Source organism: Rhodococcus sp. 15-649-2-2, assembly GCF_002258645.1.
In the GTDB taxonomy this organism is placed as follows: domain Bacteria; phylum Actinomycetota; class Actinomycetes; order Mycobacteriales; family Mycobacteriaceae; genus Rhodococcoides.
The window spans coordinates 1-54,335 of sequence record NZ_NPFM01000016.1 but is presented as its reverse complement, the minus strand read 5'-3'; the positions used below and the strand labels follow the sequence as shown (position 1 = coordinate 54,335).

The 54,335-nt window shown below is 63.4% G+C and carries 64 protein-coding genes (1 of these 64 running past the window's edge); 30 read left to right on the top strand and 34 right to left on the bottom strand.

All coding sequences use genetic code 11. The features are described from left to right. The 3 genes in view from CH305_RS08015 to CH305_RS08005 are tightly spaced (at most 23 nt apart) and all read right to left on the bottom strand, a layout consistent with a single transcriptional unit that may run on beyond the window. Positions 1-958: the 5' end (the start) of a phosphoribosyltransferase gene (locus tag CH305_RS08015; RefSeq protein WP_094703344.1), read on the bottom strand. Its footprint begins 1,376 nt before the window's first position; the window shows 958 of its 2,334 coding nt (coding positions 1-958); its start codon is at positions 956-958; the stop codon falls past the left edge of the window. Next, positions 955-2,103, bottom strand: coding sequence for an HpcH/HpaI aldolase/citrate lyase family protein (locus tag CH305_RS08010; RefSeq protein WP_032402815.1), 1,149 nt, complete (start codon positions 2,101-2,103; stop codon positions 955-957). Before CH305_RS08010 ends, CH305_RS08015 begins: the two co-directional genes overlap by 4 nt. Positions 2,104-2,126: 23 nt before the next feature. Then, positions 2,127-3,212, bottom strand: a complete 1,086-nt coding sequence (locus tag CH305_RS08005) for a hypothetical protein (RefSeq protein WP_032379426.1) — start codon at positions 3,210-3,212, stop codon at positions 2,127-2,129. 220 nt (positions 3,213-3,432) lie between these two features. Between CH305_RS08005 and CH305_RS08000 the strand changes: the two genes are divergently transcribed. Beyond that, positions 3,433-4,008 carry a TerD family protein gene (locus CH305_RS08000; protein WP_027495074.1) on the top strand — a complete coding sequence of 192 codons (576 nt, stop codon included), beginning with the start codon at positions 3,433-3,435 and terminating at the stop codon, positions 4,006-4,008. Positions 4,009-4,135: 127 nt separating this feature from the next. Continuing rightward, a complete protein-coding gene (locus tag CH305_RS07995) occupies positions 4,136-5,233 on the top strand; it encodes a DUF475 domain-containing protein (protein WP_037152033.1) in 1,098 nt (365 codons plus the stop codon). A 33-nt stretch (positions 5,234-5,266) separates the two neighbouring features. On the opposite strand, the gene CH305_RS07990 is transcribed toward CH305_RS07995, so the two are convergent. From CH305_RS07990 to CH305_RS07975, 3 genes are all read right to left on the bottom strand, one after another. Then, positions 5,267-5,515 (bottom strand): response regulator transcription factor, encoded by a 249-nt coding sequence (locus tag CH305_RS07990; RefSeq protein WP_242640242.1) that lies wholly within the window; start codon positions 5,513-5,515, stop codon positions 5,267-5,269. Positions 5,516-5,965: 450 nt separating this feature from the next. After that, positions 5,966-6,664, bottom strand: a complete 699-nt coding sequence (locus tag CH305_RS07980) for a response regulator (RefSeq protein WP_094703343.1) — start codon at positions 6,662-6,664, stop codon at positions 5,966-5,968. 21 nt (positions 6,665-6,685) lie between these two features. After that, positions 6,686-8,089 carry a glycosyltransferase 87 family protein gene (locus tag CH305_RS07975; RefSeq protein WP_094608888.1) on the bottom strand — a complete coding sequence of 468 codons (1,404 nt, stop codon included), beginning with the start codon at positions 8,087-8,089 and terminating at the stop codon, positions 6,686-6,688. 161 nt (positions 8,090-8,250) lie between these two features. On the opposite strand from CH305_RS07975, the gene rpsF reads away from it, so the two are divergent. The 7 genes from rpsF (at position 8,251) to CH305_RS07940 (ending at position 15,912) form a co-directional block, all read left to right on the top strand. Next, on the top strand, positions 8,251-8,538 hold the full coding sequence (gene rpsF / locus CH305_RS07970) for a 30S ribosomal protein S6 (protein ID WP_008711385.1): 288 nt from the start codon (positions 8,251-8,253) through the stop codon (positions 8,536-8,538). A gap of 57 nt (positions 8,539-8,595) precedes the next feature. After that, complete coding sequence (locus tag CH305_RS07965) at positions 8,596-9,147, top strand: single-stranded DNA-binding protein (protein ID WP_032378699.1); 552 nt, start codon at positions 8,596-8,598, stop codon at positions 9,145-9,147. Positions 9,148-9,189: 42 nt separating this feature from the next. Beyond that, positions 9,190-9,432 carry a 30S ribosomal protein S18 gene (gene rpsR, locus CH305_RS07960; protein ID WP_008711381.1) on the top strand — a complete coding sequence of 81 codons (243 nt, stop codon included), beginning with the start codon at positions 9,190-9,192 and terminating at the stop codon, positions 9,430-9,432. 15 nt (positions 9,433-9,447) lie between these two features. Further along, entirely contained in the window at positions 9,448-9,903 is a 456-nt protein-coding gene (rplI, locus tag CH305_RS07955) for a 50S ribosomal protein L9 (RefSeq protein WP_032378698.1), read from the top strand. 228 nt (positions 9,904-10,131) lie between these two features. Continuing rightward, a complete protein-coding gene (locus CH305_RS07950) occupies positions 10,132-12,411 on the top strand; it encodes a bifunctional SulP family inorganic anion transporter/carbonic anhydrase (RefSeq protein ID WP_032402764.1) in 2,280 nt (759 codons plus the stop codon). Between the two features lie 523 nt (positions 12,412-12,934). Then, positions 12,935-15,577 (top strand): replicative DNA helicase, encoded by a 2,643-nt coding sequence (dnaB, locus tag CH305_RS07945; RefSeq protein WP_037152024.1) that lies wholly within the window; start codon positions 12,935-12,937, stop codon positions 15,575-15,577. 77 nt (positions 15,578-15,654) lie between these two features. Then, on the top strand, positions 15,655-15,912 hold the full coding sequence (locus CH305_RS07940; RefSeq protein WP_032378696.1) for a DUF3297 family protein: 258 nt from the start codon (positions 15,655-15,657) through the stop codon (positions 15,910-15,912). A gap of 5 nt (positions 15,913-15,917) precedes the next feature. Here CH305_RS07940 and CH305_RS07935 read toward each other — a convergent pair whose 3' ends face one another. The 11 genes from CH305_RS07935 to CH305_RS07885 form a co-directional block, all read right to left on the bottom strand. Continuing rightward, a complete protein-coding gene (locus CH305_RS07935) occupies positions 15,918-16,346 on the bottom strand; it encodes a cysteine hydrolase family protein (protein ID WP_094703342.1) in 429 nt (142 codons plus the stop codon). Between the two features lie 110 nt (positions 16,347-16,456). Beyond that, positions 16,457-18,637: a cation-translocating P-type ATPase gene (locus CH305_RS07925; protein WP_094703341.1), complete on the bottom strand. Its 2,181-nt coding sequence runs from the start codon at positions 18,635-18,637 to the stop codon at positions 16,457-16,459. 18 nt (positions 18,638-18,655) lie between these two features. Further along, on the bottom strand, positions 18,656-18,940 hold the full coding sequence (locus tag CH305_RS07920) for a DUF1490 family protein (protein ID WP_027495086.1): 285 nt from the start codon (positions 18,938-18,940) through the stop codon (positions 18,656-18,658). A 158-nt stretch (positions 18,941-19,098) separates the two neighbouring features. Continuing rightward, on the bottom strand, positions 19,099-19,854 hold the full coding sequence (locus CH305_RS07915) for a class I SAM-dependent methyltransferase (RefSeq protein WP_094703340.1): 756 nt from the start codon (positions 19,852-19,854) through the stop codon (positions 19,099-19,101). A gap of 9 nt (positions 19,855-19,863) precedes the next feature. Further along, positions 19,864-20,337 carry an N-acetyltransferase gene (locus CH305_RS07910; RefSeq protein ID WP_094703339.1) on the bottom strand — a complete coding sequence of 158 codons (474 nt, stop codon included), beginning with the start codon at positions 20,335-20,337 and terminating at the stop codon, positions 19,864-19,866. Positions 20,338-20,354: 17 nt separating this feature from the next. After that, entirely contained in the window at positions 20,355-20,690 is a 336-nt protein-coding gene (locus CH305_RS07905) for a hypothetical protein (protein ID WP_094703338.1), read from the bottom strand. A gap of 39 nt (positions 20,691-20,729) precedes the next feature. Further along, entirely contained in the window at positions 20,730-21,239 is a 510-nt protein-coding gene (locus tag CH305_RS07900; RefSeq protein ID WP_052058527.1) for a putative immunity protein, read from the bottom strand. Position 21,240: 1 nt separating this feature from the next. Next, positions 21,241-21,561, bottom strand: coding sequence for a hypothetical protein (locus CH305_RS07895; protein WP_094703337.1), 321 nt, complete (start codon positions 21,559-21,561; stop codon positions 21,241-21,243). Between the two features lie 21 nt (positions 21,562-21,582). Continuing rightward, positions 21,583-21,954, bottom strand: a complete 372-nt coding sequence (locus CH305_RS07890; RefSeq protein ID WP_094703336.1) for a VOC family protein — start codon at positions 21,952-21,954, stop codon at positions 21,583-21,585. A gap of 1 nt (position 21,955) precedes the next feature. After that, complete coding sequence (locus tag CH305_RS29010; RefSeq protein WP_165430165.1) at positions 21,956-22,096, bottom strand: hypothetical protein; 141 nt, start codon at positions 22,094-22,096, stop codon at positions 21,956-21,958. Positions 22,097-22,194: 98 nt separating this feature from the next. Next, complete coding sequence (locus CH305_RS07885) at positions 22,195-23,127, bottom strand: YafY family protein (RefSeq protein ID WP_094703335.1); 933 nt, start codon at positions 23,125-23,127, stop codon at positions 22,195-22,197. A 103-nt stretch (positions 23,128-23,230) separates the two neighbouring features. Between CH305_RS07885 and CH305_RS07880 the strand changes: the two genes are divergently transcribed. From CH305_RS07880 to CH305_RS07870, 3 genes are read left to right on the top strand one after another with little or no spacing between them, the layout of a single operon-like run. Next, a complete protein-coding gene (locus CH305_RS07880) occupies positions 23,231-23,824 on the top strand; it encodes a TIGR03086 family metal-binding protein (RefSeq protein WP_037152010.1) in 594 nt (197 codons plus the stop codon). A gap of 48 nt (positions 23,825-23,872) precedes the next feature. Further along, complete coding sequence (locus CH305_RS07875; RefSeq protein WP_032402775.1) at positions 23,873-24,553, top strand: thiamine pyrophosphate-dependent enzyme; 681 nt, start codon at positions 23,873-23,875, stop codon at positions 24,551-24,553. Position 24,554: 1 nt separating this feature from the next. Further along, positions 24,555-25,466, top strand: a complete 912-nt coding sequence (locus CH305_RS07870; protein WP_094703334.1) for a transketolase family protein — start codon at positions 24,555-24,557, stop codon at positions 25,464-25,466. Here CH305_RS07870 and CH305_RS07865 read toward each other — a convergent pair whose 3' ends face one another. Both CH305_RS07865 and CH305_RS07860 read right to left on the bottom strand, forming a co-directional pair. Beyond that, a complete protein-coding gene (locus CH305_RS07865; RefSeq protein WP_094703471.1) occupies positions 25,467-25,928 on the bottom strand; it encodes a DUF6194 family protein in 462 nt (153 codons plus the stop codon). Positions 25,929-25,966: 38 nt separating this feature from the next. Beyond that, positions 25,967-26,590, bottom strand: coding sequence for a luciferase family protein (locus tag CH305_RS07860; protein ID WP_052058525.1), 624 nt, complete (start codon positions 26,588-26,590; stop codon positions 25,967-25,969). Between the two features lie 162 nt (positions 26,591-26,752). Here CH305_RS07860 and CH305_RS07855 point away from each other — a divergent pair, with 162 nt between their 5' ends. Continuing rightward, positions 26,753-27,040 carry a PLD nuclease N-terminal domain-containing protein gene (locus CH305_RS07855; protein WP_037152001.1) on the top strand — a complete coding sequence of 96 codons (288 nt, stop codon included), beginning with the start codon at positions 26,753-26,755 and terminating at the stop codon, positions 27,038-27,040. Here the strand turns inward: CH305_RS07855 and CH305_RS07850 are convergent. After that, positions 27,033-28,427, bottom strand: a complete 1,395-nt coding sequence (locus CH305_RS07850) for a PLP-dependent aminotransferase family protein (RefSeq protein ID WP_037151999.1) — start codon at positions 28,425-28,427, stop codon at positions 27,033-27,035. The genes CH305_RS07855 and CH305_RS07850 overlap by 8 nt on opposite strands. Here CH305_RS07850 and CH305_RS07845 point away from each other — a divergent pair. The 6 genes from CH305_RS07845 (at position 28,426) to CH305_RS07820 (ending at position 34,328) form a co-directional block, all read left to right on the top strand. Continuing rightward, positions 28,426-29,367: a DMT family transporter gene (locus CH305_RS07845; protein ID WP_094703333.1), complete on the top strand. Its 942-nt coding sequence runs from the start codon at positions 28,426-28,428 to the stop codon at positions 29,365-29,367. The two genes, CH305_RS07850 and CH305_RS07845, sit on opposite strands and share 2 nt — an antisense overlap. Then, on the top strand, positions 29,364-30,590 hold the full coding sequence (locus tag CH305_RS07840) for a pyridoxal phosphate-dependent aminotransferase (RefSeq protein ID WP_032378677.1): 1,227 nt from the start codon (positions 29,364-29,366) through the stop codon (positions 30,588-30,590). Before CH305_RS07845 ends, CH305_RS07840 begins: the two co-directional genes overlap by 4 nt. A 183-nt stretch (positions 30,591-30,773) precedes the next feature. Then, entirely contained in the window at positions 30,774-31,418 is a 645-nt protein-coding gene (locus CH305_RS07835) for an ABC transporter permease (protein WP_032378676.1), read from the top strand. Next, positions 31,415-32,623, top strand: a complete 1,209-nt coding sequence (locus CH305_RS07830) for an ABC transporter ATP-binding protein (protein WP_094703332.1) — start codon at positions 31,415-31,417, stop codon at positions 32,621-32,623. The genes CH305_RS07835 and CH305_RS07830 overlap by 4 nt, the downstream gene beginning before the upstream one ends. Next, entirely contained in the window at positions 32,620-33,357 is a 738-nt protein-coding gene (locus CH305_RS07825; RefSeq protein WP_179278227.1) for an ABC transporter permease, read from the top strand. The genes CH305_RS07830 and CH305_RS07825 overlap by 4 nt, the downstream gene beginning before the upstream one ends. After that, positions 33,354-34,328, top strand: coding sequence for a glycine betaine ABC transporter substrate-binding protein (locus tag CH305_RS07820; protein ID WP_094703331.1), 975 nt, complete (start codon positions 33,354-33,356; stop codon positions 34,326-34,328). Before CH305_RS07825 ends, CH305_RS07820 begins: the two co-directional genes overlap by 4 nt. 2 nt (positions 34,329-34,330) lie before the next feature. On the opposite strand, the gene CH305_RS07815 is transcribed toward CH305_RS07820, so the two are convergent. Together CH305_RS07815 and CH305_RS07810 are read right to left on the bottom strand one after the other, a co-directional pair. After that, the gene (locus CH305_RS07815) at positions 34,331-34,528 is read right to left on the bottom strand and encodes a helix-turn-helix transcriptional regulator (RefSeq protein ID WP_032402782.1); all 198 of its coding nucleotides are present in this window, start codon (positions 34,526-34,528) and stop codon (positions 34,331-34,333) included. Further along, the gene (locus tag CH305_RS07810; protein WP_094703330.1) at positions 34,525-34,932 is read right to left on the bottom strand and encodes a hypothetical protein; all 408 of its coding nucleotides are present in this window, start codon (positions 34,930-34,932) and stop codon (positions 34,525-34,527) included. The genes CH305_RS07815 and CH305_RS07810 overlap by 4 nt, the downstream gene beginning before the upstream one ends. Positions 34,933-35,106: 174 nt before the next feature. Here CH305_RS07810 and CH305_RS07805 point away from each other — a divergent pair, with 174 nt between their 5' ends. From CH305_RS07805 to CH305_RS07795, 3 genes are all read left to right on the top strand, one after another. Then, entirely contained in the window at positions 35,107-36,270 is a 1,164-nt protein-coding gene (locus CH305_RS07805; protein WP_052058523.1) for an NADH:flavin oxidoreductase/NADH oxidase, read from the top strand. Between the two features lie 111 nt (positions 36,271-36,381). Then, complete coding sequence (locus tag CH305_RS07800; RefSeq protein ID WP_032402783.1) at positions 36,382-37,323, top strand: DUF808 domain-containing protein; 942 nt, start codon at positions 36,382-36,384, stop codon at positions 37,321-37,323. Continuing rightward, positions 37,323-37,808, top strand: a complete 486-nt coding sequence (locus CH305_RS07795; RefSeq protein WP_094703329.1) for a GNAT family N-acetyltransferase — start codon at positions 37,323-37,325, stop codon at positions 37,806-37,808. Before CH305_RS07800 ends, CH305_RS07795 begins: the two co-directional genes overlap by 1 nt. Positions 37,809-37,818: 10 nt before the next feature. Here the strand turns inward: CH305_RS07795 and CH305_RS07790 are convergent, their stop codons facing one another. The 5 genes from CH305_RS07790 to CH305_RS07770 all read right to left on the bottom strand — a co-directional run bounded on the left by CH305_RS07790 (position 37,819) and on the right by CH305_RS07770 (position 40,701). Next, positions 37,819-38,031, bottom strand: coding sequence for a hypothetical protein (locus CH305_RS07790; protein ID WP_032402785.1), 213 nt, complete (start codon positions 38,029-38,031; stop codon positions 37,819-37,821). A gap of 8 nt (positions 38,032-38,039) precedes the next feature. Then, positions 38,040-38,627: a helix-turn-helix domain-containing protein gene (locus CH305_RS07785; protein WP_037151985.1), complete on the bottom strand. Its 588-nt coding sequence runs from the start codon at positions 38,625-38,627 to the stop codon at positions 38,040-38,042. Positions 38,628-38,690: 63 nt separating this feature from the next. Next, positions 38,691-39,500 (bottom strand): alpha/beta fold hydrolase, encoded by an 810-nt coding sequence (locus CH305_RS07780; RefSeq protein WP_037151983.1) that lies wholly within the window; start codon positions 39,498-39,500, stop codon positions 38,691-38,693. Between the two features lie 29 nt (positions 39,501-39,529). Then, positions 39,530-40,252 (bottom strand): pirin family protein, encoded by a 723-nt coding sequence (locus tag CH305_RS07775; RefSeq protein WP_094703328.1) that lies wholly within the window; start codon positions 40,250-40,252, stop codon positions 39,530-39,532. After that, entirely contained in the window at positions 40,249-40,701 is a 453-nt protein-coding gene (locus CH305_RS07770) for a MarR family winged helix-turn-helix transcriptional regulator (RefSeq protein WP_094608868.1), read from the bottom strand. The genes CH305_RS07775 and CH305_RS07770 overlap by 4 nt, the downstream gene beginning before the upstream one ends. Before the next feature lie 85 nt (positions 40,702-40,786). Here CH305_RS07770 and CH305_RS07765 point away from each other — a divergent pair, with 85 nt between their 5' ends. Further along, the gene (locus CH305_RS07765; protein ID WP_094608867.1) at positions 40,787-41,305 is read left to right on the top strand and encodes a VOC family protein; all 519 of its coding nucleotides are present in this window, start codon (positions 40,787-40,789) and stop codon (positions 41,303-41,305) included. Between the two features lie 34 nt (positions 41,306-41,339). After that, positions 41,340-42,122, top strand: coding sequence for a pirin-like bicupin family protein (locus CH305_RS07760; RefSeq protein WP_094703327.1), 783 nt, complete (start codon positions 41,340-41,342; stop codon positions 42,120-42,122). Here the strand turns inward: CH305_RS07760 and CH305_RS07755 are convergent. After that, the gene (locus tag CH305_RS07755; protein ID WP_094703326.1) at positions 42,119-43,684 is read right to left on the bottom strand and encodes a Na+/H+ antiporter; all 1,566 of its coding nucleotides are present in this window, start codon (positions 43,682-43,684) and stop codon (positions 42,119-42,121) included. The genes CH305_RS07760 and CH305_RS07755 overlap by 4 nt on opposite strands. Positions 43,685-43,742: 58 nt before the next feature. Next, a complete protein-coding gene (locus tag CH305_RS07750; protein WP_094608865.1) occupies positions 43,743-44,546 on the bottom strand; it encodes an SDR family oxidoreductase in 804 nt (267 codons plus the stop codon). Positions 44,547-44,652: 106 nt separating this feature from the next. Here CH305_RS07750 and CH305_RS07745 point away from each other — a divergent pair, with 106 nt between their 5' ends. Continuing rightward, complete coding sequence (locus CH305_RS07745) at positions 44,653-45,381, top strand: ABC transporter ATP-binding protein (protein ID WP_032402825.1); 729 nt, start codon at positions 44,653-44,655, stop codon at positions 45,379-45,381. Between the two features lie 26 nt (positions 45,382-45,407). Then, positions 45,408-46,961, top strand: coding sequence for an ABC transporter permease (locus CH305_RS07740; RefSeq protein WP_256983604.1), 1,554 nt, complete (start codon positions 45,408-45,410; stop codon positions 46,959-46,961). Here the strand turns inward: CH305_RS07740 and CH305_RS07735 are convergent. After that, positions 46,953-47,513, bottom strand: coding sequence for a sugar O-acetyltransferase (locus CH305_RS07735; protein WP_094703469.1), 561 nt, complete (start codon positions 47,511-47,513; stop codon positions 46,953-46,955). The two genes, CH305_RS07740 and CH305_RS07735, sit on opposite strands and share 9 nt — an antisense overlap. Positions 47,514-47,523: 10 nt before the next feature. Further along, positions 47,524-48,030, bottom strand: coding sequence for a GNAT family N-acetyltransferase (locus tag CH305_RS07730; RefSeq protein WP_094703324.1), 507 nt, complete (start codon positions 48,028-48,030; stop codon positions 47,524-47,526). 17 nt (positions 48,031-48,047) lie between these two features. Between CH305_RS07730 and CH305_RS07725 the strand changes: the two genes are divergently transcribed. From CH305_RS07725 to CH305_RS29005, 4 genes are all read left to right on the top strand, one after another. Next, on the top strand, positions 48,048-49,013 hold the full coding sequence (locus CH305_RS07725; protein WP_094703323.1) for a D-2-hydroxyacid dehydrogenase: 966 nt from the start codon (positions 48,048-48,050) through the stop codon (positions 49,011-49,013). Between the two features lie 53 nt (positions 49,014-49,066). After that, a complete protein-coding gene (locus tag CH305_RS07720) occupies positions 49,067-49,513 on the top strand; it encodes an SRPBCC family protein (RefSeq protein ID WP_032378659.1) in 447 nt (148 codons plus the stop codon). 73 nt (positions 49,514-49,586) lie between these two features. After that, a complete protein-coding gene (locus CH305_RS07715) occupies positions 49,587-50,348 on the top strand; it encodes a bifunctional 2-polyprenyl-6-hydroxyphenol methylase/3-demethylubiquinol 3-O-methyltransferase UbiG (protein WP_094703322.1) in 762 nt (253 codons plus the stop codon). 26 nt (positions 50,349-50,374) lie between these two features. Next, the gene (locus tag CH305_RS29005; RefSeq protein ID WP_179278226.1) at positions 50,375-51,229 is read left to right on the top strand and encodes a phosphotransferase family protein; all 855 of its coding nucleotides are present in this window, start codon (positions 50,375-50,377) and stop codon (positions 51,227-51,229) included. Here CH305_RS29005 and CH305_RS07705 read toward each other — a convergent pair. The 3 genes from CH305_RS07705 to CH305_RS07695 all read right to left on the bottom strand — a co-directional run bounded on the left by CH305_RS07705 (position 51,226) and on the right by CH305_RS07695 (position 54,327). Further along, positions 51,226-51,852 (bottom strand): hypothetical protein, encoded by a 627-nt coding sequence (locus CH305_RS07705; RefSeq protein ID WP_255182604.1) that lies wholly within the window; start codon positions 51,850-51,852, stop codon positions 51,226-51,228. The two genes, CH305_RS29005 and CH305_RS07705, sit on opposite strands and share 4 nt — an antisense overlap. 82 nt (positions 51,853-51,934) lie before the next feature. Beyond that, positions 51,935-53,167, bottom strand: a complete 1,233-nt coding sequence (locus CH305_RS07700; RefSeq protein WP_094703468.1) for a molybdopterin-dependent oxidoreductase — start codon at positions 53,165-53,167, stop codon at positions 51,935-51,937. 311 nt (positions 53,168-53,478) lie between these two features. Further along, positions 53,479-54,327, bottom strand: coding sequence for a DUF692 domain-containing protein (locus CH305_RS07695; protein WP_255182628.1), 849 nt, complete (start codon positions 54,325-54,327; stop codon positions 53,479-53,481). Positions 54,328-54,335 lie beyond the last annotated feature (8 nt).

Genomic DNA, 54,335 nt, shown 5'->3' with positions numbered 1-54,335 from the left:
GGGTGGTGGTCTGGAACAGCGCGGTGTGTCCCCGTTTCTGAAGGGTGGCCGCCAGCCGTAGAGGCAGGTACATCAGCTCCTCGTGGCCGATCACCACCACCGCCGTCGAGTCGGCCAACGCAGCATCGACGGTGGCCGCAAGTGCGTCGATCGCGATGTCGAAACCAGTCGCGTCGGATCGCAGAAACCCGTGCCGTCCGCCGTCGGGAAGTGTCGCCGGCCACTGCGCGTCCACCCGGTGCACCGAACCGGGCTGTGCAGCAACGGGATTGAATACTGGATCGGGGAGGGCAAGCACCGTCTCCACCAATCCAGGGGCGAGCTCCACCGATCCCTGAGCGAGGCTCACGTTGTCGATCCGGATGCCGAGCTCGGTAGCCACCGCCGAGGCTGCAGCGAGATGCTCGGCGGTACGCATGTCGACCAGGGATGCGATGACGTAGTGCCTGCGTCCGGCCGAGGAATGAATCTGCCGCAACGCATCCAGCGCCGTCGCTCCGGTCGAGATCTCGTCGTCCACCAGAATCAACGGCAGCTCGCCGTCGAGAAGATCGGGCGACGTCGGCATCAGCAGGTGGTCGGTGGCGTGCGAATGCCCCTCCTCGAACTCACCGTGCACGGTCATCCCGGGAACGGTGCGCCGAGTCGAATGCAGGTAGCAGTGTGCGCCCAGGGCAGTTGCGACGGTGTGCCCCAATCCCGTTGCAGTTTCGGCGAACCCGAGCACATCGACATCGGACCCGTCCACGGCAGCGGCGACGAGAGCCGCCAGTTCCTCGCCGGCCGAGACGACGACGTCGGGATCGACGGGGATGTGCTTGCCGAGCACGGTCGAGACCAGCAAGTGGGCACGTCGTGGGTTGCGCCGCAGACCGGGTCGAACCAACTGTGTGGCAGCCCAGGACGACGACGAGCCGGTATCGGTCAGGGCGATGCCGTCGGCCGGATTCTGGTTCATCGTTGTGCCAGCGCGGTCAGTAGGTCCACGAACGTGATTCCTTCGTTGGTGACACCGAACGCCTTGGCGCGCAGTACAGTTTGCTTCGCCCAATTGCGGTGTGGGCCCAGTTCGTTCATCTTGTTCCGGTAGCCGGACGCCTGCACGCCACCCTGGTCGGACGAGAGGATGTCGAGTGCATCGTGGTACTCCTCGTGCGTCACCGCGGACAACGCATGAACGGCGGGGACGTGCGACGGATGAATGACGGTCTTGCCCTGGATGCCGTTGGCCCGGTCGAGAGCAACCTCGCGCAGGAGCGCGTCGAGGTCGCTGCTGACCAGTTGCTGGCGGAAGCGGACGGCGTCCTGGTCGACGAAGGGCGTCTGACGTAGCAACGGACGGAACATGCGTTCGTGGTCTGCGAAGTACTCCCACACCGGGCCGGTGATGACGTAGCCGGACCCGTCGTAGCGGCCCAGGTGGTTGACGATCGCACTGATGACGTCGGCGACGACGCGGACGTCGTAGATCGTCAGGTCGCGGTCGCGTCGGATGCCGAAGGTGCCGCACATGTCGGTGGCTCCGATGCGCACGGCCAGCACCGTCTCGCGGTAGGTCCCGAGTAGCTCACGGATGGCAACGAGTTCTGCGTCTCTGGTCTCGCGGTGTACCACCTCCGGCGATTCGAGGACGGGCATCGCGAACAGGCGGGTGCCGTGCAACCGCGAGGCCGCGACGATCTCGTCGAGGAACTCGGCTCCGCGTGCGGCAGTGAACTTCGGCACGACGAATCCGGCGAGCCCGCCCGCGCCCTGGGTGAGGCCGGCGCAGATGGTTCGGATGTGCTCGGGAGTGCGCGCCCGGACGAACACGAGCGAACTCGACCCCGAGAGTTCGTTCAGAGTTCGGATGGCGTTGGCCAAAGCTTCTTCCAGATCATGATCTGCGACAGCGTCTTCGAGATCGATGACGATGGACCGCACGCCCTCGTCGGTGCGCTTGTTCACCGTCGCGGTCAGGTCGGGGCGTGTTGCCGGGATGTACAACGTGGCTCCGAGAGCTGTTGCCACGACGTCGTTTCCGTCGCTCGTCTCGATGTCTTCCGGCTGCCGGAAGAACACTCGTGCACGGGTGTCTGCGTCGAGATGGCGAAAGTGTTGCACCACTGTCCTTCGTGTGAATGTGATCAGTGCGAGCTGCGCATGCGTTCGATCACGCCTGCGATGAAGTCCGAAATGGTATCCAGATCCTGCAGATATGACCAGTAGTCGGGATGGGTACCCGTCAGCGCTGTGCTCGCCCTGTCGATCCGGGCGAGCTGAGCATCCAACACCGAGCCCCATTCGGCAACCAGGCCACGATTGATCGCGAGTTGTTGAGCGTCACGAAGTTTGAACCGCACTTTGTTCTCGGTCTCTTTCGGGTCGGCCTTCACCGCGCGCAGCAGACGAACTCGGTCGGTCACCGCGTCGACCAGATGTTCGGCATCGCTCAGGTGTTGGCGCGCCTGGGTCACCAGATCCAGCGACTGCTCGGGATTGCCTGCGTCGAGCGCCGAACGCGCCGCGCGCAGATCCTCGTCAGCCTGCTCGATGTGTCGCGCACTCGACCGTTCGTTGCGCGAAAGATCAGCCGAGCTCTTGGCATTGAACTCGCGAAGCAGGCTCGAGAAGGCCGGGGCGATGCCCTCCGATCGCGTTCGGACGGCTTCGATTCGAGTGCGTACCGAGGACAGTGCGGTCCTGGCCTCCTGAAGTCGTCCGGGGGCCGACTCCACTGCCGCGCGTAGAGCTGCGGCTCGTTCGCGCACCTGGGCGGCGTGCTCGCGTGCGCGCAGAGGATCGCGCTGATTGCTCTGCAATTGCGTTGTTGCCGAATCGAGTTCGCGCCAAGCCAGACGCAGTGACGGGTACCCGGCGTACTGCTCGTCGACGGTGGCGCGGGCGGCATCGGCCTCGGTCAGTGCGTCGTGCACCAGGCGCGGCGTGGCCGCAAACTGAGCGGAGGCCTGCTCGAGGGTACCGCGATGGGCGTCGTAGAACCGGTCGACCGCCGCGCTGGCATCGTGCAGTAGTCGGGTCGCGTTGTCGAAGGCCGATCTGGCAGCAGCCGTGGTGATTCCGTCGAATTGATCGGTTGCGGTGAGGTAGGCGGCCCCGGCGTCGAAGCACTGCTTCTCGGTGTCGGCCCATCGGGCTGCGAGTCTGTCCTCGGGGCGCAAGGCGGTGGAGGCCTCGACGCCTGCCGACGCAATGGACTGACGCTTGTCCATATCGAGGAAGGCGGCGACGGCGTTGTCCTGGGATCGGCGCGCGGAGGCGTCGGATTCTGCTCCTCTGCGGAACACCCCAGGCCAGCGACTTGTCACCTGCTCGATAGTACTGACGGGAACCCTGGCGATGTCGCAGTCGTTGGCGGAGTACGTCCAAGAACCGGACATTCCCACTACGGTTGTACCCGTAACGGGAAACCATTTGCGAAAGGACCTCTCCATGGGCGTCAGCCTCAGCAAGGGTGGCAATGTCTCGCTCACCAAAGCAGCTCCGAACCTCACGGCAGTCGTGGTCGGACTCGGGTGGGACATCCGCACGACGACCGGTACCGACTTCGATCTCGATGCCAGCGCAATCGCGCTGAACTCGACGAAGAAGGCCCTCAGCGACGGACACTTCGTGTTCTTCAACAACTTGAAGTCTCCCGACGGCTCCATCGAACACACCGGAGACAACACCACGGGTGAGGGCGACGGAGACGACGAGCAGATCAAGGTCGATCTCGCCGCTGTGCCGCCGGAGATCGAGACCATCACCTTTCCCGTGTCGATCTACGATGCGGACGCACGCTCGCAGTCGTTCGGTCAGGTGCGCAACGCTTTCATCCGCGTCATCAACCAGGCCGACAACTCCGAGCTCGCTCGCTACGACCTCAGCGAGGATGCCTCCACCGAGACCGCCATGGTGTTCGGTGAGCTGTACCGCAACGGCGCGGAGTGGAAGTTCCGCGCAGTCGGTCAGGGCTACGCATCCGGCCTCGCAGGCATCGCCCGTGACTTCGGAGTAAACGTCTAGTCAAGACTCTCCCAAGATTGGGGATACCCCCGCTTCATCGTTCATGATGGGCGGGGGTTTTTCCGTATTTGTCTGCCCCGACCGGTCGCTCCTGCCGGCTCCGCTCCTAGCCAGAAGGGCCACGCCTGTGGTTGTGAAGATCTTCGGATGGTCGATCGCGGTCACCATCGTCTCCGTCATCGTGGCTTTCCTCTACGGCGGGATCGAGGCGATGATCCTCGTCCTCATTCTCGGCGTGCTCGAGGTGTCCCTGTCCTTCGACAACGCCGTCATCAACGCCACCGTGCTGCGACGGATGAGTGAGTTCTGGCAGAAGATCTTCCTCACCATCGGCATCGTCATCGCCGTGTTCGGTATGCGGCTGCTCTTCCCGTTGGTCATCGTCTGGGCTGCCTCCGGTCTCGGTCCGGTGGCCGCGATCGACCTCGCGCTGAACCCGCCGCCGAACGACGCGGCGTACTTCGACGACGGCCGACCCAGCTACGAAACGTTGCTCACCGACGCGCACCCGCAGATCGCAGCGTTCGGCGGGATGTTCCTGCTGATGCTCTTCCTCGGCTTCATTTTCGAGGATCGCGAGATCACCTGGCTGAGCTGGTTGGAGAAGCCGCTCGCCCGAATCGGTCGCCTCGATCAGCTCTCTGTTGTCGTCGCGGGCCTGCTATTGGTCCTGAGCGCTGAATTCCTCGCCGACGACGACAAGATCTCCACAGTCATGGTCTCCGGCGTGCTCGGCATGATCACATACATCGCGGTGAACGGTCTCGGCGAGCTGTTCCACGTCGAAGAAGAGGGCGAAGAGTCGTCGGGTGGACCCAGCGAACTGGCAAAGGCGACGGGTAAGGCCGGCTTCTTCCTGTTCCTTTACCTCGAAGTGCTCGACGCCTCGTTCTCGTTCGACGGCGTCATCGGTGCCTTCGCCATCACTGCGGACCCGATCATCATTGCGCTCGGCCTCGGCTTCATCGGCGCGATGTTCGTCCGCTCGATCACGGTGTTCCTCGTGCGCAAGGGCACGTTGTCCGACTACGTGTACCTGGAGCACGGCGCACACTGGGCGATCGGCGCGTTGTCGGTCATTCTGCTGGTGTCCATCGGCATACACATCAACGAGCTGATCACCGGCTTCGTGGGCATCCTGTTCATCGGAGCTGCTCTGCTGAGCAGTATCCGACGCAACAAGCGCCTCGAGAAGGAAGGCGTGGAGACCTCGGTCAGCGTCTGATCTGTGGGTCCGCTGTGGTCCGGATACGCCGGGTCACAGCTCCGAGATATCCACCAGACCGTCCTGCAGGGCCCGTGCCACCAGACCTGCCTTGGTCGGGGCCGGTCGTCCGACCGAGGTGTACTTGGCCCGGATGCGGGTGAGGTGGGTGTTGACGGTGCCGAGCGAGAGAAACAGAGCTTTCGCAACCTCGGTCTTCGAGTCGTGTCGAATCCAGCAGAGAAGCACCTCGATCTCACGGCCGGTGAGGTCGGGCCGCGGCGGGAACGGGCTCGAGGGCATCGGGACGGGGTGTATCTGCATCGCCGGCGGAACCAGGCTGATGGGACCCCGTGTACCTCGCGTCGTCGGGACTGCCGAGTCGTTCGTGGAGGGCAAGGGTTCGAGCAGTGCAGACATCAAAATCTCCCGGACGCCGAAGTGGTTGAGACCGACTAAACCAATGTGGACGATTCTCACAGGTAATGCTCAGGTTTTCTGCCCTGATTTTCAGGGGCATTGAAACATCAACCGTCGCGGCAGCGTCTCACGGCAGTACGACAGACTCGCGTCCATCGGCGTCGAGCTCGATTCGCACATCCTTTCGCGAGTCGCTGACCAGTATGGACGCAATCTTTCCGCGCCCGGGAGGCAAGATCCGAGCGGTCGCCACTCCTCCCTCCGCACCCCGAAGGGCAGTGGAAACGGCGATGCTCACCCGCTCCGAAATTGTGGGATGAACCACAGCCGGCATCAATCCCGTGGTCGTAATTCGGGCATCGGCAACCAACCGTCTTCGACCGCTCGCTTGTACAGGTCGGTTTTTGTCGGTGCCGGACGCCCGGCCTCGGCGTACTTGTTCCGAATGCGGACGAGGTAGTCGTTGACCGTCTGCTCGGACAGTCCGGCGAGACTGGCTACTCGGGCCGCCTTCTCCCCCGACGCATACAGCGCGAGTACCTCGCGCTGGCGGGGACTGAGACCGACATCGGGTAGCTGCGGATCACCGTCGATTGCGGCGGCCCAATCCGTCGTGACCACCTGACCGCCGCTCGCGGCGCGCCTGATCGCCGAGACGATCGCGGCCGCGGGCGCCGACTTTCGCACCACACCCAGTACGCCGGCGCGGGCAGCCGAGCGCACCAGAAATGCGTTCTCGGCACCGGTGTAGACCAGTACGCGGGCACCGGCGGCGTGCAGTTGCTCCACGTTCGAGCGAGGGGACGAACCGTCACCCAGCCGAAGGTCGAGAACCACCAGATCGAGTGTCTGCCGCTGTTCGAGCAGTTCGCCCACGGTGGCGGCGATGGACACCAATTCGAGGTCGGGTTCGTCCGCAAGCATCGCCTGAAGGCCGAGAGCCACCGATTCGTGGTCCTCGACCAGACCGACGCGTCGTACGTCGGCCCCCTGCTCGCTCGCGTCCCCCTGAGAATTCGACACCTGTGTCATGTCCCCGCCCCGCCCTAGGTACTACTGCCCCGGTGATGTCGTCAGCGATATCGTTGCTGGTCGGGGGGATATTACAGACGGCTGGTCGGTTTCGCCCGGGAATGGGACGCGCATCCGAGCCCGGATGAACAGCACGAAGAACACCACCAACAGCAGTGCTCGGCCCCATACCCCGACGAGGACGAAAAACTCCTCGTTCTCGGCGTCGGCACCCGAGGCGAGCGCAGCGAAATACTTGAAGACGCCGATTCCCATCGACAGATCGACGAGCAGATACGCGCCGACGAGTCCCCACGGAACCCGAAGCAGAACCAGGAACGGCAGCAGCCACAGCGTGTACTGCGGCGAGTGCACCTTGTGCAGCAGCATGAATCCGCACAGCATCGATCCACTGACCGCGACCCACGGATAGGTACCGTCCACCTTTGCGCGACGCCAGCCCAGCCACAGCGCGAGAGCGAAGGCGACGAACACCAGTAGCGGCGACGCGACGTCCACCACGTCCTGGAAAGACGCCTCGGCCTCGGCGTAGGCATCGGGAGTCATCTGGTCGCTGATGTAGAAGTGGCGCAATCCCCAGTACCAGATGGAGTTGGTCGTCAGGTCCGCCTGCCGGAGCGACTGGAACGTGAACGACGCGCGCCACCCCTCGTAGCCCAACACTGCGAACGGCAGATTCACTGCGATCACGGTGCCGATCGCGGCGCCGGCGACCGTCAGACCGCCGCGGATGTCCCAGCGGCCTTTGACTGTGTCGGCGGACTCGCGCCCATCGACTCCCCTGGTGACCACGTACGCAATCAGTGGCAGCACGAATGCACCGGGATAGAGCTTGAGGCAGAAGCCGATAGCCAACAGCACCGACGCGAGAACAGCTCGCCGTCGCAGTGGCATCGGCAACGTCATGACGAAGACCGCGCCGACGGCGGCGGCGACGACGGGCAGTTCCCAGTTGTGGAAGGCGTACATCACCAGCGGCGGGCCGATCGACCACAGCAGTGCCGACCAGCCGGCCATCCTGCCGAGCATCCACGCGGTGACCAGACCGAAGGGCGCGAGAATCAAGGCCGACGTCAGCAGAAACTGCGCGTCGGTATGCGCGGGAATGGCACCCAGCCACATCAGCAGGCCGCTGAGAACGGGGTACTCCACCGTTCCCCCGGTGAGGATTCCGTCGCTGGTGATGGCCCCGTGGATGTACGGGAAGATGTGGTTGTCGATATCGCGACCGAGCCAGAGAAACTGAATGTCCGAGTAGCAGACCGAGGAATCCTTGATCGCGTCGAACATCGTGCTGCGACCCGATGCGTCGAACGGCGCGACCGCGCAGCGGGCTTTGTTGAGATATCCGAGAATCAGTCCGAGTGCAGCCATCGTGACGACCACGACGACCGTCATCGGATTGGCGCGGACCCCGGATCGCATGACGCAAGACTATGACGCGCGAACGTCGGCCCGTACGCCCAGCAGGAATTAGCAGGTCAGCGCCCTGTCGTGTATCTTCGAGGGGTTGCTGACGCAACGACCCTCCTGCCACGGATAGTCCGTGGCCGTTTTCACTAGTCCACAGGAGGTGATGAGGTCTTATGCGTCATTACGAATTGATGGTCATTCTCGACCCCAATCTGGACGAGCGCACTGTCGCTCCGTCGCTCGATACGTTCCTCAACGTCGTTCGCAAGGATGGCGGCACCGTCGACAAGGTCGATGTGTGGGGCAAGCGTCGTCTGGCCTACGAAATCCTCAAGCACGCCGAGGGCATCTACGCCGTTGTGAACCTCAACGCCGAGCCTGCCACCGTCAGCGAGCTGGATCGTCAGCTCGGACTCAACGAGTCCGTGTTGCGTACGAAGGTCCTGCGACAGGGCAAGTAATTGTCGTTGCCCGCCTCTAGGCTGGCATCTACAACGCTTACTACTGAAAGAGGAACCATGGCAGGCGAGACCGTCATCACCGTCATCGGAAACTTGACGGCTGATCCAGAACTTCGATTCACCCCCGCCGGTGCGGCGGTTGCCAACTTCACGGTTGCATCCACGCCGCGCACATTCGATCGTCAGACGAACGAATGGAAAGACGGCGACGCGCTCTTCATGCGCTGCAACATCTGGCGCGAGGCAGCGGAGAACGTTGCCGAGAGCTTGACCCGAGGCTCGCGAGTGATCGTGAGCGGACGGTTGCGGCAGCGTTCGTACGAAACGCGTGAGGGTGAGAAGCGGACAGTCGTCGAGCTCGAAGTCGACGAGATCGGACCTTCACTCCGCTACGCCACCGCAAAGGTCAACAAGGCCAACCGCGGTGGAGGTGGCGGCGGAGGCGGCTTCAACTCCGGCTCCGGCTCCGGTTCCTCCGGCGGATCGAGCGGCGGCCGCTCGAACTCCTCGTCCAATTCCGGTTCCGGCGGAGACGATCCCTGGGGCAGTGCTCCAGCGGCATCGGGCTCCTTCGGCGGACGTGGCGGAGACGAAGAGCCACCGTTCTAGATCCTTCGATCGAGAACAACCAGATGTAACGGAGAAAGACCCATGCCCAAACCGCCATTGCGCGACAAGGTGCTCAAGAAGAAAGCGTGTTCCTTCTGCAAGGAGAAGAACGCGTCGATCGATTACAAGGACACGACGTTGCTGCGTAAGTACGTCAGCGATCGCGGAAAGATCCGTGCTCGCCGTGTCACCGGCAACTGCGTCCAGCATCAGCGTGACGTGGCCGTTGCCGTGAAGAACTCGCGTGAGGTAGCACTGCTGCCTTACGCCGCGACGGCTCGATAGAAAGGGGCGATTGGTATGAAACTGATCCTCACCGCTGATGTGGACAACCTCGGTGCGCCTGGCGACACCGTAGAGGTCAAGGACGGCTACGGCCGTAACTTCCTGCTGCCCCGCGGACTGGCCATTCAGGCCACCCGTGGAGCTCAGAAGCAGGTCGACGGCATTCGCCGCGCTCAGGAAGCTCGTGCCGTCCGCGGACTCGAGCACGCCAACGAGCTCAAGCAGGCCATCGAAGGCCTCGAGGCCGTCACGCTGTCCGTCAAGACCGCGGGCGACTCGGGCAAGCTGTTCGGCTCGGTCACCGCGTCGGACGTCGCTTCCGCGCTCAAGGCTGCCGGTGGCCCGGTTGTCGACAAGCGCAGCATCGATCTGCCGAAGGCACACGTCAAGAGCACGGGCAAGCACGACATCGTCGTGAACCTGCACCCCGACGTGACCGCCAAGTTCAAGCTGGAGGTCGTCGGAAGCTGATTTCGGCTTTCGGCCCAGTACGGCTGCAGAAAAGCCCCGCGAACCACGGTTCGCGGGGCTTTTTCGTGTCTTCTCACAAAGATCAACTGTCGCAATGGGTTCCAATTTGTGAAGCATCTCTCTAGATGACATCTTTAGCCAGGGTTTGCGTAGCCTTTACGTGGGGGCGACATTCGACGCCGGAACACGATCGACCGACCTGACGCCTAGACGCCCGGAGGACCTGCCGTGACAACGACAGCAGAGCACGACTCAGAACCCAGCCCGAAGACCCGATCCGAGCCACCGTCTCGGATCGGGTCGATAATGAAGTACGACCTCCCGGCCTCCCTGGTCGTTTTCCTTGTGGCAGTGCCACTTTCGATCGGCATCGCCGTCGCCTCCGGCGCCCCGATCATGGCCGGCCTCATCGCCGCAGTGGTCGGCGGCATTCTCGCGGGCATCCTCGGTGGATCACCATTGCAGGTCAGCGGTCCCGCCGCGGGTCTGACGGTGGTGGTTGCCGAGTTGGTCAACCAATTCGGCTGGGGCATAACGTGCGCTATCACGGTTCTTGCCGGTGCTGTGCAGATCCTGTTGGGAATGAGCCGAATTGCGCGTAGCGCTCTGGCGATCTCGCCGGTGGTGGTACATGCCATGCTCGCCGGAATCGGCATAACCATTGCGCTGCAGCAGATTCACGTCCTCCTCGGTGGTGAGTCCGAGAGCTCGGCCGTGCAGAATATCCTCGCAATTCCCACGTCCGTCGCGAACGGTCAATGGCCGTCGATCATCGTCGGCGGAATCGTTGTCGTGCTCATGTTCGCCTGGCCGCGCTTGGCCGAGCTGTCCAGCGTGTTGGCGAAGGTCGCCAAGGTTCCCGCCGCACTGGTCGCAGTGGTCACTGCCACTGCCGTCTCGATCTTCTTCTCCCTGGACGTCGAGCGAATCGAATTGCCGGGCAACCTGATCGAATCGCTGAGCTTCCCGATCATGCCCGACGGGCAGTGGAGCGCGTTTGTCACCGGCGTGATCACCATTGCGCTGATCGCCAGCGTCGAGAGCCTGCTCTCCGCGGTTGCCGTCGACAAGATGCACAGTGGTGAGCGCACCAACTTCGACCGAGAATTGATGGCACAGGGCGCGGGCAACATGGCCTCGGGTGCCATCGGCGGTCTGCCGATCACCGGCGTCATCGTGCGCAGTGCCACGAACGTCAAGGTCGGTGCCAAGTCTCGAGCGTCGGCGATTCTGCACGGCGTGTGGATCTTGATCTTCTCGGTGCTGTTCATCTCGATCGTCGAGCTGGTCCCGTTCGCTGCACTCGCGGGTCTGTTGGTGATGATCGGTGTGCAGCTGATCAAGTTGGCGGACATCAAGATTGCGAACAAGACCGGTGACATCGCAGTCTATGCGGTGACGGTCGTCGGAGTGGTGGCACTGAATTTGCTCGAAGGCGTGCTCATCGGATTGGCTCTGTCGATCATTCTGGTGCTGCGTCGTGTGGTGTGGGCCAACGTCCGCGCGGAGGAAACGGTCGACGGTACCTGGCGCGTCACCATCGAGGGTTCGTTGAGCTTTCTCGCGCTCCCGAGACTGACGCACGTGCTGTCCACCGTCCCTGCGGGAACAGACGTCACCGTGCGCTTGGGTGTCGACTTCCTGGACCACGCCGTCCACGACGCGTTGAACGAGTGGGTGCGTCAGCACGAACTCGGCGGTGGCACAGCGAAAGTCGAGGAAGTGGGTACGGCGTCGATGGCTGCCGCCGCCGAGGGTCCACCCAAGCGTGGGTCCGCGACGGTACGCAGTTCGTTGGCTCCGTGGCGCGCCTGGCAGCTCAAGAGCGATGATGCGCAGGAGGATTCGCCTGTAGCGCTACGGGCTGTGATGAGCGGAGTGGCCGAATACCACCGCACCCATGCACCCAACATCCGTCCCCACCTCGAGGGGTTGACCGACAGCCAGGATCCGGACACGCTCTTTCTCTGCTGTGTGGATTCGCGCGTCATGCCGAACACGATCACCAGTAGCGGGCCGGGTGATCTGTTCACGGTCCGGAACATGGGCAACCTCGTTCCCGCGAAGGGTCAGGATTGCTCGGTGGAGGCCGCGCTGGCGTTCGGTGTGGATCAGCTGGGCACCTCGTCGGTGGTGGTGTGTGGACACTCGGGCTGCGGTGCCATGAAAGCGGTGCTGAGTGGGCCGGAGAATGCCGCCGACGAGTCCGTGGCGGAATGGCTGGGTCACGCGGTGGCGAGCTTGGACGCGTACCGCAGCGGGCACGTGGTGGGTCGCCAGGCCGCAGAGCTCGGTTTCGGCGAAGCGGATCAACTCGCCATGGTGAACGTGGCCGTGCAGTTGCAGACGCTCACTCGTCACCGCGTGGTCGGCCGCGCCAACGCCGAGGGACGCCTGCACATCACCGGGCTGTTCTTCGACATTCCGACGGCCCGGGTGCTCCAGATCGGCACCAAGGAGGTCACGGTGCTGGATCCGGCCGACTGCCCACAGAAGAGTCATGTCTGACATCTGATCAGCGGCGAAGAGGGGCCCGATTCCAAGCCTGGAATCGGGCCCCTTCTGCTGAAACGGGCTGATGGTTTGTTTCTGTGATCATTCCCAGCCCGTGTGACCTAGTTCACCCTGGGGTTCACCTGGCATTTACTCAACACGCCCGAGCTGTCAATTCGGACGACACGCCGATCCAGAATCAATGCACAGGAAGAAAACTTTATGTACACCCCTCGACCAGGCTGAACCGTCGAAACGGTGAAAGTTATACCCAGGTTATCCCCAGGTGGTCAACACCGTTGTTCAAGCTCATACACATTTCGTCCACAGCTTCATCCACAGGCTGTGTTGTGACTACTGCCGATAGCGCTTAACGTCCGTGCAGCGTCTCTCTCGATGCCGCGCAAAGGCGACGAGACGGCGTGAATCCGGTGTCGATCAGTACCTGTCGGTGCCCGGGGGTAGAACTTGCTGGAGCGCACGGCCGGGTGGTACTCGGCGGTGTTGACGACTATTGGGGAGAGGACGGCCGGTTCGCGTGGCAGTTGTGGACGATCGAGGACAGTCCGACTACTCCGGCTCCTCCTCCAGCGAGGGTCCTGGTGAGGATTTCGGTCGCCAACCCCCGCAGGACATGGCCGCCGAGCAGTCCGTCCTGGGCGGAATGTTGCTGAGCAAGGACGCCATTGCCGACGTGCTCGAGGTACTTCGGCCGGGTGATTTCTATCGGCCGGCCCACCAGAACGTCTACGACGCGATTCTCGATCTCTACAGCCGCGGCGAGCCCGCCGACCCGGTGACCGTCTCGGCCGAGCTGGATCGACGCGGGGAGCTCAAGCGCATCGGCGGTCCGCCGTACCTGATCACGCTGACCCAGACGACGCCGACGGCGGCCAACGCCGGGTACTACGCCGAGATCGTCGCCGAGAAGTCGATTCTGCGCCGCCTCGTGCAGGCCGGCACCCGCATCGTGCAGTTCGGCTACGCCGGAGCGGATGGCCAGGACGTGGCCGAGGTCGTCGACCGCGCGCAGGCCGAGGTGTACGAGGTCACAGAACGCCGCACCTCCGAGGACTTCCTGCCCCTCGAAGAGCTGCTTCAGCCCACGATGGACGAAATCGACTCCATCGCCAGCCGTGGCGGTATATCCCTCGGTGTACCAACAGGATTCGCCGAACTCGACGAAATCACCAACGGCCTTCACCCTGGTCAGATGATCATCGTCGCTGCGAGGCCTGGCGTTGGTAAGGCGCTCGCTCTCGACACGCCGCTTCCGACGCCCGACGGCTGGACCACCATGGGCGAGGTGGCCGTGGGTGACCACCTCATCGACGCCCATGGCATGCCGACGCGTGTCGTGGCGGCCACGGACGTCATGCTCGATCGACCGTGCTACGAAGTCGAATTCTCCGACGGCACAGTCATCGTCGCCGACGCGGAGCACCAGTGGTTGACCGAGACCAGGGCGTCACGCAAGTCGGCGCAGGCTGCGGCCGTCAACTACAACCGGACTCGCAATCAGAAGACCTTCGCTGCTGTGCGCACCACCGAAGAGATCGCGAACTCGGTGCGCTGCCCGACGAAAGATGCACGCATCAATCACTCGGTCACCAATACCGAGGCTGTTCAGCTGCCGGAGCGTGAGCTTCTGGTGCCGCCGTACACCATGGGTGCTTGGCTGGGAGATGGAACGTCGGCCTGCGCGCAGATCACCAGCGCTGACCCTGAAATCATCGCCCGAATCGAAGGCGAAGGCCTGCACGTGGTGGCGTCGGAGAAAGCCGCACTCCGATACTCGATCAAACTTCCTACCGAGGTTGTCGAGGCAAAGGACTGTGTCGTCTGCGGCAAGCAGTTCGTGCCGTTTCCGCTCAATGTCCGTACCTGCGGCCAATCGTGCGGCGGCAAAGCGCGTTTCATGTCCGCTCCGGTCGCTGCACCGACGTGCATCGACTGCGGCAAGGTGACGACTGGTTTGCACCGCTGTCAGGCATGCCGCAACTCGATCGGGACCGTGCAGGCGCGTCTACGGACGATCGGTGTATTGGGCGACAAGCATGTACCCATCGACTACCTCCGCGGTTCCGAGGCCCAACGGCGTGCGTTGTTGGCGGGTCTGCTCGACACCGACGGCACTGTCACCGGGGGCGGCTCGGTTCAATTTGCGGTCACCAGTGAACGACTCGTCCGTGGGGTGCGTGAGCTGATCGTCAGTTTGGGCTATCGCGTGCAGATGTCGACCAGGAGTGTGCGGGGTCGGAGCGAAGCGTCGTCGACCGCATTCACGTTGACGTTCGCGACGGACGATGTGGTGTTCGGTCTGCACCGGAAGCAGATGCTGCACAAGGAACGTCGAGCTGCGGGGTCCACCGTGCGGTCGGGATCCCGATTCATCGTCGACGTTCGTCGGGTCGATTCGGTTCCGGTTCGTTGCGTGGAGGTCGACAACGCGGAGCACCTCTATCTCGCCAGTGAGTCGATGATCCCGACCCACAATTCAACGCTGTCAATGGATTTCATGCGTTCGTGCTCCATCAAGCACGGCATGCCCAGTGTCATTTTCTCCTTGGAAATGAGTCGCACCGAGATCGTCATGCGACTGTTGTCCGCCGAGGCGAAGATCAAGCTCGGCGACATGCGTTCGGGAAAGATGACCGACGACGACTGGACCAAGCTTGCCCGTCGAATGAGCGAGATCAGCGAAGCACCGCTCTTCGTCGACGATTCGCCCAACCTGACCATGATGGAGATTCGCGCCAAGGCGCGTCGCCTCAAACAGCGCAACGGCCTGAAACTCATTGTGGTGGACTACCTTCAGCTGATGTCGTCCGGCAAGAAGGTCGAATCCCGTCAGCAGGAGGTCTCGGACTTCTCCCGTCAGCTCAAGCTTCTCGCCAAGGAACTCGAATGCCCGGTGGTCGCGGTCTGCCAGCTCAACCGTGGTCCTGAGCAGCGAACCGACAAGAAGCCGATGGTCTCCGACCTCCGTGAGTCCGGCTCACTGGAGCAGGACGCCGACATGGTGATTCTGCTGCACCGCCCCGACGCCATCGAGCGCGACGACCCCCGCGGCGGCGAGGCCGACCTGATTCTCGGCAAGCACCGTAACGGTCCGACCGCGACAATCACTGTGGCACACCAGCTTCACCTGTCGAGATTCGTGGACATGGCGCGAGGCTAGGGCCGACAGCGCTGGGTCGCGTATTCTCTCTGAGAATCAACCCAAGCACCTGACGCAGCAATCGACGAAAGAAATCCATGCCAGAGGATCAGAACACAGACGTTCCACCGAATCACCTCGCGATCGATCCGCGGAGCCCCTTCTACAACGAAGAGGTACTTCGCCGGGACGTAGGCATTCGCTTCAATGGCGTCGAGAAGACCAGTGTTCGCGAATACAACGTGACCGAGGGTTGGGTGCGTGTAGAAGTCCCTACCGCCAAGGATCGCTACGGAAATCCCATGCTCGTCAAGCTCAAGGGCACTGTCGAACCGTACTTCCGCGACGCACAATAGCGGGCTTAGCCCGGGGCCCAGTCGACGGTGGCACCGGCCACCACCATCGATTCGAGGGCTCGCTGATGCTCGGCTTCGGTCGATCCCGCACAGGCAGCGGAGTGGACCGTCACTCGATAGCCCAGTGAGCATGCGCGTTCTGCGGCGATCCGAACCCCGAAATCCGTCAGGTATCCGGTGATCACCACGTGTTCCACCCCGACGAGTCTCAGCTGGGCATTCAGATCGGGGTTGGACCAGATGTCGCGGTCGAACTTCGTGGCGATGAGGTCTCCTGGCCGAGGCGTCATCGACGGGTGGAAGCGGGCACCGTCACCGTCCTCGTCGGAGCGCATCGGATCGGCTGGATCCCGGATCAGATAGCGAGTGCACACCACCAGTGCACCCGTAGCGCGCTGGGCTGCACGGACCGATTCGGCGCCAGGACCCTGCAATCGATCTCGACGTCGTCGGGTTGCGACGTAGCCAGGAGATCGACTACGCGCTGAGCACGTCGATCGGCTTCGGCGGGCACAACGTTGCCCTGGCGTTCGGGCGCTACTGATCAGAGGCGATACCGGATCAATCGCGAGCTGTTGCCTACCACCGCGACCGACGAGGCGTTGTGCAGGATTGCTGCGAGGACAGGTGACAGCGCACCACCGGCGCTGACCGCCAAGCCGAGAGCGTTGACAGCAATGGACATTCCGTAGTTCTGCCGGATGACCGACACCGAGTGCCGGCCGAGGTCACGCACGTCGAGCAGTCGAGAAAGATCGTCGCTCGCCAGTGCCACGTCCGCGGTCTCGACGGCAACGTCGGTGCCCGCCAATCCCATGGCGATTCCGATGTCCGCCACAGCCAGAGCAGGGGCATCGTTGGTGCCGTCACCGACCATCGCCACGACATAGCCTGCGTCCTGCAGTTCTCGGACGGCTTCGAGCTTTTCGTCCGGCATCACTTCGGCCCGCCATTCGGTGATACCGAGTTCCGCGGCGACCGCCGCCGCCGTCTTCGGGTGGTCGCCGGTGAGCATGATGATGCGTTCGACACCGTCGGCTCGGAGCGCGTTCAGAACGGCGGATGCATTGGTACGGACTTCGTCCCGGAGACTGATCAAGCCGACGAGTACCCCGTCGACGGCCAACAGCAGCGGAGTCTCGGCCTCGTCCTGCAGCCGCGAAACCCATTGCTGCGCATCCTCGGACACCGCGACGTCCTCGCTGCGCAGGAGAGATGGACTGCCCAGGAGCAGCGTCCGTCCATCTGCGACGGTCCGCATGCCGAGTCCGACGATCACCTCGCACTCCTCGTGCGGAGGGATGACGATGTGCCGTTCCTCGGTACTTCGAATGACAGCCTCTGCCAGAGGATGTCGAGAGTGGATCTCGGAACTCGCGGCGTAGGCCAGCACCTGCTCCGGTTCCCAATCGTCCTGGAACGACACGACATTGGTCACCACTGGGCGTCCGACCGTGAGGGTTCCGGTCTTGTCGAACACGAAGGCGTCGACCCTGCCGGCCTGTTCGAGGTGCGATCCGCCCTTGATGAGAATGCCTCTGCGAGCACCGTTTCCGATCGCTGCGCTGATGGCGGTCGGCGTGGACAACCCGACCGCACACGGACATGCCACGAGCAGCATCGTCATGGCACGTCGAACATCGCGGGTGACGACGAGAGTCAGCGCCGAGAGGATGAAGGATGCGGGGACGAAGCGTCGGGAGAAATTTTCTCCCACAGTCTGAATCGGTGCACGATCCTCCTGCGCCTCCTCGACGCGAGAGATGATGCGGCCGATCGTGGTGTCGCGACCGACGGCGGAGGCACGCACGACGAGGCGGCCACGGACGACGACGGATCCCGCATGAATACGGTCTCCGGCGACGATCGACACCGGTAAGGTCTCGCCGGTGATCGCGGACTGATCCACCACCGCGTCACCGTCGACCACGGTGCCGTCGACGGGAACGCCCACGTGGTCGTGCACGACGACCTCGTCGCCGATCTCGAGTCGATCGACGTCGACGGAGATCTCGGAGCCGTCGGGCAGCCTGATCCAGGCGGTGTCCTGTGTGCCGGTCAACAGATCGGAGATCGCGCGTCGAGTTCGCTTGAGGGTCAATTCCTGCAGGTACTCGCCGATGTTCAGGAGCCACAGCACGGTGAGGGCGACGACGTTCTCGCGCAGCACGAGGCTGGCCACGGTTGCGGCGCTGACGAGCGCGTCGGTTCCTGCCGTCCTGTTGCCGGCCAGCGAGCGCACGGCTCCCTTGAGGAACGGGTAGCCGGTGAAGATCGTTGCGCCGGTGGCAACGAGACGACTGGTGGGACCGAGGATCGGCGGCCGACGGAACGCGTAGCGGCGAAGGCCGAGAAGGACCAGTGCCGCGCCGCCGATGGTCATCCGCAGGACGTCGCCGCTGGTGACGTCCGCTGAGCGCGGACTACGGACCGGTACCAGGGCCCAATTCGTCGAGCGCCCGGCCTTCACCGCGTCGAAGAGTTCGGTCCTGTCGATGCGTGTGCGGGAGTACCAGATGACGACCGACGCCGTCCGGGGGTACGCGTGAACGGCGCGCACTCCGCGGATCTTGTCCACGTGGTCCTCGACCGCAACGGCACGGCCCGGGCTGGAGCGGAGCCAGTCGACGCGGAGGCGAATGCGGCCGGCAGCGTCGGAGAGGATGTCGATGCCGTCTGCGTGTGTCGCGTCGATGTCGGCGGGTCGTTCGGCGAGCGTCGTCATAGTCGGGAGCAGTCGCGGTCAGTGCGCGTGGCCGTGGCCCGCATCGGAGGCCGTGGGCGGCTGAACCTCTTCGCCGATTCGGTCTCGGGCCTCGGCGACGACGTCGGATACGGCCAGTCGGGCCGATTCCGCGTGAACCTCGGCCTTGCGCGCTGCGCGTAGACCGAGCTCGGTGGCCGACACCGCAGCCTTGCGGACGGGGGCCTTCTCGTACAGCTTCTTGGCACCGTTGTACGCGGCGACGCCGACTGCACCCGTCACGACCGTCGATACTGCTTTCGCGACGATGATCGGAAACGCCATGATTGAACTCCTCGGGATCGATCCGGTAACCACTTATTGAGAATCATATTCGTTTCGGTTGGCTGAGGCGACTTGCGGGGCGCACGGCCACCCACACGTCGATCGGGCCGGAGTGTCGTTGGGCCAGCCACTCGCATACACCTCGATCAAGGTAAATGTCATCGGTTCGGCCTTGTGGAGCGGAAAGCTCTGGTCACATAAGGCAGGTCGATAGTTGTAGACCCATGCAGCCCTAGCTCGTCGAACAAGGTGGCGAGATTCTGATCTATGCCGTTGCGCTCGTCGGCCGTCGCGGTGATGTAGAAACTGCGCGATCGAACCAGGTCGGTCAGCAGCGGTCGGTTCACCGTGCGAGACCACGCCCATCGTCGCTCTTCGAGATGATCGAAGGGCTCCGCTATCGGCGGCGGACCGTCGTCGAACATGGCCATCGCTCCGCCGCGCGAGACCACGGAGTTGAGGCGTCGAACCCAGGCCTGTGACTCGTCGCGAATGTTCCAGATCAAACCAAGCACACCGCCAGGACGCAGGACCCGTCCGATCTCGCGTGACGCGGCCGCCGGATCGACCCAGTGCCAGGCCTGTCCGAGCAGCAATCCATCGAGACTCTCTACGTCTATCGGGAGGGACTCGGCTGTACCGACCAGGGTCGGGACACGCGGTACCGCGATGCGCAGGGCATCGAGCATGGCGGGATCAGGGTCGACGGCAATGGAGTCGCAGCCAGCGGCAACGATGTTTCGCGTGAGCTTGCCCGTGCCGGCACCGACGTCGGCGACCCGTGGACGACGATCGGACGCGAGGGTGGGCTCCAACATCCACGCGACTGCGTCCGACGGGTATTCGGGACGAGCAGATTCGTACACCTCGGCGGCGGTCCCGAACGACGTCGAGCTGTTATCTCGGCTAACCATGAGGTCACGTTACCCGTCTGATTCGAGCTCGAGCTCGTAATAGAGAGCCTTGGGTCCATCGCCGCGTCCTTCGTGGCAGTCGAATCCGCGCTTCTCGTAGACGTGGCGCGCTGCCTCGTCGTCTTCCGAGGTGTTGAGGTCCATGTAGGTGGCGCCCCTGCCGCGTGCGTGCTCGATGACGTCGTCGAGAAAGGTTGTGCCGTAGCCTTTCCCACGATGGACTGGCTGAATGTAGAACTCTGCGAGATAGGCCTCGATGTCGGCGCTCCACGTTCCGGTCCGGAATCGAAGAACCGCAACACCGATCGCGGGGGTCCCGAAAGTCAGCACGCTGGTGTCACCGGATGTGACCAGCCTGTTCAAATGGGCCACAAGCCATTCGGGCTCGGGTGCCGGGTCGTCGTACTCGCGATTGAAATCGACCAACAGGTTCGCGGCCTCGAAGAGCCCGTCGGAATCTCTGACGTCACGTATGCCGGACATATCGACTCCTCGAGGTGTCAATTTTCTGGTAGAACAAGCTTTTTGGCATCGAGCAAACCGAGACCGGGATGCATTTCACGCAGCGAACGAATGGCTTCGATGGTTCTGCCGGATTCTGCGACCACCGCGTCGACATCCTCGGCTGGGATGGCCTCGGGAGCAGTCTTGTTGGGCGCGAGCCAGGACCGTCCGTGCCGGTACCAGAGCCACGGGGCCGCTACCGCCAGAACTACCAGCTTCGACCAGTTCCACATCGACGGTTCGGACACGATATCGGCGATCGCTGAAAATACGAGCAAGGCCAGCCAGATGCCGAGCAGGTACCGGGTCCAACGACGTTGACGATCGTTCATGCCTCCATGCTGTCACTGCCGTTCGATCCCGACAACGCGTCAGCGTCGCAATTCGGCATCGAGTTGAGTGAGAAGTGTGCCGAAACTCGTGCGCCCGGTGGCCGGTGCTGGAAAGCGGCGCAAGACCGAACGCACGGTCGCGTCGGCTCGATCTTGGATCCATTCCATCTGTTCTGCAACAGCATTGGAGTCCGTCAGCATCAGATGCACGGCAGAACCGAGAATGTGCTTGACCTGATGGGGGCTGTACAACGGATGGAGAAATGCGGCACCGGCGGCGTGCATTGCGGACAGTGCGGCGTCCGTGGCCGCAGATGCCGGCACCTCGCGGGCGGCCTTGTGCGCGTCCCAGGCGAGCTTGCGTAGCGCTCCAGTTCGCTCGCCGGACTCGAAAAACGCCTCAGCACCGTCGATTGCCAAGCCTGGACGCGAATCGTTGGGGCGGGCCAGCTCGTAGATCGGCAATGCGCGTCGGGCACAGGCCGCTGCGAAGGCCGTCACTCGTCGAATGTCGTCGAGACTCAGCTCCACTTCAGCGGATTCGCCCACCTCAGGACCCTCGGGTCCGGTTGCGGTTCAACATGAATCCGAATCGTCCGAGAACCAATCCGGTCAGTGCGCCGAGTGTCGCGCTGGCAATGGGGACCAGGTACAGCCACAGCGTCGATAGGCCTTGGGTTCGTCGGTCGAACGACTTGTTCATCGCGTTCACGAATTCGTCGCTCGTCGTGACACCGTTCAGAGGCTCGTAGCCACCCGAATACACGACGCCGCTCGTGTTTGTGGTCATTTCACCTATCGAGTACCAGGCAAGTGGAGCCAATCCGATGACGAATCCGAACAGAAGCAGGAGGATGACGAGATTGCGCACCGTCTCAGGCTATTGCCCTCGTCAACCGTCGTACACCTCCGTGGTGATGCAGAAGGGGTGGCCGGCGGGGTCGAGGAGAACTCGCCATCGCGGGTCGGGCTGCTGCGCTGCTTCTGTTGCCCCACATTCGACTGCATGAGCGACGGATTCGCCGAGGCTCACTCTCGCAGCGAGATCGAAGTGCACGATGGACGCCGACGGCCACGTGGGCGGGATGTAGTTCGCCACCTTCTGCGCAACGATGTTGAGGCCAGACTGCGTGCGAATCCCCGAGCTCGACGTGTTCTCCCACAACAACGTTCCGCCCAGAAGCGCGAGGTAGAAGCGAGCGAGCTCCCCCGGCTCGGGGCAGTCGATGGATATCCCTGCTACGTCGAGGTGTGGGCGCGACATGTCACGAGAATACGGTGGCTCCCAGCGTGATGACGACGATCACGAAGATGGCCAGGAGTAGCCAGCCCTCCCACGTGTGCGGGCTGATTCCCCAGCCGTACCGTTTCGGACCGAACCACGTTCGGGGTGGATTGAAAGCCATAGCGCCGTCCTGAATGTTCGGAGTCGCGTCCACCCTACGAAACCACCAGACTATTCGCAATGGTAATTACTTGGTCATACACTCTCGTCTCCGAAATTTCAGCGATACAACTGCGCTGTTGCCGTCGCGCGTTGAGCCAGTTCGTCTCGAATTGAGCTCGGCTGCAGCACTGTTACGGCAGGCGCACACTGCCACAGGGCTCCCACAGCGTGATTGTGCCCGGAGAACTCGATGACTGCGAGGCGTCGTCCGTCGTCCTGCACTTGATCGCTGATCACTCGAACGACGTTCTTGGTCAACGAGATCCATGCCGAGCCCTCTACGAGGCACGTGACTTCGATGTGGGCCAAACTTGCGCGAAAGGATGTCCGATGCGCCGTGAATGCCGCCTCCAGATCCACGGCGGCGCTGCGATGGGCGGCCTCGTCGAGGACGGTCAGGGTATCGATGCGCGATACTCGATAGACACGTTCGTTTCCCTCTCGGGCGGCGAGCAGGTACCAATGCTCGCCGGCGTAGACGAGCCCTACTGGGTCCAGGGTTCGGTCGGACAACTCGCCGCCGCGGTTTCGGTACGACATCCGTATCCGCACACCGTCGATGACGGCTTGCTGCAATTCCGGTAGATGGACCTCGGATTCGTGGGGAAACGCGAAACCGTCGGGCCGTACCAGGATTCGTTGTGACGCAGTGCTTGCCGCCGCTCGGTGGGCGTCGGGTATCGCGGCGACAACCTTGCGCATCGCGCTCGCGAACGCCGGGGTGGCGACGCGTCCCGCGCCGGAAGCGAGCAATGCCGTCGCCTCGGCGGCCGTCAGACCGGTCAGCTCGGTCCGATAGCCGGGCAGCAGACTGATGCCACCACCGCGACCGCGATCGGTGTAGACCGGTATGCCCGCCGAGGACAACGCTTCTATGTCGCGCAATACGGTGCGCGTGGACACCTCGAGCTGGGCGGCTATGTCGGCAGCATTCAGCCTGCCCCGGTGTTGGAGCAGCATGACGATGGACAACAGCCGGTCTGCGCGCACTCGAAAAGTCTCTCACCGAAACATGACAGAAGATGTCATGTTCAGCCGATTTACTTCTACTCAGCAGGCCACACCAGGCGGCCGCGGAACGGAAGGCTCAACAATGGACACCATCGAGACCACACAGCAGACTGACCCGCGCGAGGTGTACTTCACTTCCGCTGCCTGGGTGAGCGGCCTGCTCGCAGGGGTGCGCGCCGACCAACTGGACCTTCCCACCCCATGCGACGAGTTCGATGTCCGGACTCTGGCCGGTCACCTCGTCGCTACGGTGGCCAGGCTGATCGCGATCGCCGAACTGGGTAGCCCGGACTCGGTCTCGCCGTTCTCTCCTGATCACGACGCCGCATCGTTCGACACTCTGGTGGAGCAGGCGCGCGCGGCCTGGGCCGACGACGCGGCACTCGACGCCCCTGTCGTCGTTCCGTGGGGTGAAGTCCCAGGGCGATCGGCTGTCTGGGGCTATTCGCGGGAGTTACTGGTGCACGGATGGGATCTTGCTGTTGCGACGGGGCAACCGGCCCATGCCGACCCTGCGCTCGTCGATCCGGTAGCCGTGGAACTTCGAGCACTGCTTCCGGCGGAGAGTCGGGTTCCGGGAGTCCCCTTCGGGCCCATCGTGGAACCCCGTTCTGAGGCAGGGCCGTTGGAACGCCTGGCGAACTTCGCGGGCCGGTCGTCGGACGGTTGGGTGTAGCACGATGCCCTTGACCTCGAGTGCACTCGAGGTTGCAGGGTGGGTCTCATGCAGATGACCTTCGACGAGTTGCCCAAACTCATGACGCTGATGACCGGCGACGAAAAGCACGGTGTGAGCGCCACATCCACGTTGGACGTGCTGTGGGTGCTGTACTCCGACATTCTTCGTCTCGACGCGGCCAAACCGGATGACCCAGATCGCGACAGGTTCTACCTCTCCAAGGGACACGGCCCGATGGCGTATTACGCGGTGCTCGCCGCGCGGGGGTTCCTCTCGCCGACCGAGCTCGCGTCGTTCGGCAGCTACCACTCACCGCTCGGCAATCATCCGGACCGCACGCTGATTCCCGGGGTCGACATCGGATCGGGGTCGCTCGGTCATGGTCTGGCGTTGGCTGCTGGAACTGCTGTGGCGCTGCAGATCCAGCGGAGCGAGGCCCGGGTGTTCGTACTGATCGGTGACGCCGAGCTCGACGAGGGCAGCAACATGGAGGCCATCCAATTCGCCGGGCGATCGCAGCTGGGAAACCTGACCACTGTGGTGATCGACAACGATTCGGCCGGCCTGGGTTGGCCAGGTGGCATCGCCTCGCGCTTCGCTGTCGAGGGGTGGTCGACATCCGACGTAGACGGCCGAGACCACAGTGCGCTCCAGCAGGCGTTTCGCATCGATCACGGCGACCGGCCCCACGTGGTGGTCGCCCACGTGGAGAAGAAGGAGAACTGAAATGACGTCGACGCTGAACAGGACCGCGGATCAGCGCGAACACTTCTACCGTCTGGTGCCGGAGCTGTTGGCGCAGGACGAGCGAATCGTGTTGGTGTTGGCCGAGATCGGTGTTGCCTATCTCGAGCCGCACCTCACTCCTGACATCCGATCGCGGGTGGTCAACGTGGGTATTCGAGAGCAGGCGATGATCGGTGTCGCGGGCGGTATGGCGCTCGCGGGCTTGCGTCCGATCGTGCACACTTTCCCACCGTTTCTGATCGAGCGGCCCTTCGAGCATGTGAAACTCGATCTGGGACATCAGGATGTCGGCGCGATCCTGGTCAGCTCGGGCGGCTCCTACGGGTGGCCACAGGGCGGTGAGACGCACTTCGGCCAACGCGATGTCGCACTACTCGACACCCTGGACGGGTGGACGGTGCACGTGCCCGGGCACGTCGACGAGGTCGAATGGATGCTGCGCGGTGCGGCTGCATCCGACGATCGCGTCTACATCAGGCTCGACGGTGTCTCGAACGATCATTCGTACGGTCGACCCGGAGGTTCGATGGCCGTTCTGCAACAGGGTAATTGCGGCACTGTGATCTCGGTCGGTCCGATGACGGACCGGGTCCTGGCCGCGGCCCGTGGACGTGACGTCACCGTGCTGCACACCTCGACGATAAGGCCGTTCGACGGTACAACTCTCCGAGAGACGCTGATAGCGCCGGACGTCATGATCGTCGAGCCCTATCTTGCGGGAACCTCTGTGCCGCATATCGATCGAGCGGTGGCGGACATACGGCATCGAGTGCTGGGGATCGGTGTGAAGCCTGGAGAGCGTAGGAAGTACGGAACGGTGGCCCAACACGACCGAGCCAACAGCCTCGACATCGAGGGGCTGTCCCGGTCGATGGACGACTTCTTCGAGTGATCAGTGTTGGCGGCGCTCGTACCTGGCCTTGGCGACGCGGTGAGCAGACTCGAGGAGTTCCCCAATCTGGGATTCGGTCCGCGAAGACGGGTTGACCACCGACAACCAGCCCGCAGTGCCGTAGTGAGGGTGGGCGGCAAGGGTGTCGTCGGTGTTGGCCTGGGGTGCGTGAGCTGCTTCGCGTGGGGGCACTCCCAGTAGGCGTTCGAACTCCTGCTTTCCCGCAACGACATTGACACGGAACGCGTCGGGCCGGTCCAGCCGGGACAACTCGTCACCCGGATAGTTCTTCGTCACGATGGTCGCGAACGGCTGGATGGACGACGGAACAGTCCCGTCCGGCGAGTAGTAGAAGAACACATCGCCCCATGCGAGTTCCGGAGTCCCATCACCCTCCCGAGGCCGCTGCGCCAACGTGCCGTCGAAGCTGCCGACCAGATTGACGATGTCGTCGAGTGTCATGAATCGATGGTCACATGTTCGGCCGCTCTTGCCCAGAGTCACCTCGTCGAAGTCGCTGTCGCGCGATGGATGATCGATTCGATTCGATCGGCGTCGTCGGAATCTCTCGGTGCGTACAGGAAGACGTAAGTCTCGGGTAGTCCGAACACGGGGCGTCCTGCCAGCGGGTGCAGTTCACCCCACCCCGCGGATATGACGGTCTGCGCATCGTCCGGTTGCAGTACGACGTGCAACGAACCTTCGGTCTCGTGTACGTGCACGATTTCGCCTTTGGTTCGGGATATCCAGGGCGAAGCAGAACGGAGATCGGATAGATACAGCGCCTCCCCTCTACGCTCGAATCGACTGCGCTCCAGATGAAACGGTCCATCCGACGACGCCTCGGCGGTGACGGCAGCAATCAGCCGCTCGATCAGAGCACTGGTACCCCGATCGTTGAGCTGGCGATGGGGAATCGGGTACGGCGCGATCGTCGGCCGTGGTCCAGGGCGACGTTCGAGCTGCCAGTGGAGACCGGTACCGGATGTACCGTCGACACGAAGTGCGTCGCGTCGCGCAAATGGTCTCAGTGCGGTGGTGATCAGCCAGCCACCGACATTGGCGGGAAGTCCTCCCGGCCCCAGTTCCATCCACGCGGTGTAGTCGTTCTTGACCTTCTTCACCGGGTCAATCTAGCTGCTGGGTCGATCCAGCTGGTTGGTGTTCGTCAGGGCCGCGTACATCGTCGGATGTACAGCGAGATACCCGCACAGACCGATGTGCAGACGAATACCGACTCGTAGCGTTGGTCAGGTCAACGAAACATCGAATGCGAAGGGACCATCATGCAGGTCGCAACATTTCTTTCTCAGCAACCGTCGACCACCGAGCAGGTGCTCGGTGTGGGATTGGGAACCCTGGGCCTGGTGATCGCTCTGGTGCTGACGTTCGGTGCGGTGTTCTTGTTCATCGCCGCGCTGATCAGCATCATGCGTTCCCCCAACTACACCGTCGCCGGGCGGGCAGTGTGGATCTTCGTCGTACTGGCGTTTCCCTTCCTCGGTCCCCTGGTCTGGTTCGTGTGGGGTCGCAAGTCGACCTTCGCCGTGGATGTTTCCCACAGCCTCAGATGATGGAACCGATCGTGCGCGCAGCATCGGGGAACTCGCCGGGGTTGGGGCCGGCATAGTTGAGTCGAAGGTACTTGCCGGTGGGTTCGGCCGGAAAGTAATCGCTTCCGGCCCCCACGATGACACCGGCGGATTTGCATTGCTGCACAATCTGTTCCAGATCGACGTCGTCGCGCAGGCGCATCCACAGATTGAGCCCACCGCGCGGCACAGCATCGAGATGGCCGCGAGGTGCGAACTCGATCAGGCTGTTCGCCAACAAGTCCCGTCTAGAGGCCAATTGTGTGCGCAGATGCCGGAGATGGGTACGCCAGGCGGGTTGCGTCACCACGTCCAGCGCGACTGTTTGCAGGATCCCGCTGACGTACATCGACTCGGCACCGGTGTCTGCGAGGATTCGCTCGTGTGCGGGGCCGCGAGCGATCAAGCCTGCCAATCGAACCGACGGCGACACCGTCTTGGTGAGCGATCGTAGGTACACCACATGCCCGGCGTCGTCCCGTGCCGCCAATGGATTCGGCTCGGCAGTGATACCGAAATCGTGGGCCGAGTCGTCCTCGATCAGGAATGCGCCGTGCCGTCGCACAGTGTCGAGAACCTGCTCGCCGAGCGCAGGCGACCAATGGGCTCCGGTCGGGCTGGCAAACGTGGGTTGGGCATAGAACGCCCGAGAGCCGGTGCGCGCGAACGCCTGTGCCAGAGCATCGGGGTCAGGACCGTGCACTCCGCTGGGGACCGGTACCACGCGAACGCCCGCCTGGGTGGCAGCGAGAATCGCGCCCCAATACGTCGGCGATTCCATCAGTAGCGGACGGCCTGCGCCGACGAGCGCCCGGAATGCGGTACTGAGGCCGGTCTGGCTGCCGGGAATGATGACGACATCGCTCGCCGACGGCGGAGTGACGCCCAGCGGCGTGGAGGCCCCCAACTCCGCTGCGAACCACGCCCGCAATTCGGGCAGTCCGGCGGTCGGGGGCCGAGCTATCACCGCGTCGGTGCGGGATGCGCGAGTGAATGCAGCGTGAACGAGTCTCTCCGGCAACAGCTCCCGAGCCGGATAGCCCGAATGCAGTGCGATCACATCGCTCGACGTGGACTGTAGGGCGGCCGGAAGTTGCAGTCGGTTGCCCGGCGCTCCCAGTGCCGCCGTCTGCCACCCGTAGTCGTTGGGCCGCGCCGTACGTACGGTTCTGACGAATGTGCCGACACCAGGGCGGCTTTCGATGACGCCTTGCGCGGTGAGGGTGCGCAACGCCTTCTGCACGGTGACCGGACTGGCCGAATGCTGGGCCACCAGGGAGCGGGTGGACGGCAGCTTCGCCTCGGGGGGCGCGGTCGCGATCCACTGCTTCAATGCGTCCACAATCCGTGAACTGCTATCGTCGGACATGACACAGCATAGTAGCGCTACTCGTTCCGGTGCGAGCCCGCTATCGCGCGCCGGATTGTTGTGGGGCTTGGCAGGCGTCACTGCATTCTCGTTCACCGTTCCGCTCACTCGCATCGCCGTCACCGGAGGCCTATCACCGCTCTTCGTCGGTACCGGGCGCGCCGTGTTCGCCGCCGCATTGGCGGCAGTTGCGCTGGCAGCGACGAGACAACGGCTCCCCCAGGGTGGACAGTGGGGTCGGCTGGCCGTGATCGCGGCCGGTGTCGTCATCGGCTTTCCGGTACTCACCTCGTATGCCCTCACCACGGCATCCGCCGGTCACAGCGCCGTCGTCATCGCACTGCTCCCGGCGGCCACCGCCGTTGTCGCGGTAGTACGAGAACGACAACGAGTCCGGCCGATGTTCTGGCTGGTGGCCGCCGTGGGCGCTGCCGTCGCGATCGGATTTGCGGCCGTTCGGGGCGGCCGGCCGACCGGGCTCGGGTGGTCGGACCTGTTGCTCCTCGGGGCGGTTGTCGCAGCGGCGGTGGGCTACGCCGAAGGGGGCTTGCTGGCCCGCGAACTCGGGGCCTGGCAGACGGTCTCGTGGGCTCTTGTGGTGAGCGTTCCGGTGACCGGTGCGTTGGCCGCTTTCTCATGGTGGGAGCAGCCGTCGACAGCAGGTGCACCCGAGTGGGCATCGTTCGCCTACCTGGCGGTGGTGAGCATGTACCTCGGGTTCTTCGCCTGGTATCGGGGCCTGGCCATCGGCCCCATGTCGAGCGTGAGCCAGATTCAGCTGATCCAACCGGTGCTCACCATCTGCTGGGCCGCGATCATCCTGCGCGAGGGGTTGACGTGGCCGGTGGTCGGGGGTGGAGCGGCGGTCATCGCATGTGCAACAGTGGCGGTCCGGACCCGGATGTCGCCGTCCGTTCGACAGGAGGAACTTTCGGAATGACGAAATCGATCGATCAGGCGCGCAAGCTCGAGAATGTTCGCTACGACATTCGTGGACGCATTCTGGACAAGACCGAGGAGCTCGAGGAGCAGGGACACACCATCCTGCGCCTCAACGTCGGCAATCCTGCGCCCTTCGGGTTCGAGGCACCGGACGAGATCATGATGGCCATGATCCGAAATCTGCCCACGGCACAGGGCTACTCGGATTCCAGAGGCCTGTTCTCCGCCCGCACCGCGGTGGTGCAGTACTACCAGACCAAGGGATTGACCGATCTGGATCTCGACGTCGGCAACGTCTACCTCGGCAACGGGGTCTCCGAGCTGATCACGATGACGATGCAGGCTCTGTGCAACCCGGAGGACGAGATTCTGATTCCGTCGCCCGATTACCCGCTGTGGACGGGATCGGTGGCGCTCGCCGGTGGCACACCCGTCCACTACCTGGCCGACGAGAGTCAGGACTGGGCCCCGGACTTCGAGGATCTCGAAGCCAAGATCACCCCTCGCACCCGCGCGATCGTGGTGATCAACCCGAACAACCCGACGGGGGCGGTGTATCCGCGCGAGGCACTCCAGCGGTTCGTCGAACTGGCGCGTGAGCACGATCTGATACTGCTCGCCGACGAGATCTACGAGAAGATCGTCTACGACGGTGCAGAGATGACGAATCTCGCCACTCTGACCGGCAAAGATGTTCTGTGCTTGACGTATTCGGGTCTCTCGAAGGCGTACCGGGTGTGTGGATTTCGGGCCGGATGGTTGGCGGTCACCGGGCCGCGTCGACGTGCGGCCAGTTTCATCGAGGGCATCACCCTGCTGTCCAACATGCGGATGTGCGCAAACGTACCGGCACAGCACGCAATACAGACTGCGCTCGGCGGCAGGCAGTCGATCGAAGATCTCCTCCTTCCGGCCGGGCGGCTGACCGCGCAACGTGACCTCGCGCATCGCATGCTCAACTCGATCGACGGAATCAGCTGCGTGCAGGCAGCGGGTGCGCTGTACATGTTCCCGAAACTCGACACCGACCGTTTCGGGATCGTCGACGACGAGAAGTTCGTACTCGACCTCCTCGAGTCGGAAAAGATTCTCGTCAGTCACGGCCGTGCCTTCAATTGGGATGTGCCCGATCATTTCCGACTCGTCACTCTGCCCAACGTCGACGATCTCGCCACTGCGCTCGAACGTCTCGGCAATTTTCTCAGCTCGTATTCGCAGTAGGACTTCTGCTCGAGCTGATTTTAAATCCGTGCCGGGTAGTGCACGGGGTCGTTCATGCAGATAAAGCCCCTGATCGATGTCCTACACGGCCTTTGGTGCCCGGTGGGCCGGTGATATTTCCCGACTCGGCCCGGGAAATGCGGGTTACGCTCGTCGTCCGATCTGCCGGGCGAGAGGGAATTCGTGGATCTATGGGGTTATCTGCAGGGGCGGGGTGAATCCCTCGCGTTTCTGACCTATCAACATGCGTCGCTGGCGTTTCAGACGGTTCTGGTGGGCACGGTCGTGGCTGTGCTCATCGCAATCGCAGTCCATCGTCTTCCGCTGTTCTCGGCGTTGACGCTGACGACCAGCCGAGTAGCGCTGACGATTCCGTCTTTGGCGTTGCTCGCGTTGCTCATCGTGCCGTTCGGCCTCGGGGTAGTGCCCTCGTTCATCATGCTCGCGTTCTTCGCGGCCATGCCCGTGATCGGTAACGCCATCGTCGGACTGCGCGGCGTCCCCGACACCGTGATCGAGTCCGCGAAGGGAATCGGTTTCTCGCGCAGCCGCATCCTCGTGTCCGTCTCGCTGCCCATGGCATGGCCGGTCATTCTCACCGGCATTCGCGTCTCGACGCAGATGGTTGTCGGCGTCGCGGCCATCGTCGCGTACGTGCTCGGACCCGGCCTCGGTTCGCTCATCTTCAACGGCCTGTCGAGACTGGGCGGGACCAATTCCGTCGAGATGGCAGTGACCGGAACAGTCCTCATCGTCGTCATCGCCCTGGTGTTCGACGCCCTGCTCGTCCTCCTCGGGCGCCTCACCATCTCGAAGGGATTGTCATGACGGACAACACGACCGGCGGACCGACGGTCACCGGTGCCTCCATTCGCCTCGACGGTGTGGTCAAGCAGTACAAGGGTCAGAACAAGCCGGCAGTGCAGAAGATCGACCTCGAGATCGAGGCCGGCCATATCGTGGCGTTCGTGGGACCGTCCGGCTGCGGTAAGACGACGACGCTCAAGATGATCAACCGACTGATCGAACCGACCGAGGGCCGTATCTTCATCGGTGACCGTGACGTGACCGGCGAGGACCCGGACAAGCTTCGCCAGTCCATCGGGTACGTCATCCAGTCCGGCGGACTCTTCCCGCACTGGTCGGTCGCCAAGAACGTCGGAGCCATTCCGCGCGTCCTGGGTTGGGACGCGAAGAAGATCGAGGAGAGAACCGACTACCTGCTCGATCTGGTGGGGCTCGACGTCTCCGACTTCCGCGATCGCCTACCCAAGGACATGTCGGGCGGACAGCAACAGCGTGTGGGTGTAGCGAGAGCGCTCGCTGCCGATCCGCCGGTTCTGTTGATGGACGAGCCCTTCGGCGCAGTGGACCCGATCACCAGGGTTCGGCTACAGGACAGCCTCATTGCCATCCAGCACGAGCTCGCGAAGACGATCGTCATCGTCACTCACGACTTCGAGGAAGCGACGAAGTTGGGCGACAAGGTATTGATTCTGTCCGAGGGTGGTCACATCGAGCAGTACGCGACTCCGGAAGAAATCCTGGCCAAGCCGGCCAGTCCGTTCGTCGAGGAATTCATCGGCTCAGGAGCCACTCTGGCGCACCTGACACTGTCCAGGGTCAAAGACGTGCAACACGATTCGGTTGTAACCGCCAAGGTCGGCGACAATTCGCAGGAGGTCATCGCGCGCGCACGAGCGCAGGGTGCCACCTGGATCGTCGTCATCGACGAACACGGCCGCCCCCGAGCCTGGCCGTCTCTCGACGAAGTGGCCACCAAGGACCGCATCACCGACTACGTCGACGAGCGATTGCCCACCGTCGCACCGTCGTCGACGCTCAACGACGCTCTCGATTCGATGTTGGCCGCTAGTCAGGGCGGCGTACTCGTCACCGACGGCCGAGGTGCCGTGACCGGCGCATTGACGATTGCCACCGTCATGGCCGTCATCCGGGGGCAGCTCTCGGACGCTCGATCCGGCGACGGCCACGTCACGTACTCGGCCCATACCGAAGGCGCAGCAACATGAATCGACTGCGCCGTGCCCCGTTGGATGTGTGGTTCGAGCCGATCGTCATCGTGGTACTCGGACTCGGCTACATCCTGTGGTATCGATCGACGACACTGACCATCACCGAACAAGCATCGCTCGGCTGGGACAACCTGAAGACCACTATCGTCGATCACATCGTTCTGACGTTGACGGCCACGGTGATCGTCGTCGTCATCGCAATACCGTTGGGCATTTTGCTCACTCGGGACAGAGCGAAGAACCTTCGGCCGGTGGCCGTCAACTTCGCCAACATCGGTCAGGCCGCTCCGGCAGTCGGTCTGATCGTGCTGCTGACGATGTGGCTCGGAACCGGATTCCGCACCGCTGTAGTGGGTTTGGTCGTCTACGCAATTCTGCCGATCCTTCAGAACACGATCGTCGGGATACAGCAGGTCGATCAGCGAACGATCGAGGCGGCCCGCGGCATCGGGTTCTCCGGGATTCGCACCCTGGTGCAGGTGGAACTTCCCCTGGCGGTGCCGGTGATCCTCAACGGCGTGCGCACCGCGCTGGTCATCCTGGTCGGAACCGCCACGTTGAGCACGTTCATCGGGGCGTCCAGCCTCGGCACGCTCATCACGACGGGCACAACGCTCTTCTTGCCGAAGTTGCTCATCTCCGGTGCCGTTCTCGTTGCACTGCTGGCACTGATCATCGACTGGCTCGGCCGTGTGGTCGAATTGTTGGCGACCCCAAGAGGAGTGGCATGATTCGCCGTCTGTTCGCCGCCGCTGGAGCTGTGGCGCTCGCCGGCTCGTTGGCTAGCTGCGGTCTGGTGAGCTCGTCGGGAACGTTCGAGAGCACCACGCTTACGGACGGTGCGAGGCCGCTCGACGGCGCGTCTCTGGTGGTGACGAGCAAGAGTTTCACCGAGGGCGTGCTCCTCGGGAAGATAACGGCCACATACCTTGCCGCCGCGGGCGCGAAGGTGACCGACTTGACCGGTGCGCCGGGGTCGGCGTCGTCGAGACAGGCGCAGCTCAACGGCGACGCAGACATCCTGTGGGAGTACACCGGCACCGGCTGGGTCAATTATCACAGCCAGACCGAGACGATCAGCGATCCGCAGGAGTTGTGGGAGCGCGTTCGTGACATCGAGAAGAGTGAGTACGACCTCGACTGGCTACCTCCGGCCAACTTCAACGACACGTACGCGTTCGCGGCATCTGCCGCCACCGTCGAGCGACTCGGCGTCGCCACTCTGTCCGATGTCGCGAAGCTCCCGGAGGCCGACCGAACATTCTGCGTCGATGACGAATTCTTCTCTCGTTCGGACGGTTTCGGCCCGATGCTCGACACGTACGGGATCGGACTGAACGCGCCGGGTGGGGTGCCGTCCAGTAACGTCACCCGCATGGACGCCGGTGTCGTGTACACGTCGACCGCAGACAGTTCGCCCTGCAATTTCGGTATGGTTTATACCACCGACGGTCGGATAAAGAACCTGAATCTGACCGTGCTGCAAGATGATCGCGCATTCTTCCTGCCGTACAGCGGCACCGCTGTGGTACGCAATGCGGTGCTGGAGCAGCATCCCGAGATCGCCGATCTGCTGGCGGTGGTGTCGGGGCGTTTGACCGACGACCTGATGCAGGAGCTGAACGGGCGGGTCGATATCGAAGGCGAGGATCCGTCGGACGTCGCATACGAGTGGCTGCAGAGCGAGGGGCTCGTGGACTGACCTCAGCTCGGATCCGGCTCGAAGAGCTGCTCGATGGTGCAGTCGAAAGCCGCGGCGAGGCGAAAGGCGACGGGCAGGCTCGGGTCGAATCGCTCCTTCTCGATGGAGATGATCGTCAGGCGGGTGACGTCGATCCGTTCGGCCAGTTCGCTTTGAGACCAACCCTTCTCGGTGCGACGCCGTCGAACGTCGTTCCTCATTCGGACAGGGCTCGGTAGCGCGCGAACGCATACCGGCCGGTGAACGATGCGAACGCAGCCAGCAACAGACCCGTCAGCAGCAGAGTTGCCGGGGGATCGACGCGGGTAATGGCCACCACCGCCAGAGTCAGGCCGAGGACGGTCACAAGATCGGTGGCGGTGCCGCTGGACGCCGCCGTGGTCCAATGGCTTTCGATGCTGTCACCCGAAGTGTAAGTCTGGTCGGCAGTGACCGGTGCAATGATCAGTATCCAGCCCAGCATCGCCCCGAACGGTAGCGCGGTGAATCCGAACACCACCGCCGCGACTCCTGGGGCGACGGGCGAGACCAGCCAGGCCAGTAATGCCGTCGCCGAGGCAGTGGCGAGGCCGACAGCGGCGACCGATATCCATTTGAGTGTCACCTGAATGCTCCGATCGTAGGTATAGTTCGCTATACGTATAGGAAACCATACATCGGGCCTCACACTCAGGTAAGCGAGACGGTGAGAAAACTGTCACCGACGTGCAGCATCGGTGTAGTCGGTCGAAACGTGCCAGGTGATGAGGTAGTGGTACCGAAGGAAAGGACCACTGTCATGCCGGATCTCTTCAGCCCGTTCACGCTCAAAGGCGTGACGCTTCGAAACCGAATCGCCATGTCGCCGATGACGATGTATCGCTCCGTCGACGGGAAGATGAACGACTTTCACCTGATGTATCTCGGTGCGCGCGCGGCAGGCGGATTCGGGATGGTGTTTCCGGAACAAGTTGCGATCACGCCGGACGGTCGCACGACTCCTGGCTGCGCCGGGATCTACGACGACGACCAGATCGAGGGTCACGCACGCGTGACGGCGATGATCAAGGACATGGGATCGGTCCCGGCCATTCAGCTGGGTCACACCGGACGCAAGGGCAGCGAGGTCCCACCGTGGCAGGGCGGACATCAGCTCCCGGCAGACCATCCCGACGGCTGGGAGTGTGTTGCACCGTCGGCGATTCCCTACGGCGGCGACCACTCGTTCCCCGTCCACGAACTCACCGTGCCCGAGATCAAGGCGATCCACCAGAGCTACGCCGACGCAGCTGTCCGTGCTGCGGAAGCCGGCTACGAATGGCTGGAGATGCACTACGCCCATGGCTATCTCGGGGCAAGCTTCTTCTCCCCACTGGCGAACCAGCGCACCGACCAGTACGGCGGAAGCCTGGAGAACCGGGCACGGTTCCACCTGGAGGCGCTCGACGCGGTGCGTGAGGTGTGGCCGGAGAAGTACCCCCTCACCATGCGGTTGGGCTCGGACGACCACCACCCCGACGGGGTTCAGTTCGACGAATCCATGATCGCCATCGGATGGATGAAGGAACACGGCCTGGACATGGCCGATGTGAGCCTGGGCTTCAATACCGACGACATGGTGGACCCGCCTTTCGGTGACATGGGGTTCATGGTCGAGCGGGCTGCGCGTGTCAAGCGCGAGCTGGATATCCCCGTGACCTGCAGCTGGAATCTGGGGGTGCCCGAAAACGCGGATGCCGTGATCCGTGACGGCAAGATCGACGTCGTGTTGCTCGGTCGTCCGGCGCTGGCCAACCCGCACTGGCCGGTGTGGGCAGCGCGCGAGCTGGGCCACGGTGACCCGTTCTCACTGGTGCCCGAGGACTGGAGCTGGTGGCTGAAGAACTTCCGGGGACACGACCCCAGCATCGGACTGCCGCCGGCGAAGGTCGTGGAGGTCGAGCAGGAGCGCAAGATCGCGTAGCAGTCAGGGGAGGCCGGACGGCGATCACAGACCATCTGTGGACGGTAGGGTTCCAAGGGCTCGCATCATGAGGAGCCCAGTGGTGTTCTCGTATCGACGCGGAGGTTTGTGATGGCCGGCGGACTCGTAGCTCTGCTCGACGACGTGGCAGCGCTGGCGCGCCTGGCTGCCGCGTCCATCGACGATGTCGGTGCGGCGACCGGGAAGGCGACGGCCAAAGCGGCCGGTGTCGTGATCGACGATGCGGCGGTGACGCCGCAGTACGTTCGCGGTCTCGCGGCCGAACGTGAACTCCCCATCATCAAGCGCATCGCTGTCGGCTCGCTTCGCAACAAGCTGCTGATCATTCTGCCGATCGCCCTGTTGTTGAGTCAGTTCTTGCCTTGGCTGTTGACGCCGATTCTGATGCTCGGCGGTTGTTACCTCAGCTACGAGGCGGCGCACAAGATCTGGGGCGCTCTGTTCGGTCACGGTGACGATCACGCCGCCGCCGAGGACGAGCCGCGCGACGAGGACAGTGTTGTCTCCGGTGCGGTGCGGACCGACTTGATCCTGTCCGCCGAGATCATGGTCATCGCGCTGGACACCATTGCCGGTGAGGGCTTCTGGAGCCGATTGATCATCCTGGCGGTCGTCGCCGTGGTCATCACGATCGTCGTCTACGGCGTCGTTGCGTTGATCGTCAAGATGGACGACATCGGTCTGAAACTGGCCGACGGTTCCACCGGGTTCGTCGAGAAGTTCGGCCGGGGTCTGGTCAAGGGCATGCCCAAGGTCATGTCGGTGCTGTCGGTCGTCGGCACCGCCGCAATGTTGTGGGTCGGCGGACACATCTTGCTCGTGGGCATCGACGAGCTCGGCTTCCACCCCATCTACGAGCTCGTGCACCACGGCGAAGAAGCGGTGCGCGGCGTCGCCGGCATCGGCGGAGTGTTGGCGTGGATCGTCAATACTCTCGCGTCGGCGATCATCGGTGCGATCGTCGGTTGCATCATCGTGGTTGCACAGCTGGGAATCTCGAAGGCGCTCGTCAAGCGGGCTGCCGCGAAGTAGTGGCGGTACCGGCTACGTTCGCCGTAGTTCATCCATCGTCGGAACCGGCGTCGGAGATCCTGTATCGCTACTACGCCGACGTGGTCGGACGCTTCCACGGCCGGGAGGCGTCGGACATCGAAGTGCGTGGAGCAATGGTCGACGAGCCGAGCGACGACCTCACCGAAGATTCGGGCGTGTTCGTTGTCGCGTATTTGGGGTCGGAGGTGGTCGGCTGTGGGGGTGTACGTTTCGTGTCCGACAGCGTCGCAGAACTGACACGGGTCTTCGTGTATTCGCGCACCCGTGGAAACGGTGTGGGCGCGTCGATCGTCGAGTTCATCGAAGGGTGCGTCCGCGAATCACGCCGTACGACAATACGATTGGATACCCGAGCAGACCTGATCGAGGCGCGGGGCCTGTACTCCAAGCTCGGCTATCGGGAGGTACCGGCGTTCAACGCAGACCCCTACGCCGAGGTGTGGCTCGAAAAGCAGCTCTTCTGAACGGCTTTCGTCACCGTCGAGCCAACTCGAGGACCCGTCGCTCGGACATGGAGACATCGGCGAGCGATGCCGTCAACTCGTCCCACGCCCTCTGAACGCGGAGTTCGTCTCGGCGAAGGCGCTTTTGCGCAGCAGCGAGTCTGCGGCGCTCGGCCAGAAGCAGATGTCGATCGCGATCCTGCCTGGCCATGAAGAGGTACGTGTGCGGATCGAACGGATACATGCCAACTCCTATGGTGTAGTGGGGAATCCGTGCATCAGAACCATGACGTGCTCACGCTCTCCCGAGGTCGCGTTCTCGCCGTGTCGACGCCATTTGTCGATGACGGCACGCATCTCCGTGCCCATCTGTTTCGTCTCTTCGGCGGTGAGCCGCAGTACGTCGTCGGAGCTGAACGCCGCCGACACCCATTCCGGACCCCAGGACTCGGACGTCCGATCGAAGTCACGAAGGCGAGACCACTGGTGCGCTAACCAGGAGTCCTTGGACGCCTTGGCAACCGACAGGGACTCGGGCGAATCGGAGAAGTCGTTCTCGGACCAGCTGAAGCCCTCCTCGTTGGCCTCCGACCACCAACGCTGGCGCTTGTCCGAGCCGTTCTCGACCTCCTTCACGAACCCGTGCTCGGCGAGTTTTCGCAGGTGATAGCTGACCGAGGCGGGTGACTCGTCCACCAGATCGCCGAGCTGGGTTGCCGTCATCGACTTGTTGGCGCGCAACGCGTAGAGCAGGCGCAGCCGAATGGGATGCGTCAGTGCTTTCAGCTCGGACATGTCCGTCAGCTTCCGCGGCGTCCGGGGCGGTGGTGGTGGGCTCATGCACCAACCATAGCCCGAAAGAAATATTTCGCAATAGTTCTTTCGGATCTGGACACTCGTAACTCACGCGATCGAGTCGAGGAACTCCAGCATCGCGCTATCGAACTCGTTCGGCCGGTCCATGTTCGCGGCGTGACCGCAGTTCTCCAAGACCACCGATCGACCGAGCGGATTCAGCTCCACCGACTCGGAAGCGTGTGCAGCAGGCCAGAACTGACTGTCGCGCGCGGCGACCATCAGGAACGGTCTGTCGGTACCGGCAATGGTTGCGCGCCAATCCTGGGCTGCGTGATCGGCGAGCAGCGCCTTCATCGGTGGGGTGTCGGGCGACGCCATCTTCGGCATCGTCCGTAGTGCGACAACGAGCCTCAGCAGTGACGGAATGGACTTCCATTGGGGCCGGCCATGGCCGGTGTCGGGTATTCCGTTGTCGAAGAATGTCTTTCGATTCTCTTCGGTAAGTCCGTAGAAGCCGTTCGGCCAGTCTGCGCTGTTGACCATCTTCGGTGTCTGATCCACCGACACGACAGCCCGTACGTGGTCGGTGCCGAATTGCGAGATGTAGGACCAGACGGTGCTCGCTCCCATCGACCCGCCGATCAATACGGCCTCGTCGACGCCCAACGCTGCCAGGAAGTGTGCGACATCGCGCCCGTGCCGCTCCATGGATGCGCCGTGGGCCGGTGCTTCCGATGCCCCATGGCCGCGTCGGTCGAGAGCCAGCACGCGATACCCGGCCGCCACCAACGCCTTCTGCTGCAACGCCCATGTGGTCGCGGGCGCACAGAAGCCGGCGATGAGCACCACGACCGGGCCGGTGCCCTCGTCGATATAGCTCAGGGTGACGGAGTCGTCGGTGACCACTGTCGGCATGGTGAATCTCCCGTGTCAGAAGAACTCGGTCAGGCGAACTCGGCGTGCATTTCCCAGATCAGGATCTCGCTCGCAGTCGATGCTGTCACGCGGTGTCCGCCGGTACCGGTCAGTCGAACCGCGTCACCTTGGGCGAGGTCGCCTACGTCCTCGAACGCCGCGGAACCGTCGGCCATGAAGACGTGACCGAACGGCGCGTCGGGAACGGTGACGGACTCCCCGGGTTCGAGTCGAGCGACATGCAGCGTTGCGTAGCGGTTACCGATCCGAACGCCGCCGCGGCCCGGCATCCCGGACGCCACCGGCACCAGCTCGCCGGATGCCAACTCGTCGCGCACATCAAGCTCCTCGTACGAGGGCACCCGTCCGTCGGTGTCGGGTGGAATCCACATCTGTACGACGCGCAACTTCTCTCGGCTGGTCAGGCTCGACGCGTTGCGTTCGGTGTGCCGAATGCCGGTGCCGGCACTCATGCGTTGAAGCAAGCCTGGGTAGACGATCCCCGAATTACCCTCGGAGTCGGTGTGTTTCAGCGTCCCTTCCAGAACCCACGTGACGATCTCCATGTTCTCGTGCTGATGGGAGTCGAAGCCTTCACCCGGAAACACCGTGTCCTCGTTGTGCACCATGAGCAGCCCATGCGCGTTGGCCGCGAGGTCGTAGTTGCCGGTGGCGGGGAAAGACTGCTTGGAGTCGAGCCACTCGTTCCACCAGTGATGGCGTTGTTCACCGGGTATGTGAGTCACGGTCACGACGCGTGGTTCCGCATCGCTGTGAAAGTTCGGGTCAGCGCCGCGAGATCGTTCGGGTCCACCAGGTCGAACATGTTCTCTCGCACTGTCTCGACGTGGCCCGGGCTGGCGGCGGTGAGGGTGTTCATGCCTGCTTCGGTGAGCTCGGCGGACATTCCTCGCTTGTCGTCGTCGCATTTGACGCGAATGACCCAGCCGTTGTCGACGAGTCGGCTGATGGCCCTGGTGACGCCGCTGCGAGTCGTGGTGACAGCGTCTGCCAGTTCGCTCATACGTCGGCGACGGTCGGGTGCTTCCGACAGAACGACCAGCAGCTCGAAGTCGGTGAACGAGATTCCCGAGTCGCGTGTGAGTTGATTGTCGAGGTCGCGAAGCAGCAGCCGCGTCGCGTCGAGGTACGCGCGCCAGGCCCGCTGTTCGTCGGTATCGAGCCACCGTGGTGAATCCATGTCTCCATGCTAGTTGACAACGCAACTAACGGGTGTACTGTTCTCAGTAGTTGACGAAGCAACTACTTGACCGGAGGGTGGAGCGATGACCAACGAACTGACTGCCGAAGAGACACGCCGAGCGCAGGAACACGAAGAGCAGCGAGAACGTATTCGTGGGCAGTACCTGAAGCCGGCCGGTGAGCGGCCCGCGTCGTCTGCCCGCGGACTCCATCACACCGCGTTGGTCAGCAGCGACGTCGAAGCAACGGTGCGGTTCTACCAGGACCTGCTCGAATTCCCGCTCACCGAGCTCATCGAAAACCGCGACTACCCGGGCTCCTCGCATTTCTTCTTCGACATCGGCAACAGCAACCTGTTGGCCTTCTTCGACTTCCCGGGCCTCGACGTCGGTCCGTACGCGGAGGTTCTGGGTGGACTGCACCACGTGGCCATCAGCGTCGAGCCCACCCGCTGGGAGCACCTACGCACCAAGCTGACCGACGCCGGAATCGAGTTGATCGAGCACAGTGACGTCTCGCTGTACTTCCGCGACCCCGACGGTGCGCGGCTGGAACTCATCGCCGATCCGCTCGGTGAGATGTACGGCTCGCACGTTCTCTGAGATCACACCTACTTTCGAGATTCGAGGCAATGACATGACCTCTGCAGCAACCACACTCGACATCCGCCGCGCCGATGACCGATTCAAGACGAAGATCGGCTGGCTGGACTCCAAGCACTCTTTCTCTTTCGGCAATCACTTCGATCGTGGCAACACTCACCACGGCGTCCTGATGGTCAACAACGACGACATCGTCACCCCGGGAATGGGATTCGACACCCACCCGCACCGCGACATGGAGATCATCACCTGGGTTCTGCAAGGGTCCCTGGTGCACCAGGATTCGATGGGCCACTCCGGCGTCATCTACCCCGGTCTCGCGCAGCGCATGAGTGCGGGTACCGGAATTCTGCACTCGGAGAAGAACGATTCGTGGCGACTCGGTGATACCGCCGGCTCGTATGCGGGCAAGCACGGCGATCCTGTTCGGTTCGTCCAGATGTGGGTCGTGCCGGACGAGCAGGGTATCACCCCGGGTTACGAACAGCTCGAGATCGACGGCGAATTGCTCAGCGGCGGTTTGGTTCCCGTCGCGTCCGGCATGCCCGACCATTCCGATCATGCGGCCATTCGCATCAAGAACAAGTACGCGGCCATGCACGTGGCGCGCTTGCAGGCCGGGCAGGCTCCCGTCGAGATACCCGACGCGCCGTTCGTGCACATCTTCGTGGCGGAGGGTGAGGCGATGCTCGAGGGCGTCGGACTACTGGCCGAGGGCGATGCCGTGCGCGTCAGCGGAGGAGGCGGCCAGAAACTGAGCACCGCCAGCGGTGCCGAAGTGATCGTCTGGGAGATGCACGCCGCAATCGCCGGCTAGTCGGTCTCTCGGTGCGGACGGAACGAGTGCTCCTCGTGGTCGAGTTCGTGCTCGAGGCTACGCATGCTGTTGTCCGGTAGCCGGCCGGCATCTCGCCAGCACAGCAACTCCTCCCGCTCGACCGCCAGGATGCGTCGGCGGGTACTCATCGCGGCGATCTGCTCCGGCGAGATGACCGAGTCGCCCACTTCGGACTCGTCGAGATGGTCGAGTCGGCGGTGGTACCGGTCGATCCGATGTTCCAACTCGTGGCGCAGTATCTCCCGCCCTTCGTCGTCGAGTTCTTCCTCGTCGGCGATGCGATCCAGCTGTGACAGTGCAGCTTTGGCCGATCCCTCACGTGCTTCGTTTCGCAGACGTGCCTCTGCTGCGGGGTCGGCGACGACGTTCAGCTTTCGTACCAGCGGAGCGAACGTCAAGCCCTGTCCGACGACCGTCACCAGCACGACCAGAAATGCGCAGAACAGCAACAGGTCTCGGCTCTCGAACGGCTCACCGGAGTCGATCGTCAGGGGCAAAGTGAACACGGCCGCGACGGTGATGACTCCACGAGTGCCGGCCCAGCTCATCACCACCGCCTCGCGTGCGGACAGACCCGTGGTCAGCAACCACAGCGGCCGCAGCAGCAGGACTCCGGCGAGCGTGACCGTGACTGCGAGGGCGATGGTGGTCCCCGAGTATGCCGACAGGCCGCCGACCACGGTGGGCAACTGCTCGCCGATCAACAGAAACACGAAGCCCTCGAGCAGCAGATCTATCAGCCGCCACACCGCGCTGGTCTGCAGGCGGCTGGCTCCGGAGATGGCGTGGCGAGTGTGATGCCCGATCACCAGTGCCGCGACCACGACGGCCAGAACTCCCGACGCATGAACCTCTTCGGCCGCCAGGTACGCAACGAACGGCGTCGCCAGCGACACGATGTTGAGCAGCAAAGAATCGTGAACGTATCGCTGTACCAGTCGAATCAGCAGGGCGACGACCAATCCGACGACGATGCCGCCGACGGCCGCCAACACGAACAATCCGCCGGCGTGAGCGAACGTCATGTCCTGGCTCGAGATCGCGGCGATGGCCACGGTCAGCATCGTCAGCGCGGTCGCGTCGTTCAGCAAACCCTCCCCTTCGATGAGGGTCACCAGCTTCGGTGGAATGCCGGCGCGTCGACCGACCGCAAGGGCGGCCACCGGGTCCGGCGGTGCCACGGCGGCACCGAGCGCCATACCAGCGGCAAGCGTGATACCCGGAACGAGCAACCACAGACCGACGCCCACGAGGGCAGCGGTCGCCACCACGAGGGTGACCGACAAACTCAAGATGGTCCACACGTTGCGGCGGATGGCGATCAGTGACGAGTTCAGGGCAGCGCTGTAGAGCAGCGGCGGGATCACCAGGGTCAGAACGACCTCGGGGTCGAGGACGATGTCGGGCAACGCCGATGCCGAGACGGCCAGGCCGGCCAGGGTCAACAACGCCGCCGCGGGAAGCGTCGTCGTCTTCGAGATCACCTGTGCAGCGACGATCAGACCCGTGGCAGCCAGGACCAGGCCGAGAGTTTCTATCACGGTAGGTCGAGAGGGAAATAGTTCACCCGGCTGTATTCCACCAGGTCAGAGGTTCAAACTATCTCTTCAGCCCGAACATCTTCGCGATCGTCTTCTCCATGAATGTCGCCGGCAGCAACCGTCGCGCCAGAAACACGACCGGTGCGTTGCTTCCTCTGGCGTACAAGGGTTTCGGCTTGTCGGCCTCGATGGCCTTCAGTACCACCTCGGCGACGTCCTCGGCGGAGATGCCGGTTCCCTCCTTGCGATCCAGGGACGAGATCGCTGTGTGGAAGTCGTCTCGGTGGACAGAATCCGCGGCGATGTACTTGGTACGGCGTTCGCTGATTCCGGTGTTGATCGATCCCGGCTCGACGGTGGTCATCCACACGCCGAAGGGAGAGAGTTCCAGACGCGCCGCGTCGGAGAAGCCTTTGATCGCTGCTTTCGTCGACGCGTAGGACGAGCGATAGGCGAGGGGGAAGCTGGCCAGCATCGAGCCGACCATCACGATGCGGCCGTAACCGCGCTCGCGCATACCGGGAATGACGTTCTGCGACAGCGTCACTGCGCCGAAGACGTTCAATTGGAAGAGTCGTTCGATGGCGTCGGTCGGCAGCTCCTCGAACGGTCCCGACTGGCTCTCGCCCGCGTTGTTGACCAGAACGTCGACGGCGCCCAGCTCCGCGACGAACGTGCCGATCGACGCGCTGTCGGTCAGGTCGAGGGCTCGATATTCGACGCCCGCCGCCCGTTGCGCGTCGGTCATCGAATCCGGGTTTCGGGAGGTGCCGATCACTCGATATCCCCGAGTGACGAGCAACTGTGCGACTGCGCGTCCGATGCCCGAGGACGCTCCGGTGACCACTGCCGTGCGATTCATGCTCACAGGCTACGGGGTGGTCCATTCGAACCGGGTGACGATCGTAGTCGTACCGGTTAGTCTGTTACCTGTGCAAACGAATCCTCCCGCCCTGCTGCTCGAGCACATGTGCATGGCCTTCGGCCCCAAGGTTGCGGTCGACGACCTGTCGCTGATGGTTCCGCCCGGTTCGATGTTCGGGTTGGTCGGACCCAACGGTGCAGGCAAGACGACATCGCTGTCCATGGCAGTGGGGCTGCTGAGGCCGCAGTACGGGCGGAGTCTGGTATTCGGACGAGACGTCTGGGCCGATCCGATCGCGGCGAAAGAACTGCTCGGCGTGCTGCCCGACGGACTGACCTTGCCCTCCCAGTTCACCGGCCACGAGCTCCTGACCTACATCGGTCGACTGCGCGCGATGCCGGAAGACGTCATTGCGCAGCGTCGAGACGAGCTGCTGGACGCATTGGACCTGACCGACGCCGGAGGAACCGTCATCGCCGACTACTCCGCGGGAATGACCAAGAAGATCGGGCTGGCCTCCGCGTTGCTGCACGGGCCCCGATTGCTGGTGTTGGACGAGCCTTTCGAAGCTGTGGACCCCATCTCCTCCACCACGATTCGAACCATCCTCGTCCAGTTCGTCCGCTCCGGCGGGTCGGTGATTCTGTCGAGCCACGTCATGGCCCTCGTCGAGCAGCTGTGCACACACGTCGGCGTCATCACGGGAGGCCGAGTGGTGGCGGCCGGAACCGTCGACGAGGTCCGCGGCGGCGGGACCCTGGACGATGCCTTCGTTCGCCTCGTCGGCACCCGCGATCAGAACCCGGACGGACTGTCCTGGATGCGCTCGTGATGTCGGTCGGCCGCACTGTCCTGCAGATGCGAATCACGCTCTACCGCAGGCAGTTCAAGGGCGGACAAGCGGTGGTCAAGACCGTGTTCGGATTGCTGGGGCTGGCCCTCGCGGTTCTCGCATGCGTGATGGCGGCTCGAACCGACGCGTCGCAGGTACTGGTGGGCGGCACCGCAAGCCTCGGACTGACCCTGACGGGCTTGAGTTGGGTGCTCTTCCCGGTGCTGTCGGGCATCTCCGACGACAACATCCAGCCCCGCCACTTCCAACTGTTGTCCGTCGATCCCGCGCGACTGGCCCGTGCGCTGCTGACCACGTCGGTGGTCGGCATGGTGGTTCCGCTGACGATTATCGTGGCCGCGTCCATTCCGATCTACGCTGTGTCCCGCTCGGTCGCAGCACTGCCGTTGGCTCTGGTGGCCTGGCCCGCAACGGTGGTGTTCTTCGTGACGCTGTCGAGGGTAGTGACGTTGGCGATGTCGCAGCTGCTCAAGAGTCGACGCAGCCGTGAGTTCGCACTGTTGGCGTTCGGAGCCGTCTTCGGAGGCCTGTACTTCCTGCAGTTCCCCATCACCCACAATCTCGATCGAGTGCTGTCGGGTGAGGTGACATGGCCGCTCACGCTGGCACATTCGATTCCGTTCAGCTGGGGAATTACCAGCGTCGACGCGGTGCTCGAGGGCAATTGGCTGCTGGCGATCGGCGCACTTGCGGGATTGCTGCTGCTGGACGTCTCACTGGTATGGGCATGGCAGCGACTGGTTCTGCGCCACTTCGAGGGACGGGTCTCGACGTCGTCGGGATCGACCCGTAAGCAGACGATCGCCGACGGCCGCGACGGAGCAACAGGGTGGCGGGTGACGAGGGTCGGCGCGGTGGTGACCCGAGAGCTGTCCCTCTGGCGCGGTGACATGCGTCGTCGAAGTCAGCTGCTGTCGGTTCTGATCTTCGCGGTGCTGGCTGGTATCGGCCCGTTGGTGACCGATTCGATTCCGTTCACTGCCGCCTGGGGCGCGTGGATCGTGATCTTCATGGCGATGGGTGCGGGATCGAATTCGTACGGTCTCGACGGTAGCTCGATGTGGCACCTGGTCATGATTCCGCAGGCCCTCCCCGACGACGTCCGTGGTCGGCAGATCGCCTGGTTGCTGATCGCGGCCCCCTTCGCGATCGTGCCGGTCGTGGTGGTTCGAGTGTTCGGCGATCTCGGGCTCGACCGACTGGAGATCCCGATCGCATTGACGATCTCGATGCTCGGAGTCAGCGGCGGCCTGACCGCCGTGAACTCAGTACGCGGTGCCTACCCCGTGCCCGAAGCTACGAAAACGTTTTCGATGAACACGCGGGGATCGTTCACCGGCAACGCATTCGGATTCCTCGTACTCGGGATAGTGGTCCTGGCGGTATCGGTCGTGCCTGTACTGCTGCTCGCGCTGCTCCTTCCGGGAGCGTGGGCGTATCTGTCGATTCCGGTGGCCGTAGCGATCGGCTGGCTGGGGATGTGGTGCGGCGCGCGGATGGCAGTCGGCGCGTTGGTTCGTGACTCCGACAGAGTCCTGAACTCGGTGATGTCACGGTAGCGCGCGGATTGCCCGACACGGGTTACCCGCAGCAAAGGTGTGCGACGGTACGTCGCGGGTGACGACACTCCCCGCTCCGATCACCGAGTTCTCGCCGATGGTGACTCCCGGGCACACGATGACGCCGCCGCCGAGCCAGACGTTGTTACCGATGGTGATGGGAAGGGCGCTCTCCCAACGTGTCCGGCGAGATCCGTGATCTTCCATAGGATGCAGAGCTGTCAGTAGTTGGGCGCGCGGGCCGATCGAGACGTCGTTACCGATGGTGATGGGTGCGCAGTCCAGCAAGATTGCATCGTAATTGAGGAAGGTGTTCGAGCCTATGGAAATGTATGTGCCGTAGTCGCATTGGAATCGGGGCATGATCCACGAATCCGCTCCGATGGATCCGAGCAGCTCGCCGAGCAGTTCACGCCGTTCTTCGGTCCGGTCTGCCTCGGTAGCGTTGAATCTGTCGAGCAGCTTCCCACAAGAGATTCGAGACGCCACCAAGTCGGGATCACTGTCTCGGTAGAGTTCGCCGCGCAGCATCCGATCCCGATTTTCACCCATGGAGGACACGCTACAAGCCGGTCGAGATCTCGAACAGTGCGACGATGAACCACGAACTCCCATCGCCGAAATCACGACGACCGACGTAGCGAAACCCCTGCCGTAGGTAGTAGCTGCGCAGGTCGATGTTGGTCTCGGCGCAATCCAGACGTAGCAGCGCTCGCCCTTCCTGCCGGGTCCGCTGCGATGCCCACTCGAGCAGCGACGCGCCCAGTCCCGTGCCGGATTCGCTTCTGTCGATCACCAGTCCGTGCACGTAGCCTGCGGATTCGCCCTGCTCCGGCCAGATGGCAGGGTCGGCCCAGATCAATCTCAGCGCGCCGACAATCGGGCCACCGGGGTGGCGTCGAGCGATGTGGAACTCCCCTGCCTCTATCTGGGCAGCAACAGTCGACAGAGGTACCTCGCGCGGTGTCCACTGATCGATTCGCCGGGCAGCCAACCAGTCCTCGGCGGCGTGCCGGAGGCCGAGTATCGTTGCTGCGTCGGCGGCGGATGCGAGTTCTACGGTGAGCACCGTGCCATCGTACGGAGGTGGCGAGTCCAGTGGTGAACGTGCTTGTGGTCGAGAGTGATTCGGACCGGAAGGCCTTTCCGTCGATCGCTGGAGTCCAGTTCCGGCGCTGCGCGATCGATGAGCTGGCCGATACGGTCTCCTGGGCCGAGGTGCTGCTGTTTCGCACGTTCGAGGCCGCCGATCTGCAGGCCGTGTGGCCGAATGCCGCCAACCTGCAGTGGATTCATGCGTCCAGCGCGGGAGTCGATCGACTGTTGGACCCGGGTCTGCGCGAAGGGCCGTGGCTGCTGACCAACTCGGGAGGCATACTCGACCATGCGATAGCCGAATATGTCGCAGCAGGAATTCTGGCGTCGGTGAAGAAGCTGCCCCAGGCACTTCGCCGTCAGCGTGAGCGAGTCTGGGAGCATCGAGTCAGCTCCGGAGTTCGCGGTAAACGTGCGCTTGTCGTCGGACCGGGCTCGATCGGACGTGAAATCGGCCGGGTACTCGGCGCTCTCGGCATGCGCGTCGATGCGTCGGGGACATCCGAACGCCCGGGGGATGCGGAATTCGCGCGAATTCGTGACGTCGAAGAATTACGTTCGTATGCAGGCGAATACGCCGTCATCGTGCTCGCTACGCCGTTGACCGAAAGAACCCGTGGTCTCGTCGGCACCGAGGTGCTCGCGGCCATGAGTCCCGATGCGGGTCTGGTCAATATTTCCCGCGGTCCGGTCGTCGACGAACAGGCTCTGTGTGCGGCCCTGGCCTCCGGGACGATCGGCTGGGCAGTGCTCGATGTGTTCGAGGTCGAGCCGCTGCCGGCATCGAGCCCGCTGTGGAACATGGACAACGTGATCCTGACCGCCCATCTGGCCGGGGATGCCGACGACTTCGCCGAGCGGTTGTGGCAGCTGTTCGAGGAGAATCTGGAGCGATATCTGCACGCTTCGCCGCTGGTCAACGTCGTGGACAAGCAGACGGGATATGTCCAGCGATAGGTCGAACCGGCAAAGTGTGTGTAACAGTGCGTAGCGTGTACTAGGGTGCACGAGTGCGGGTAATCAATCATTCGGCGATCGCGTCGACCAGTCGGGAGGCGGCATTCGCCTACCTCGACGATTTTCGTAACGTGCCGCAGTGGATGTTCGGCATCACACGGTTCGAGCCGACGAGCGAGATCACATCCGGTCTCGGAGCTACGTACGACGCGACGATGCAGATCGGCCCCAAAGCGCTGAAATCTGTTGTGCACGTGACAGAGTGGGTCCACAACGAGCGACTCACCCTCGAGTCGGTCGAGGGGCTGTCGAACTCGTCCACGTGGTCGTTCGAGGACGCCGGTGACGGCCGAACCCGACTGGTGGTCGTCTTCCGCTACAGCCTGCCCGGCGGTATAGCCGGTAAGGTGCTCGGAGCTGTCGTGGAACCCGTTGTGGGTCAGGCAATCCGGCACACCGAGTCGACTCTCCGGGGCCGCTTGGAAGCGGCCGGTCAGTAAACGTACTTGTCCAGAGCGTCCAGTGCCGGTCTTAGCACTGGCTACCGAGGCGTATGTCGGTACTCTGGCTAACATGTCAGAGGATGTGCGACCAGAACGTGGACTGACCTTCGGCCGAGTTGCGGAGGATTACGACCGCGCCCGACCCGGTTACCCCGCCGAGCTGTACGTGGACATCGTGTCCGGAGGAAGGCTGCGAGTACTCGAGGCCGGAGCCGGTACCGGTAAAGCCACGGTTGCCTTGGCCGAGCTCGGCGCATCCCTGGTTGCGGTGGAACCGGATTCGGGCATGGCAGAGGTCGTTCGGCGTCGTACCGAGAACCTCGACGTCGAGGTGCAGGTGTCGCGATTCGAGGAATGCGTAGTCGAGCCGCGGTCGTTCGATGTGGTCGTCGCCGCGCAGTCTTGGCATTGGGTGAACCACGAGCAGGGAGTAGCGGTGGCGGCCCGCGCGTTGGTACCGGGCGGCGCGCTGCGGCTGTGGTGGAACATGCCGGGCGACCTCGACGGGCCAGCGTGGGATGCCGTGAGAGCTGCCTACGACGCAACCGAACCGGAAGCGGCACCGCTGCTGGCGCGGTCTCTCGGTGCGCAATCGGAGTCGAGCGTGCCTCGAGCCGACGGCTTCGGACCCTGGTCGTCCTCGACGTACAGGTGGGTCCAGCGCTACACGGCGGACGAATTCTGTGCGATGGCCGCGACGTACTCGAGTCATCTGGTACTCGACGACACGCGGCGCGACGAGGTGTTGAACGCGGTGCACACGGCTATCACCGAGCACGGACACCTGGATTATCACTACGTCACCCAGATGATGACAGCGCAGTTGCAGTGATCGTGGTCGAAGACCGTATCGATGCGATGGCACGCAGGCAGTTCGGGTCGACGGCGATGGTCGAATCCGTCCAGCCGCTATCGGGCGGGGCGTACAACTCGACCTACGAGGTGCAACTTCGAGCGCAGCCGCCGGTGATTCTGCGTGTCGCGCCGGAACCGGAGCATCAGTATCGGAGTGAGACCGAGATGATGCGCAATGAGGCCGCGACGACTCCGCACCTCGCACCGATCGCTCACCTGCTGCCGGAGATCCTCGGAGTCGACTGGTCGCGCGAGATCATCGATCGAGATTACATGTGGCAGAGCAAGATCGGCGGTGTACCTGCGACTCGAGCCTTCTTGATTCACGGCCGAGACGCGATGGTCCCTCTGTTCGCAGAGATCGGGATGGTCACTGCTGCAGTCCATTCCATAGCCGGACCGCACTTCGGAACCGTTCGTGGCCAGCATTTCTCCAAGTGGAGTGACGCGGTCATGTATCGGCTGAGTGAGATTGTCTACGACACCGAACGAGCTGGACTCGACACGCGTGCTGCCCAGAACGCATTGGAGTCGGCGCAACAGGCGAGCGACGTTCTCGACCGGGTCACCGAACCCCGCCTGCTACACGGTGACCTGTTCATCCCTAACCTGATTCTCGACGAGGATTCACTGCGGATCGTCGGAGTACTCGACCACGATCGCGCGTTCTGGGGAGATCCGGCCGCTGACTGGGGAATTCACGCGATGACGGGTAGAACCGAGGCCGAGCGTCGAGCATTCCACGACGGCTACGGCTCCCCAGTCGGCGACGAGGCCGTCGCGCACATCTACCGAGCGCTGCACGCCGGGGCGATTGCGCTGGAACGTCACCGGCTGGGGCGTGACAGGAAAAGCTAGGAGATCGTTGTGGTGCACACGACGAACTGTCTTGCCTCGTAAGCGAACCCGCCCTCCGGGCAGTCGTTGGGGTCGGCGGTACCTGTCTTGATTTCGGTGACCTGTTCGACGTCGGTCGCGCTGGGGTCGCTGCAGTCGACACGTGCGGGCTCGTCGATACCGCCGGTGGGAACGCTCATGCATCCGTCGACGACCCAATCCACGTCGAGGCACAGAGCGCCCTGCTCCACGCCGTCGAGAGTCTCGTAGTACGTCTGATTGACATCGGTCGGGCACTGCTCGTTCTGTTCGGCCTTCGCGATGACCTTGTAATTCGATTCCATGCTGCCGCACTCGGCGTTGGCGATGGTGGCGGCGGTCATCGTGCCGCCGAGCTCGACGCATTGACCGATCTCGACATCGATATCGGTGGAACCACCGGCGTCGATGCCCTCCTGGCCGGTGACGTCGTCGGTGGTGCTGGCAGCGGCCGACGTCGAGGACGAGGTGGTGGTGTCTGCGGCAACGGCGTTGCCCGAGTCGGACGACGAGCAGCCTGCGGCGAAGAGCAGCGTGAGTGTTGCACCCGCGGCGAGGAACCCTCTGGACAGTGCGTGCATCGTGGCGTGACCTTCTGGACTCATCCAGGCGAAGGAGTGCTCCTTCGTCGGCAACCCCGCGGGCTACCGAAAAAATATTCTTTACTATTCACGGAGATTTTGAAAGTCACGAACGGAACACGATCGACGAAACCCACTTGGTGTTGTGCACGCCCGGCAGTGCAGGCACGATCACCCGCGCGGGATAGCCGTGATCGAGCGAGAGATCGACGCCGTTGACTCTCAACGCCAGCAACGAGTCGGTATGTGTTACTTGATTTCCCTGCAGCACTGCGCGAGTGAAGGCGCCGTTCTGCTCGAGCGAGGTCACCTCGGCCGAGCGCGGTTGGGATACACCCGCGAGGGCGGCAAGTTCTGCCAACGGGACGCCGGTCCAGGTCTGAGTCGTCGACCATCCTTCGACACAGGCGATGGGAAGTTCGGCAGTGCGCTGCGGCATCGACAGCAGTCTGCCGCGGGACAGCACCACCGGAACGGCGTCGTCGGCTGCGCCTGTGATCGTCAACTGCCAGTCGGCTCCGGTCTGTGCCTCGGTGATTCCCGCTGCCTCCGCGGTCCGATTGATCTGAAAGTCGTTGGGGCCGTCGCCGTAGGAGCGCCCGCGCGGCAGCAGAATCGCGGCCTTGCGGAGAACGCCTCCGACCGTCTGGCCCACCGTGAGCACAGCGACGAAACCCATTCCAGCAGCGACCAATCCGATTGCGCCGCGACGGTTCATCGTTGTCGTGTGGCCCTGGTCGGGGGACTCGTTGCGCGCGCGCAGCACGTCCATCAGCGACTCGGACCGCAGGGTTCGCCACATCAGCGGCACCTTGAGCCCGAGATGGACGAGGAATCCGGCGATGAACACCCAAGCGCCGAAGTAGTGGGCGGCATAGAAGTCGAAGCCGAAGACGTAGTCGTACTGGATGTTGAGTACACCGGTGACGATCTCGAACAGCAGACCGCCGACGAGCGCCAGCAGGGACAGGCGTTCGAGTGCATGCGCAGGCGAACGAACCGGCGGCAGTTCGACGAGCTTGGGCATCACCGACCACAGCTTGGCGATGACGAGAGGCACGATGATCAGGCCCAATCCAACGTGCAGACCCTGCGTCAGCTGGTAGAGCCAGGCAGGGTTCGTAGGCCAATCGAAGAACGGCAACCGCAACCACCCGACGGCACCCGGCTTGGCCTGGCCGAACTGGGGCCCGTACGCGATGTACGACAGTAGACCGGTCACGATGACGATCGGTAGGGCAACGAGCAGCACTGCGCCGAACAGCGACGTCAACCACGTGCCGCGCAGCGGACTGCGAAAGCGCACGAGGGAATTGCGGGCGTCGGCCATGTAGGGCATTCGCTGCCCTGGCAGTCCCGGATGTGTCGTGCCCAGCTTCCCTGCCTGTTTCATTGCCTCGTAGAAGGCCTGTGCATCTGCGGCGGTGGATATTTTCGGACGGCCGGATGCCCATCGGTGAAAGAGCTCGTCGTACCTCTCCCCCATCGCCGACGGCACAGCCGGGTACCGAGCCGCGATCTCGGCTGCCCGCTTGCGCAGGAGAGCTGTTCGAGCGGTGTCGATGGTGGCCGAATCGAACCCCGGGGGCAGCGGCTCTCCCGCCACGAGCGCACGGATGAGCTCCTTCTGACGGCGAGCCAGGTCCTCGCTCACACCGTCGGACCCAGCACCCGGTCCGGCGTGATTCGTTCCAGGCCCGCTGAATCGGCGATCGCGTCGAGTTCGTCCAGCAGCTCCACTTCGGGTGGGTAGTGTCCGTCGCGCTCGAGCATGAGTGGTGTGCGGTGCCCGGCTGCAGTGAACGTTCTGAGCAGCTCGAGTACCTCTTCGGGAACTGCCGCGGTGTGCGAGTCGTGGTAGACGCCATCACGTACCGTGCCACCGGCGATGTGGCAGTACGCAATTCGGTCCAGAGGCAGCCGGGCCAGTTCGGTCCACGGGTCACGGCGTCGGTTTCGCGCGTTCGCGTAGACGTTGGCGATGTCCAACACCAAGTCGACGCCGGTACGCTCTACCAGCTCGCTGAGGAACTCGCCCTCGGTCAGCTCGTCATCGGGCCAATCGAACAGTGCTGCAATGTTTTCCACTGCCAATGGCACCGAAAGTCCGTCCTGCGTTCGAGCTATGTTTCGAGTCAGCACAGTCAAGGCCTCGCGGGTCCGCGGCATCGGAAGCAAATGCCCGGCCTCGATGCCATCGGCACGAACGAACGCGATGTGTTCGCTGACGATAGGCGACCCGAGCAGCGAGGCGACCCGCTCCAAGTGCGCTATTCGGTTGTGCTCCAACGGCTCCGCACCGCCCAGAGACAAACCGATTCCATGAGTGACGACGGGGACGCCCAACGAGGTGAGGCGCTCCGGTGCTTGATCCCCGATCGATTCGGCGATCACCTCACAGAACGCGAGCCCCGGCAACTGCGAGACGATCCCCGAAATCTCGGAGCGCCAGCCGATTCCGAGACCGACAGGCAGTGAGTAGGTGGTCACCCGCCGCACCCACCCCC

What these genes read in the sequence shown, in the direction of transcription:
- CH305_RS08005 (WP_032379426.1), bottom strand. Translation starts at nt 3,212, where the DNA reads ATGGACAAGCGTCAGTCCATTGCGTCGGCAGGCGTCGAGGCCTCCACC.
- CH305_RS08000 (WP_027495074.1), top strand. Translation starts at nt 3,433, where the DNA reads ATGGGCGTCAGCCTCAGCAAGGGTGGCAATGTCTCGCTCACCAAAGCA.
- CH305_RS07990 (WP_242640242.1), bottom strand. Translation starts at nt 5,515, where the DNA reads ATGCCCTCGAGCCCGTTCCCGCCGCGGCCCGACCTCACCGGCCGTGAG.
- CH305_RS07980 (WP_094703343.1), bottom strand. Translation starts at nt 6,664, where the DNA reads ATGACACAGGTGTCGAATTCTCAGGGGGACGCGAGCGAGCAGGGGGCC.
- CH305_RS07975 (WP_094608888.1), bottom strand. Translation starts at nt 8,089, where the DNA reads ATGCGATCCGGGGTCCGCGCCAATCCGATGACGGTCGTCGTGGTCGTC.
- rpsF (WP_008711385.1), top strand. Translation starts at nt 8,251, where the DNA reads ATGCGTCATTACGAATTGATGGTCATTCTCGACCCCAATCTGGACGAG.
- CH305_RS07965 (WP_032378699.1), top strand. Translation starts at nt 8,596, where the DNA reads ATGGCAGGCGAGACCGTCATCACCGTCATCGGAAACTTGACGGCTGAT.
- rpsR (WP_008711381.1), top strand. Translation starts at nt 9,190, where the DNA reads ATGCCCAAACCGCCATTGCGCGACAAGGTGCTCAAGAAGAAAGCGTGT.
- rplI (WP_032378698.1), top strand. Translation starts at nt 9,448, where the DNA reads ATGAAACTGATCCTCACCGCTGATGTGGACAACCTCGGTGCGCCTGGC.
- CH305_RS07940 (WP_032378696.1), top strand. Translation starts at nt 15,655, where the DNA reads ATGCCAGAGGATCAGAACACAGACGTTCCACCGAATCACCTCGCGATC.
- CH305_RS07925 (WP_094703341.1), bottom strand. Translation starts at nt 18,637, where the DNA reads ATGACGACGCTCGCCGAACGACCCGCCGACATCGACGCGACACACGCA.
- CH305_RS07920 (WP_027495086.1), bottom strand. Translation starts at nt 18,940, where the DNA reads ATGGCGTTTCCGATCATCGTCGCGAAAGCAGTATCGACGGTCGTGACG.
- CH305_RS07915 (WP_094703340.1), bottom strand. Translation starts at nt 19,854, where the DNA reads ATGGTTAGCCGAGATAACAGCTCGACGTCGTTCGGGACCGCCGCCGAG.
- CH305_RS07910 (WP_094703339.1), bottom strand. Translation starts at nt 20,337, where the DNA reads ATGTCCGGCATACGTGACGTCAGAGATTCCGACGGGCTCTTCGAGGCC.
- CH305_RS07905 (WP_094703338.1), bottom strand. Translation starts at nt 20,690, where the DNA reads ATGAACGATCGTCAACGTCGTTGGACCCGGTACCTGCTCGGCATCTGG.
- CH305_RS07890 (WP_094703336.1), bottom strand. Translation starts at nt 21,954, where the DNA reads ATGTCGCGCCCACACCTCGACGTAGCAGGGATATCCATCGACTGCCCC.
- CH305_RS29010 (WP_165430165.1), bottom strand. Translation starts at nt 22,096, where the DNA reads ATGGCTTTCAATCCACCCCGAACGTGGTTCGGTCCGAAACGGTACGGC.
- CH305_RS07880 (WP_037152010.1), top strand. Translation starts at nt 23,231, where the DNA reads ATGGACACCATCGAGACCACACAGCAGACTGACCCGCGCGAGGTGTAC.
- CH305_RS07875 (WP_032402775.1), top strand. Translation starts at nt 23,873, where the DNA reads ATGCAGATGACCTTCGACGAGTTGCCCAAACTCATGACGCTGATGACC.
- CH305_RS07870 (WP_094703334.1), top strand. Translation starts at nt 24,555, where the DNA reads ATGACGTCGACGCTGAACAGGACCGCGGATCAGCGCGAACACTTCTAC.
- CH305_RS07865 (WP_094703471.1), bottom strand. Translation starts at nt 25,928, where the DNA reads ATGACACTCGACGACATCGTCAATCTGGTCGGCAGCTTCGACGGCACG.
- CH305_RS07855 (WP_037152001.1), top strand. Translation starts at nt 26,753, where the DNA reads ATGCAGGTCGCAACATTTCTTTCTCAGCAACCGTCGACCACCGAGCAG.
- CH305_RS07845 (WP_094703333.1), top strand. Translation starts at nt 28,426, where the DNA reads ATGACACAGCATAGTAGCGCTACTCGTTCCGGTGCGAGCCCGCTATCG.
- CH305_RS07850 (WP_037151999.1), bottom strand. Translation starts at nt 28,427, where the DNA reads ATGTCCGACGATAGCAGTTCACGGATTGTGGACGCATTGAAGCAGTGG.
- CH305_RS07840 (WP_032378677.1), top strand. Translation starts at nt 29,364, where the DNA reads ATGACGAAATCGATCGATCAGGCGCGCAAGCTCGAGAATGTTCGCTAC.
- CH305_RS07830 (WP_094703332.1), top strand. Translation starts at nt 31,415, where the DNA reads ATGACGGACAACACGACCGGCGGACCGACGGTCACCGGTGCCTCCATT.
- CH305_RS07825 (WP_179278227.1), top strand. Translation starts at nt 32,620, where the DNA reads ATGAATCGACTGCGCCGTGCCCCGTTGGATGTGTGGTTCGAGCCGATC.
- CH305_RS07820 (WP_094703331.1), top strand. Translation starts at nt 33,354, where the DNA reads ATGATTCGCCGTCTGTTCGCCGCCGCTGGAGCTGTGGCGCTCGCCGGC.
- CH305_RS07815 (WP_032402782.1), bottom strand. Translation starts at nt 34,528, where the DNA reads ATGAGGAACGACGTTCGACGGCGTCGCACCGAGAAGGGTTGGTCTCAA.
- CH305_RS07805 (WP_052058523.1), top strand. Translation starts at nt 35,107, where the DNA reads ATGCCGGATCTCTTCAGCCCGTTCACGCTCAAAGGCGTGACGCTTCGA.
- CH305_RS07800 (WP_032402783.1), top strand. Translation starts at nt 36,382, where the DNA reads ATGGCCGGCGGACTCGTAGCTCTGCTCGACGACGTGGCAGCGCTGGCG.
- CH305_RS07790 (WP_032402785.1), bottom strand. Translation starts at nt 38,031, where the DNA reads ATGTATCCGTTCGATCCGCACACGTACCTCTTCATGGCCAGGCAGGAT.
- CH305_RS07785 (WP_037151985.1), bottom strand. Translation starts at nt 38,627, where the DNA reads ATGAGCCCACCACCACCGCCCCGGACGCCGCGGAAGCTGACGGACATG.
- CH305_RS07780 (WP_037151983.1), bottom strand. Translation starts at nt 39,500, where the DNA reads ATGCCGACAGTGGTCACCGACGACTCCGTCACCCTGAGCTATATCGAC.
- CH305_RS07770 (WP_094608868.1), bottom strand. Translation starts at nt 40,701, where the DNA reads ATGGATTCACCACGGTGGCTCGATACCGACGAACAGCGGGCCTGGCGC.
- CH305_RS07765 (WP_094608867.1), top strand. Translation starts at nt 40,787, where the DNA reads ATGACCAACGAACTGACTGCCGAAGAGACACGCCGAGCGCAGGAACAC.
- CH305_RS07760 (WP_094703327.1), top strand. Translation starts at nt 41,340, where the DNA reads ATGACCTCTGCAGCAACCACACTCGACATCCGCCGCGCCGATGACCGA.
- CH305_RS07750 (WP_094608865.1), bottom strand. Translation starts at nt 44,546, where the DNA reads ATGAATCGCACGGCAGTGGTCACCGGAGCGTCCTCGGGCATCGGACGC.
- CH305_RS07745 (WP_032402825.1), top strand. Translation starts at nt 44,653, where the DNA reads ATGTGCATGGCCTTCGGCCCCAAGGTTGCGGTCGACGACCTGTCGCTG.
- CH305_RS07740 (WP_256983604.1), top strand. Translation starts at nt 45,408, where the DNA reads ATGCGAATCACGCTCTACCGCAGGCAGTTCAAGGGCGGACAAGCGGTG.
- CH305_RS07735 (WP_094703469.1), bottom strand. Translation starts at nt 47,513, where the DNA reads ATGGGTGAAAATCGGGATCGGATGCTGCGCGGCGAACTCTACCGAGAC.
- CH305_RS07715 (WP_094703322.1), top strand. Translation starts at nt 49,587, where the DNA reads ATGTCAGAGGATGTGCGACCAGAACGTGGACTGACCTTCGGCCGAGTT.
- CH305_RS29005 (WP_179278226.1), top strand. Translation starts at nt 50,375, where the DNA reads ATGGCACGCAGGCAGTTCGGGTCGACGGCGATGGTCGAATCCGTCCAG.
- CH305_RS07705 (WP_255182604.1), bottom strand. Translation starts at nt 51,852, where the DNA reads ATGAGTCCAGAAGGTCACGCCACGATGCACGCACTGTCCAGAGGGTTC.
- CH305_RS07700 (WP_094703468.1), bottom strand. Translation starts at nt 53,167, where the DNA reads ATGCCCTACATGGCCGACGCCCGCAATTCCCTCGTGCGCTTTCGCAGT.